Raw genomic sequence first — 57,671 nt, 5'->3', positions numbered from 1 at the left:
TTTCAACTGAAGTTATTTCTCAAAATCAGCCTTCAGAAAAAAAGCCTGAAATAAAAGAATTGAAAGAAGTTTTGGTAAACGGAAATCCTGCTGAAAAACGCAAAAAAGAAGAATCGCTGAATTTAGAAACGGTGAGCAGCAGTTTTATTCAGCGTAATCTTGGCGGAAGCTTGATGCAGTCTTTGCAGAAATTGCCTGGCGTTAAAACTATTTCGATTGGTTCTGGAGGTTCAAAACCGCTTATTCGAGGCTTGAGTTTTAATCAGGTTATTGTGATCGAAAATGGTTTAAAACACGAAGGCCAGCAATGGGGCGCCGATCACGGTTTAGAAATTGACCAATATGCGGTAAATCGAGTAGAAATCATAAAAGGCCCTTCTTCATTTATCTACGGATCTGATGCTGTGGGCGGTGCAGTGAACATTAAACCGCTTCCTCTTCCATTCCAAAATACTTTTGGCGGAAGCGTTGATCTTACGGGAAAAAGCAACAATGCTCAATTTGGGAGTTCGCTTAATTTATTTGGACGAAATGAAAACTGGTTCTTCGACACGCGGGTAACGACTATGGATTATGGTGATTATCGTGTTCCGACTGATAAGGTGCAAGTTTACAGTTACGAAGTTCCATTATACAAAAATCATTTGCGTAATACGGCTGGGCGCGAACTCGATTTTCATTTGAGTACGGGTTATTCTGGAGAAAAACTGAAGTCTGTTTTTTATTTCAGTAATATTTATACCAAAAACGGTTTTTTCGCGAATGCGCACGGGCTCGAACCTCGAAATGTCGATACCGAACTGCACGATAAATCGAGTCGCGATATTTTGATGCCGTATCAACAGGTGAATCATTTGAAGGTGAGTAATACGACTTCATTTAATTGGAAAAATCATGCTTTTGAAACGCAAATTGGTTTTCAGAAAAACTTTCGAAGAGAATGGAGCCATTATGTAAACCACGGATATATGCCCCCAATTTATCCTGAAGATATGTACGCGCCACAAGATCTGGAACGCCAATATGATAAAAACGTTTGGTCGTTTTCTGCGAAGGACGAATTCGCCATTAATCACCATCAGATTACTGTCGGGACTAATGTCGTTATACAAGAAAATGCTATTAACGGATGGAGTTTTTTGATTCCGGCTTTCAACCAAATTAATGCGGGTTTATTTGTTTATGATAAAATAGAGCTGAACGAAAAATGGTTGCTGCACGGCGCTGTACGTTACGATTATGGAAAAATCAAAATGAAATCGTATTACGATTGGTTTCAAAGTCCCGTTTCTGAAAACAATGAAACGCAAATGGAATATTTGCAGCGTTCTCAGGATTTAACAAAGACTTTTGACAGTTTTACGTGGTCAGCGGGAATCAATTATAATCCTGGAAAGCTTTCGCTTAAAGCGAATTTAGGTTCAAGTTTCAGAATGCCGATTGCCAAGGAACTGGCTTCAAACGGAGTGAATTATCATTATTTCAGATTCGAAAAAGGAAATCCGAATCTGGATGCGGAACGTTCGTATCAACTGGATTTGGGAATGGAATGGAATCAGCAAAACTGGTCTTTTCAGCTGACGCCGTTTGTGAATTATTTTCCGAATTTCATTTATCTGAATCCGACCTCAGCTCATGATATTTATTACGGAGCAGGAAATCAAGTTTTTGAATACGAGCAAAGTAAAGTTTTCCGTTATGGCGCTGAATTGCAGACGCGCTATTATTTCATCAAATCTTTAAGCGCCGAAATAGCGGCTGAATATTTGTATTCTGAACAAAAATCAGGAAGCAAGAAAGGATATACACTTCCGTTTTCTCCGCCGCCTTCGGTTTTGTTTGGACTGAATTACGAACCACAAATCAGCTTTTTAAAAGATTCTTATTTCTCTGTTGATTATCGTTTTACAGCAGCACAAAACAACATTGTTCCACCTGAGAGAAAAACAGCCGAAAGCCATGTTTTTAATGTGGTTTTGGGTACAAAAGTAAAAACAGGAAAAGAGGACATCAGCATCAATATTCAGATCCAGAATTTATTCAATACGAGATATTTAAATCACACCAGCTTTTACCGACTTATCGAACTTCCTGAAGCGGGAAGAAATATTATTGTTTCTATGAAAATTCCGTTTTCGATTTCGCGATAAGCGTACCATTCAAAATCAATTATTTACAAATTTTAAATCCTTTATTACAATGAAAAACAAGTTTTACAAACTGCTATTTTTATTTGCTTTGTCGCTTTTTGCGGTTTCGTGCAGCAACGACGATGACAATCACGACGACCATGATCACGATCATGACACTTCGGAAGAACATACATTTGTTAGAGTTTTAATTTCTGACGAAAAAACAACAGAGTTAACGCTTTTTGATCCGCATGAAGAGAAAACGAGTTCTTTTACGGCAAAATTTGCTAAATCTTCTTTGTACACAACAGAATCCGGGCGTTTTGCAGGAATTGTACACAGAGACAACAATTTCGTAGAAACCTTCGACAGCGGACTAGAATTACACGGAGATCATATTGACGTTGATGATGTTCCGAAATTTGGAATTTTAGCGACAAACGCATTAAAACCAACTCATTTTAAAAGTAAAATCGGAGAAATCCTGACTTTTAACGACGGAGACGGAACGCTTTCTGTGGGTAAAGAAGCTGATGTAAACAAAGCTGGAGCGACTTTCAAAAACATTAACGCAGGTTTATTGGCGCATCACGGCGCAATGGCAACTTTTACAAACGGAACGTATGCAATTACGGTAAAAGACAATTCGGTTACAGGAACGCTTCCTGAGAAAGTAAAAATTATAGACAACACCGGAAAAACGCTTTTTGAACCAAAATTGGCTACAAAAGGAATCCACGGAAATGCTTCAGACGGAGTTTATGCCGTTTTTGGTTCATCAAGCGGAATTTTAGTTGTAGAAAGCAACGGAAATCAAAAACTGATAGAGCATCCATCAGATTTTGGAACAGCTTGGTTTGGAAGCATTTTAGAAACGGCTTCGGCTGGGAAATTTATCGGCTACACGGCTGCAAAAGGCGCTTATTTAATTGATGTTGTGGCCAATACAGTAAAACCAATTATTGCCAATACAACGATTATGCAATGCAAAGTAAGTTACGATCATAAAAAACTGGCTGTTTTATTGCATTCAGGAGATTTCAAACTTTACGACATCAGCAGTTTACAAGTTGTAAAAGAAGTTAAAGCAACTTCAGAAACGGCAACAGATGCGACTTTAAAACCACAAATGGCAGTAACTGACCGTTTTGCATACATTACTTCGCCAACAAGCGGAGAATTATTACAGTTAAATCTTTCTACATCTGCAATCAAAAAGACTAAAGTTTCTAGCACGCCTTATATGATTACGGTTTTAGGTTATGAAAACAGCGAAACACACAATCACTAATTTAGTTTAGCTGCATACCATTTTCAAGGACAAGTTTGCAAAGTTTAAAAGCTTTGCGAACTTTTTCTCTTTTAGTTTTGTTCTAGTCCAAAAAAATGCTCGCAAAAACGCAAAGACGCCAAGTTTGTTAAAAAAATTAAGTAGAAAAATCTTTGCGTCTTTGCGACTTTGCTCGATTAAAAACATATAGAAATAAAAAAACTTTGCGGTTAAAATAACCCGCATTATATTGCAAACGAAAAAGGTCTGACGATTGTCAAACCTTTTCCTTTACTAATTCAAAAGCTATCCAAAAAAAGAATTATTCTGTTTGTTGAAAATCAAAGCTTAAATCTCCCGCATTGTAGCTTGAAGACACCATAGTTGGGAATGTTTGTGCTGTTCCCGAAAGCCATCTGTACTCATTAATTGTGATATTTCCTGCCACAATTGGATACGTTACGTTAGAATTATCTGCTTTATTCTTTTTGTACCAATCATTTGAGTTCATGGTAATCATGTATTTTTTGTCTTTTTCTAAAGCCAGTTCGCTAATTTCTTTTGTAACCTGCACATCGGCAGTAACTACGTTTACAGTTTCAGAACGTAAAACGGCTTTAGAAGCAAAATCCCAGATTGTTACCCGAATCGTCGGGTTTGCCGCGGGAAGCTTTAAAGTTAAAGCGTTTATTTTTCCTTTTACGGTTGGCGTAAATACAAGTCCGAATTCGTAATCTCCTGAGTTAATAAAATTGGAAACGGTAGTAAAACCTGTCGAAGTATAATAAGCAGCAAGCGGATTTTCTGTTTCAAATTTTGGCGTATTGTCTTTGTCATCATCACTGCTGCATGCTGCAGAAAGGGTAATAATTAGAACGGTAATAAAAGTTTTAAAAGCTCTCATGGTATATTATTTTTAGATTAGTTTTTATTTAAATTGATTTAGTTAGGGTTGAATATTAAAATGCGCGCAAACTTCTTCGTAGCTCATTTTAGCATAATCCAGTTTTGCTGTTTTTGCTGTAGCAGCTGCCGCGCCTCCAGGAATTAAGATATAACGATAGGTAAGAGTTGATGGCAGTCCAACTGTTGTTCCGTCAGCCGCATGTTTAAATCTGAAAATTTTGATTGTATTAAGGCTTGCAATGGCTGTAATTGTATTTGCATATCCGCCAGCTGTTGAAGTGTAAGGCAGTGTGTAAACATTAACTCCTGATCCAAAAGACATATATACTAAGATGGTTCCTTTAGCCATAATGTCTGCCGTAAGTTGCGGAACAGCAAAAGAAGTAGATAATCCTGACGTTCCGTCTATTGTTTCTGGTGTTCCTGCCGGCGCATTAATCCAACCGCTATAGATTACATTTGCTGTTCCGGCTGGTCCTTGCGCTCCAGGTGCTCCGTCGATTCCATTTACTCCATCGGTACCGTCATCTGAGCTGCAGGAAATTATTGAAACTGAAATTAGAAAAATGAAAAAAATTGACTTAAAAGTTTTCATAACATTTTGGTTTAAAAAATTTAATTAAATAGTTCTTTTTTAACTTAATAGCTTTTATTTTTGCAACTATCACAAAGGCAGTTTTGTTTATTTGTGATAGATTTACAGGACAAAGTTGCCGGATTAAATTCTGTGAAAAAACCGCTAATAGACGAACAGCATTTTAAATAGACAGACGACCTACTTTTGCAATTCAAAGACAGTTTGATGATGAAAAAATACTCTTGTATTATTGTTGACGATGACGAAATAGACAGGCTTACGGCGGTTTCTTATGCCAAGAAGTTTCCTATTCTAGATATTGCAGGCGTTTTTGAATCGGCTGAAGAGGCAGTTCCTTTTTTAGATAAAGAAAAAATTGATATTCTGTTTCTGGATATCGATATGCCAGGATTAAACGGAATTGAATTTCGAAAACAGGCATTAGAAGTTCCTGTCTGCGTTTTTATAACCGCTCATCCCGAACATGCGGTAGAAAGTTTTCAAATCGAAACTTTAGATTTTATCGTAAAACCTTTAAAACTGGATCGTTTTACCCAAACTATAAATCGGATCGAAGAGTTTATGGAAATTAAACTCAAAGCTTCTCTTTTTGAAGCCAGTATTGGCGGCGATACCATTTATATAAAAGAAGGCCACGAACAGACTAAAGTAAAACTCCACGAAATTTTGTATCTCGAAGCGCTTAAAGATTATACTTTGGTGGTGACAAATCAGAAAAGACATTGTGTTTTATCGAGTATCGGAAATTTGCTGAAGGAAAATCATTTTCAGTCCTTCGTTCGTATTCACAGAAGCTACGCCGTACAGAAGCAATATGTGCAGAAAATCAATTCAAACGAAATCATTTTGAATAATAATGCCGTAATTCCGATTGGAAGAAGTTATAAGGAAAACTTAAACTTAATGGCATGAAAAGCGTATGGCTACTGCTTTTATTTTTCATTTCTTGGAATGCTTTTGCACAGCAGGAACCTAATTTAGCGCGTTATAGAACAACAGATGAAAAACTGAAAGTCTGGCTTCGATATACTACTCAACTTTTAGAAAAAGAAGATTATTCAAAACTAATAAGCGCTGCAGACAAAGGTATTTTGATCGCTAAAAACCAGAATGCTTATAAAAGCCGTTTTTATATTCAAAAAGGACTTGCGTATGAGTTTAGCAACAATCAGTATCAGAATGCGCTAGTAAATTATGAAAACGCATGGAAATATGCTCGAAAAGCGCGCCATTTAAAAAATGAAACCACCGTTTTAATGCGTTTGAACTACGCTTATTATTCGGTTCAGGATACTGTAAAAAGTAAATCTTTAGCCCAATACATTAAAAAAGTTGTTGATACTACCAAAAGCAATTATACCAAAGCTGTTTTGTTTGGAAGTTTAGCCGAATATTATCAAGATAACGCCCAATACGAGACTTTTATCAGTTACCAATTAAAAGCTATTTCGTATAAAAAACTGCTTAAAAAAGATAAAGTTAATGTGGAAAATATTGGCATTTCCTACCTTCAAATCGGGAGTGCTTATACGAGAATGAAACAATATCAAAAGGCAATCGAATATTTGAACGAAACCAAAAAATATACGATTCATTCTCCTTATGTCAACGCTTTTTTATGCAATTATTACCTGCATTGTTATGGTTCATTAAAAGAAAAAGACAGCATTCAAAAATATTACAACCAAGTCTATACTTATCCTACACCAAAAGATTCTTTATTTCTCAATCTAAGTTATGCTAACCGAAGTCTATCGGAATATTATGTCAACAACGGCCAGACTCAAACCGCTTATTATTATGCTAAAAAAGCGGTTTCATTAGGAAAAAAATCCAATGATGAGGATATTATTATGGAAGCCAATGCGATAATGGGAAGGGTTTTGTATGAAAAAGGAGAATACAAAAAAGCCATTGAAACCTTAAAAAAAGCTTCTGTAAATGCCTTAAAATATGACAAAGAATCGTTTGTAAACATCAACAAAAGACTCTCTCAAAGTTTCGCCGCACTCGGACAATGGAAAGAAGCTTATTATTATAACGAAATCTACAGCAAAAACAACGACGAAATGATGGCCGAATCTGCCAAGCAAAATATTGCCAATGCAGAAGCTAAATTTCAGAACAAAACCAAAGCACAGGAAATCAAGAATCTTTCGACCGAAAATGCCATTAAAAACATTCAGATTGAAGATGCCAGACAACAGCGTATTTTCCTGACCGCAGGAATTATTCTGGTTTTCATTATCGGATTGTTATTATGGAGACAAAGCCAGATCAGGAAAAAAACCAATCTGAAGCTTCAGGCGTTGAATCAGGAATTGGATGAAGCCAATAAAATCAAGGCGCGTTTCTTTAGCATACTAAATCATGATTTGAGAAGTCCGATTTCAAATCTGATTCATTTTCTGCATCTTCAAAAAGAAAATCCCGAATTATTAGACGAAGAAACCGCACTAAGAATGCAAACCAAAATTACGACTGGAGCCGAAAATCTATTGGATTCTATGGAAGATATGCTGCTTTGGAGCAAAGGCCAAATGGAGAATTTTAAACCTCAACCGAGAAAAACTACCGTTTCCTCTATTTTTTATGAAATCCAAAAGCATTTTTCGAGCGCAGAGAATGTCGAAATTATATTCGAAAACCCTGAAAACATCATTCTAGAAACCGACGAAAATTATCTAAAAACCATAATGCGAAATCTAACCGGAAACGCCATAAAAGCTTTAGACAAAACACCAAACGCACAAATTATTTGGAAAGCCTGGCAGGAAAACGGAAAAAACTTTCTCTCGATTACCGACAACGGCCCAGGCGGCACACAGGAAAAATTCAAAGCCCTTTACGACGAATCTGAAGTAATCGGAATCAAATCGGGATTGGGTTTACATTTAATTCGAGATTTGGCCAACGCCATAAACTGCAAAATCGAAGTCTACTCGAAACCGAATGCCGGCACTACTTTTACATTGATATTCTAGGTTTTTCGCCACGAATTGAAAGGTTTTTCGCCACGAATTCACGAATTATTGTTATGCTTTAAGAAAAACTCAATTTGCGAAATTCAATTACACAAAAATATTAGTGCCAATTCGTGAATTCGTGGCGAAAAAATCCTTTTTAATCTGTGCAATCTGTGGCAAAAAAAATGACATTTAATTCGTGAATTCGTGGCTAACAAACAAATAAAAAAGGCTTGACTTTCGTCAAACCTCTTTTATATCAATTGCAATCTTTGGAGATTACAACAAAGCGTCTAAACTATCTGCGTAGGCTTGTTTCGGAGCTACTCCTACTTGTTTACCTACAACTTCACCGTTTTGAAAAACCAAAACTGTTGGTATGTTACGCACACCGTATTTTGCAGCAAATTCTTGGTTAGCGTCTACATCTACTTTACCAACAACTACTTTACCAGCGTACTCTTCGCTTAATTGGTCAATGATTGGACCAACCATTCTACAAGGACCACACCATGCTGCCCAAAAATCTACCATTACTGGTTTATCTGATTTTAAAACTACTTCATCAAAAGTAGCATCTGTTATTGCTAATGCCATAATATATTAAGATTAAATTATGTCTGAATTATTAACTTTCAAACTACAGTACAAATTTAAAAATTTAAAACAAATCAAACACCATTACTAAATTAGTTTTCATTATAAATGTATTGTCATTAATTATATACTGTAAATACATTTTTGTTCTATTTATAAAGTTCGTATTAATTTGAATATCAAAAATTTAAATTAAAGTTAAATTTTTATAGTATCTTTAATGTCAACAAATTTGATTTTAATGCCGGAAACTTTACTTCAAATAAAGACCTTTTTCCAATCTGAACGTTTTAAAAAATATGCCAAACGCTTCGGATTTTTTATTTTGGGATTATTTGCTATACTCCTACTTGCCTGCGGAGCCCTGTCGATTTACTTCAACCAAAATAAAGCTGAAATTATAGCCAAAGTCAACACCAAAATCAATGAAAATATTAATGGTAAATTTCACGTAACCGATTTTCATTATAAATTCTTAACGGGTTTTCCCAATTTTACGCTTGCGCTTAATGAGGTCGAAATTAAAGACAATAAATGGCCGAGCCACAAACATACTTTACTGAAAGCAAAAGAAATAGAAGCGCGTTTAAACATCTGGAGTTTACTGCAGTACGAAATTAATATTCATAAAATCTTAATTAACGACGCCGATATTTATATTTATAAAGCCGAAGACGGTTATTCTAATGTCAATATTTTCAAGCCCAAAAAGAAAAAACCGAAAACCAATACAGATAAGCAAGAAACCACGATAGACGAAATCAACCTCAACCGAGTTCATGTTATTATCGACAACCATTTGGGGCATAAATTGTTTGATTTTGATGTGGCAAATTTAGAATCTAAAGTAAATTATGACGATGACAACTGGCAGACGAATCTGTTTTTGAAAACCAAAATCAATAGTCTAGCTTTTAATACCGTTCACGGAAGTTTTGCCAAAGAAAAAGTGCTCGAAGGCAAATTTGACATTTCGTACTCTGAAAGCAATCAGAAAATAGACATTCATACCAAAAACCTTAAAATTGGTTCTGACACTTTTGATATTGTGGCTTTCTTTAATATCGGAAAAGGAAATTCGTTTTTCGGAATCAATATCGGAACGGATATTTTATGGCGAAATGCTTCCAATTTATTATCGGCAAACATTAGTACGAAGCTTAATCAATTCGATTTAAAGAAACCGATTAAAGTGAACTGCGACATCAAAGGCGATCTGAATGTAGAAGGCGACCCAAAAATTGTGGTACAGGCCGACATCAGAAACAACGAATTGAGTATTCCAGATGGTTTGTTTACTAATTGCTCTTTCAAAGGCATTTTTACCAATAATTTCAAACCCGAAAAAGGTTTCAGCGACCCAAATTCTGCTATTATTTTAACGCATTTTAAAGCAGAATACGAGACTATTCCGCTGACAATTGCCCAAGCCGTTATCAATGATCTCGAAAAACCAATTGCAACAGGAGTTGTAAATGCTGATTTTGACGTTTCGAAACTTAACGGAATGGCCAACAATAAAATTCTTCATTTTGAAAGCGGTCATGCCAAAGCCAATTTAAAATTTCAGTTTGATATTGTCAATTTGTATATCAACAGACCACGTTTTACAGGCGATGTTGACATTGACGACACAACTTTTGATTATTTTCCGAAAAACATCAGAGCCGAAAAAACAGATGTGCAATTATCTTTTACCGAACAGGCGCTTTACATTAAAAAGATTGCGTACAAACACAAGAACAATATCATCCGCATTGATGGAAAAATCGATAATTTCTTGAATCTTTATTATGATGCACCAGAAAAAATGGTGGTAAACTGGAATATTTATTGCCCGCATATCGATGTAAAACAATTCTTGGGCGTACTCAAACAAAGTCCTGCCCAAAAGAAAACAGCACAAAAAAAGCCCGTTAAAGGAAATGTCAATTTTATGACGCAACTAAAACCGGTAATTGATAAATGTACGGCAATAATTAACCTCAAAGCAGACAAAATCACTTACGGATCATTAACCGCAACAAATACCCGAGCCACTTTGCAAATGCTGAATTCTAAAGTGCTGCTCCAAAACGGAACCCTACAAACCTCTGGCGGAAGCATCAATTTTAGCGGTTCTGTACAGCCAAGCGGCAATCATTATGTTTTTAGTTCAAATGCTCAAGTAAACCGCGTAGATATTGCCAGTTTTTTACGATCGTTCAACAACTTCGGAATCAAATCTTTTAGTCCGAAAAATATTCGCGGCCGATTAACAAGCAATGCCAATGTAGTGGGTTTAATGAGCAGTAAAGGCGATTTAATTGTCAATTCCATGAAAGGAAAATTGGACTTTAATGTCAATCAAGGCGCATTGCTCAACTTTGAACCGATTATGAAAGTCGGCAAATTTGCTTTTCCGCTTCGCGATGTAGAGAATATTACTTTCAGCGATTTATCGGGTTCGCTCAATCTCCGCGGAGAACAAATCGATGTCCACAAACTCACCATAAGTTCCAGCGTTCTCAACCTTGACGCTGAAGGCATTTATTCTTTCGGCCGAGGCACCAATCTCGCCCTCACCGTTCCGCTACGAAATTCTAAAAACGATGCCAAACTCGGCACCAAAGCCGAACGAAAAGCCGTTCGCGAACGCGGTATTGTCCTGCATTTAATTGCTTATGATAATGAAGGGAAGATGAAGATTAAGTGGGGTAAGAGGGATAAGGAGTAGTGTTTCTTTTTGTCATTTCGAGGAACGAGAAATCTTCGTAAGAAGCTCCGCAAAGTTTGATTCAGATTATAGAGTTACTCGCGAAGATTTCTCGTTCCTCGAAATGACAAATCAGACTTAAAATATTTATATTTACTAAAAACTAATATTTTTTTCTAATGCCTAAAAATCTTTGGACTCGAGAAGAGCTAATAATTGCTTTCAATTTATATTTAAATATAGAATTTGGAAAAACTCATTCGAGCAATCCGGAAGTGAAAAAATTAGCAAATCTTATTGGAAGAACTCCTGCTTCTATAGTCATGAGATTGGGCAATTTTGCAAGTATTGATCCATTTCATCAACAAAGAGGTGTAAGTGGTTTAAAAAATGGAATGAATCAAGTAAAACCAATTTGGGATGAGTTTCACAATGATCAAGAAGAATTAATTTTTCTCAGCGAAAAAATTTTAGCAGAAAAAGAAAATACCTCCGTTGAAGAAAAATATGATGAAATTCTTGCCGATTTAAAAGACCTAAAAGGCGAAACTGTTCTTCGCGAAGTAAAAACAAGAGTAAATCAATGTGTTTTCAGAAAAATTGTTTTAACCAATTATTCCAATAAATGCGCAATTACTGGCATTGATATTCCAGAACTATTATTTGCTAGTCATATAATACCTTGGTCTAAAAATGAAGAACATCGTTTAAATCCTGAGAATGGAATTTGCTTTTCATTACTTTACGACAAGGCTTTCGATAAAGGGCTAATTGGAATAAATACAGATCACAAAATCATTTTTTCTGATTCATTAAAAAAGAAAAAAAATAGTGAATACTTTCAGAAATATTTTGCTTCAATTGAAAATCAAGAAATACATAAAGCTCAAAAATATTTACCAAAAAAAGAATTTTTAGAGCACCATTTAGATGCAATCTTCAATAAGCAAACTGCATTATAATAAAAAGCCACTTCCCAGTGGCTTTTCTCATTTCGATAAATTCTACTCAACCTCCAAATAAGGATCCAGAATCTCGGCCAATTTATTCAGCCAGTAAAAGCTTTCATCTAGATTGATATTTTCTTGTTGCAGAAATTCATTTTCGTGCATTACGTTTAAGGCAAGAATATAATTTACTTGTCTTAGGGTTTTCGCCATACTTTTCGAATCAATTGAAGTGTTGAAGAATTCAGCTAATCTTAATTCGGTTTCTTTAGAAAGGGTGTTTGTACTCATAATCTGAAAGCTTTAGGAATTATAAAACCCACATGGGTTAGCTGTCCTACGCCTTTCAGAGCGTTGCAGTTGTTTCCAATACCGCCAGCGTACCACGTGGGCAAAAATTTTGTTTTGTTTCATAGTCTGAAAGTTTTAGGAATTGCAAACATACGAAAAACAAAATATTTTGTAAGTATTTTCTTTTATTTTATCGAATTTTATTCAAAATAAAACCTTTAAAAACTAAATTACAAAATTGAGCTTTAATTAATTAAAATTTTCATAATCTTTCCTTAACTCGCTTGTCTTTTACTCTTAAAATCGATAAGTTTGAGAATGAATCATTAAAAAATTATCCGTTATGAAAGTACAAATCAATACAGACAAAAACATTGAAGGAAGTGCAAGATTAGAGAGTTATTTTTCTTCAGAAGTTGAAAAAAGTTTAGATCGTTTTCAAGATAAAATTACCCGTGTCGAGATTCATTTTGGTGATGAAAACGGCGAAAAATTCAGCTTGCATGACAAAAAATGTGTGATTGAAGTCCGCCCTGTAAAATTACAGCCTATAACGGTTACAGAACACGCCGAATCGCTTGAAAAAGCTTTCAGTGGTGCATTGGCTAAAGTAAAAAAATCGTTGACTAGCACTTTCGAAAAAATAAAAGAACATTAATTTTTAAACCATATAAGCGATATAAGTTCATTTTTAGTTTTTTACTGAAATGAATTAATCTCGCAAAGACGCGAAGCCGCAAAGTTTTATATATACTTTGCGGCTTCATGCTTTTATTAAATAAATGATAAAAACTTAAATTTTCTAAAAATTCAAAGCCTCAAAGTTCATACTTTGAGGCTTTGTTTGTTTACAGTAAGAATAAAAAAACTTTAAATTTTCTTATATCACTTATATGTTTTATAAACTATTTAGGAAGCGGAGCGCCAACGGCAATATCGCAGCGGTGACCTGGTTTTCCGTGCGGCGGATTCATTCCGTCTGCTACAGTCGCTTCTGTTCCTTCGGTACTCAATAATGCCGGAACTGGATTTGATGCTGGCGGAGGTGTTACCGAAAAGTTTTGTGTAACCGTTCCGCTTTGTGCTGTATTTGTGGTTGTTGTTGTATTTTTTGCTGGAGGCGAATTTAAAGGCGCTCCAACCGGAATATCACATCTGTGTCCTGGCTGTCCATGTGGCGGGTTCATTCCTTTTGGCGTTTTAGCAGGAACTGTTGTAGTAGTCACCACTTGAGGCTGGCCAACTTTTACCGTTTGCCCTGTTTGTGTCGCAGCCTGACCTTGCTGTGGCGGTGCCGAATTTAAAGGTGCTCCAACCGCAATATCGCAACGATGGCCCGGCTGTCCGTGCGCTGGATTAATTCCTTTGGTGTCACTTAAAACGGTATTTGGATTTGCTGCAGGATTTTGCACCACTGGCGCAGCAGCTTTAGTTGTATCTTTTGCAAGTCCTAACCTTACTAATTCAGATGTTGCTGTACTTTCCTGCGGTTCCAATTCTTTTTTGCAGGAAATAAAAAGTAAAGAAGTAACTGCTAGCGAGCTTAGAAGTATTTTTGCATTCATTGGGGTATTATTTAAGATCAATCAAATATACTTGTTTTTTGAATTTAAATCCTATAAGTAATGTAAGTTCATTTAAAGTTATTTGTTAATGAATTTTAAATGTTGCAAAATGTGATTTCTTTCTCCCGCAGATCGAGCAGATTTTTTATGTTTCACGCAGATTTTAAAATGATTAATGCAGATACCGCAGATTATTATTTTATTAAATAATCTTTTACTATATCTGCTAAAATCTTTCGAATCTGCGTGAAACAAAAACTTAGCGACTCGGCGACTTTGCGAGAAACAACTATCGGCTTTAATTGACTTCCATTGGTTTAAAAAATATTGCGTGCAAAAAAAATTAGCGTCTTGGCGACTTCGTGGCAATAACCAATCCTTTAATTGACTTACATTACTTATATGGTTTAAAAAAAATAATATCTTTAAACTTTAAATTTATATCTCATGAAAAAAATTGCTTTACTCCTTCTATTTATTACCGCTTTCGCGAATGCACAAACCGACAAAAACAAAATCAATCAGACCTTAGATGCTTGGCATAAAGCTGCCGCTGAGGTTAAATTTGATGCTTACTTCAGCGTATTAAATTCAGATGCTATTTATATTGGCACAGATGCTACCGAAAATTGGACTAAAAAAGAATTCGCTGTTTGGGCAAAACCTTTTTTTGACAAAGGAACGACATGGAATTTTAAAGCCTTAGAACGCCATATCTTTTTTGACAAAAGCGGAAAAATTGCTTGGTTTGACGAATTGCTAGACACGCAAATGAAAATCTGCCGTGGTTCTGGAGTTTTGTTTAAAGTGGGTAACGAATGGAAAATTCAGCATTATGTTTTATCAATGACGGTTCCGAATGACGAAGTTGACGCTGTAACTAAGATAAAAGCGCCAATTGAAGATGCTTTGATTGCAAAACTTCAGAAAAAATAAAACATTTTCGACTTTTCTTATTATAAACATAACTTTTTGAGCGCTTTAAAAGCATTGTTGATAGACTAATTTTAATTAATTCGTCAAAAACAATGCTTTTTTGTAACTTTAGAATAAGATACTGTCAAAAAAAGAAGCTGTATTTTACAAAATCGATCAAAATAAAAGCCGAACCTCTATTTTAATAGCCTTTAAAACGAGAATATTTATTTTTTTCTAACTTTGACCCCAAAAAAAATAGGGTTAAACAAAGTATTTTAAAAATGAAAATAGAAAAACGCTGGATTATTTCCTTTATTATGATAAGCGTCGTATGTACGATAGGTGCATTTTGGCCGACAGTTACAGAAAATAATTATGTTTTATCAGAATTTGGAACTTTAGATCATATCGTTCCTGCCGATGTTGCCTGGATGCTTACTTCAAGCTGTCTGGTTTTGATCATGACACCAGGATTGTCTTTCTTTTACGGCGGAATGGTAGGAAAGAAAAATGTCATTTCGACCATGCTTCAAAGTTTTATCTGTTTGGGTGTTGTAACGCTTTTATGGGTTGTGGTGGCATTTAGCTTAGCCTTTGGAGAACCAGTCGGATTTGGTTCTGGAGATCATTTTTACAGCTTTTTCGGAAACCCAACTACTTTTGCTTTTATGGATTATGTGGGCGTCTTGCCTCATAAACAATTGGCAAATACGATTCCGTTTATGCTTTTTGCTTTGTTTCAAATGAAATTTGCGATTATCTGCCCTGCGATTATTACAGGTTCGTTTGCAGAACGCGTTCGTTTTATTTCTTATTTAGTATTCATCAGTTTATTTACCATATTTATTTATGCTCCTTTATGTCACGCGGTTTGGTATCCTACGGGCGTTTTAGGAAGTTATTTTGGTGTTAAAGATTTCGCCGGAGGAACTGTAGTGCACATGAGTTCTGGTTTTGCAGCTCTAGCTGGAGTTATTGTTTTAGGAAAAAGAAAAAACAGCCAGCATATTCCGACCAATATTCCGTTTGTATTATTAGGAACTGGAATGCTTTGGTTTGGATGGTTCGGATTCAACGCTGGATCTGCTCTTGCTGCCAACGGAACTGCTGCTATGGCTTTTGCTACAACTACGACTTCATCTGCTGCAGCGATGCTAACTTGGATTTTCTTTGACCGAATGAACGGAAGAAAAGTTTCGGCTCTTGGGGCTTGTATCGGGGCGGTTGTTGGTTTAGTAGCTATTACGCCTGCCGCAGGATTTGTTTCCGTTCCAGAAAGTATGTTTTTCGGTTTCATCACAGCTTTGGTTTCTAATACGGCTGTAAACTGCAAATATTCTAAAAGATTCGACGATACGCTTGACGTTTTTGCTTGCCACGGTGTTGGTGGAATCATGGGAATGATCTTAACAGCTGTTTTTGCTCACGGAGAAAACGCAAGTTTGCTTCACGGTGGATGGAATGTTTTCGGACACCACATGATGGCATTGGTTTTGGTTTCGATCTTTACTTTCTTCGGAGCTTATTTCTTGTTTAAAGTAACCAACTTCATTATTCCACTAAGAGTTTCAGAAGAATCAGAACACATCGGACTAGATTTATCGCAACACGATGAATCTCTTGATCCAAAAGCACAACCAATAACAGAACCACATTACGGTTAATTTTTAGTTTGCCACGAATTGCACGAATTTCCACAAATTTTTTTAATCAGCTTGCTGATTATATGTTTGAGCTAAACAAAAACAGAATAAAAAATTCGTGAAAATTCGTGCAATTCGTGGCAAAAAAATTACGTCCAGTTAAAAATCCATTTTAATCTGTGTAATCTGTGGCAAAAAATAAACTAAGAATAATTCGTGAATTAGTGGCGAAAGAACTTTTAAACCTAATTCCGCTATTTTCATTCGTTTATATTCCTTAATTTTGCGGAAAATTTTTGTAAAAGTGGGAAGTAAAAATAAACTAAAAAGATTCAGAGAAAACGAAACATTTGAAAACGTTTTTCAGCCAACCAGAGAAGAAGTTGTAGGTAATTTAATGCCTTTAAGAGGGAAATGGAATTCTGATTTCTTTAAAAATGATAATCCATTAGTTTTAGAATTAGGGTGCGGAAAAGGAGAATATTCTGTTGGATTAGCAGAGAAATACCCAGACAAAAATTTTATCGGAATCGATATTAAAGGAGCACGTTTCTGGAGAGGTGCCAAAACCGCTGTAGAAAATGGTCTTCATAATGTGGCTTTCGTACGTACTCAAATCGAGCTGATTAATCATATTTTTGCTGAAGGCGAAGTAGACGAAATCTGGATTACTTTTCCAGATCCACAAATCAAATACAAGAGAACGAAACACAGAATGACCAATTCTGAGTTCCTGCAATTGTACAAAAAAATCCTGAAAAAAGACGGAGTGGTAAATCTTAAAACCGATAGTGAATTCATGCACGGTTATACGCTTGGATTACTTCACGGAGAAGGCCACGAGGTTCTTTATGCTAACCATAATGTTTACAAAAACGAGGGAAGCCCTGAAGTGGTAACTTCGATCCAAACTTTTTATGAAAAACAATATTTAGAAATTAACAAGGCAATTACGTATATTCGTTTCAAAATTAAAGACTAGCTTTAATTTTGAAACCTTTATCTAACCGATTTAATTACTAAATGACCTACCTTACTCCATTACTTTCAGGTTTTATTGCCGCTGCCATTGGAACAATTCCACCGGGATTGCTTAATATGACAGCTGCCAAAATAAAAATGAAAGAAGGGAGAAAGAATGCTATTTGGTTTGTAATCGGTGCTGTTTTAGTTCTTTTTTTTCAGGCGTATGTGGCAGTGTTATTTGCACGCGTTATAGATAATCGCCCAGACGTTGTCATACTTTTGCGTGAAGCTGGTTTTGTCATTTTTGCAATCTTAACTATTTACTTTTTCTTTTTTGCAAAAGAACCAATAGCCAAGAAAAAAACAAAGATCAAAAAGAGCAGTAAAAAAAGTCGTTTCTTTCTCGGAATGCTACTTTCTGGACTGAATTTCTTTCCTATTCCGTACTATGTTGTTGTCAGCGTGACGTTGGCCTCGTATCATCTTTTTGTATTCGAAAACGCGATTATTTTGACTTTTGTATCGGGTTCTGTTCTTGGAGCTTTTATCATTTTATACAGCTATATTGCTTTCTTTGGTAGAATAGAAAAGAAAACCGATTACTTTATGCGTAACATGAATGCTATTATCGGAACCATTACCGGATTAGTTGCCATTGCAACGCTTTTTAATATCTTGAATTATTACTTCGAATAAAATTTAAGCCACAGATTAAAAGGATTAAAATGATTCCTTCTTTTTTTGGCGATTAAATTTTCACGCAGATTTCCCAGATTTAGCAGATAAATAGTAATTTTAAAATCCTTTTAATCCAAATAATCTGTGGCAAAATAATTATGGCTGAAGAGAATTTTTTCGAAAGAGTTTATGTAATCGCCAGACAAATTCCGTTTGGAAAAGTAACTTCTTATGGTGCTATCGCAAAAGCCTTAGGCACAGCTCGCTCTGCAAGAATGGTAGGCTGGGCAATGAACGCTTGCCATAATATGGATGATGTTCCCGCACATAGAGTAGTCAACCAAAAAGGACTTTTGACAGGAAAACACCATTTTGACGGAACGAATTTAATGCAGCAACTTTTAGAAAATGAAGGCATTAAAGTGGTCAATAATCAGATTGTCGATTTTGAAAAACACTTTTGGAAACCAGAAATTCAGGGGTGATTTTTTTTGAACCATATAAGTGATATAAGTTTATTTTAACATTGTGTTTATATCTCTCGCAAAGGCGCTAAGAAAATTTAAAATAAACTTTGCGACTTAGCGTCTTTGCGAGATTAAATGACAAAGCAAAACTTTAAATGAACTCATATCACTTATATGGTTCATTTTTTAAATCAAGCATATCACAAAACTAGTTTGATCTTCGTCGGTTTGATAGCTTAAATAGCCTCCGTGCGCTTCGATGATATTTTTAGAAAGCGTTAATCCAATTCCGGCGCCGTCTTTTCTTGTGGTGAAAAATGGAAGGAAAACTTTGTCTCTAATTTCTGCATCTACACCTTTTCCATTGTCTGAAATCACGATAAAAAAGCGGTTGTTTTCGGTATAGCTGGAAATAATCAGTTTCTTTTCTTCTTTTTCTTTTAAAGCGTGAATACTATTGGTAATCAAATTGATAATTACCTGCTCCATCTGATTTTTATCAATCAGAATCGAGCGCGAACTATGAACTTCATTTATTAATTCAATTCCTTCCTCCTTCAAAATCGGACTCATTATGCGCAAGCAATCTTCAAACAAAGCATTTATAGGCGTCATTTGCTTATTGGGAGTCGGAAGCATGGCCAATTTGCGGTAATTTTCGACAAAAAACTGCAAATGATCACTTCTGTTTATGATCGTCGAAATACTGCTTTTAATGTCTTCAAAATCATCTTCTTCCAATTCATCTTGATCTACAATATGAAGTAAATTCTGCGAAAGCGCACGAATCGGCGTTAGAGAATTCATTAATTCATGCGAAATAATCTTCATTAAATTAATCCAAGCTTCTTTTTCTTTTTTCTCAATAACACGCTGAATACTATCCAATAAAATAATAAAATATTCTTTGTTATAGGTTTGCGTGCGAGAAGTCTGTAACATAAAAGTCTGCAAATCCTGATCTTCTATTTTAATCGAAATTGCCGTTTTAAGTTCGCTAAAATCTACGTTTTCGATTTCATTGCAAAGTCCCGGAAGATAATTTTGTAGATATTTCCAATGGCTTACTTTCGGTACTTTAAACAGATTCGAAAAACAATCGTTCATAATGAAAATCGACCAGCTGTCTTCTTCTTTTTCTAAAATGAGAGCGGCAGTATCGATACTGTTCAAAATCGAACGATAGATTAATTCTTTGGAAATCTGCTCTTGTTTCTGAACCTTTAAAGTATCGTATAAAAGATACAAACTATTAAAATTGTCTTTTTTATGCTCTTCTGGAAAATGGGCAGAAAAGTCGTCGTGCAAAATGGAATTAATCGTTTTATCATAAAACATCAATTGATTTTTGACAAAAAAATACATTTCGAACAGAAATATCAAAACAAAAGTTCCGACTAGAATCCCGTTGAATTGAAACCCTTTATAAAACAACAAAGCACTGCAGAGAAATAGTGCCATTACAAACACAACTCTTATAAACAATGCATTATAAAATTTCCAATTCTTCATGTTATTTTTTTAACTTAAAATTTAACCGCAAAGACCGCAAGGATTTACGCTAAGGTCGCCAGATAGCTTTGCGAACTTAATAAAGGAATTATAAACCTTGCTAGAAAAATACTTTGCGTGCTTTGCGGTAAAATCATACTATGTTTAAGTATTCTTCAAATCGTATTTTTCAATTCTTCTATATAAGGCCGCGCGCGACAAACCTAATTCTTCGGCAGTTTTACTGATATTTCCGTTATGTTTGAACAATGCTTTTTCGATTGCACCTTTTTCCATTTCAGACAACGGATTTTCATCATTTTCTTGAATTTCTTCAAAATCTAAAATATCTAAATCTAATACTGAAATGGTATTATTTTCAGCGAGAATCAGAGCGCGTTCGATTTTGTTTTCCATTTCGCGGACATTTCCTTTCCACGGATATTTTTCTAAATAAGAAGCCGCATTATCTTCAAATTTTAAATCTTGCTGATTGTATTTTTCAGCAATCTGTTCTAAAATAAAGTTCGCCATCGGTACAATATCGTCTTTTCTTTCGCGTAAAGATGGAAGATTAATTTCCATTGTATTGATTCTATAAAGTAAATCTTCACGAAACGTTTTATTTTTTACTTCTGTTTTAATATCGCTGTTTGTCGCCGCAACAACGCGAACATTCAGCGGTCTTGGTTTACTTTCTCCCAAACGCGTTACTGTTTTAGTCTGCAAGACATGGAGTAATTTGGCTTGAAGATGAAGCGGAATATTCCCTATTTCGTCTAAGAAAATAGTGCCGTTTTGTGCTGTTTCAAATCTTCCGGCAGTATCTATTTTAGCATCAGTAAAAGCGCCTTTAGCATAACCAAAAAGTTCGCTTTCGAACAAATTATCGCTCAACGAACCTAAATCTACATGTACAAAAGGCTGATTTTTTCTTTCAGAATGCTGATGAATATATTCGGCAAAGACATACTTTCCAGTTCCGTTTTCGCCCAAAATCAAAACATTGGCATCGGTTCGGGCTACTTTTTCTGCAATAGCATAAGCTTGTTTTATTTTGGCCGAAGTTCCGACGAAATATTTCTTTTCTGTTTTTTCTAATTTATCAACTGTTTTTTTATTGTTTTTTCTGCTTTCGGTAACCGCTTTATCAATGATTTCAAGCAGTTTTTCGTTATTCCAAGGTTTTAAAACATAATCAAAAGCGCCTATTTTAATGCCTTCTACAGCAGTTTCGATTTTACCAAAAGCCGTCATTAAGATTACAATTGTGTTTGGCGAAAGCGTTTTTATTTCTTTTAGCCAATGAATTCCTTCGCGCCCGTCTTCAAAACCAATTCGGTAATTCATATCCAGCAAAACTACGTTGATGTCATTTTCGCTTAAGATTGAAATGATTTTTTTTGGACTATTAGTGGTAAAAATCGTTTCAAAATGTTTCTTAAGAATCATTTTAGCAGAAAAAAGAATTTCTTCCTGATCGTCAACAACTAATATTTGGGCTAGTTTTTTTCTCATGTGGTGTTTTTTCTGTCCGCTTCCGAACGGTCAACTGTTCATTATCGGACACTACTTTTCTGAGACGGTTTTTAAAGTCTCTTTAAAATCAATGCCTTACAAATAATAAATTTTATGGCACAGTATTTACCTATTGACTATCAGTAAAATAATTAAAAAAATGGACACGATAATTCCTCGTAAAAATAAAAAATTTAGATATCTCGCAATAGCAATTGCTGTTTTTTTAGTTTTGCTTACCATCACGATTTTTGCTTTTAACACCAAAAGAACCTTAAACGTAAAAACAGATGAATTGGTAATTCAAAAAGCAGAAAAAGCGTTTTTCGAAGATTTTGTCGTTTTTCAGGCAAAAGTAGAACCTTTGAATATGATGTTGGTAAATGTAACTGAAGGCGGTTCTGTAAAAGAGATTTTTGTAGAAAACGGTGCTATGGTTACCAAAGGACAGTCGCTGGCACGTTTGTACAATCCGAATACAGAACTGAATTATCTGACTCAGGAAACGGCTATTATCGAGCAAATCAACAATTTAAATACAGGAAAACTAAACATCAGAAATCAAGAATTGAACTTAAACAAAGATCTAGTTCTGATTGAACACGATTATAACGACGCCAAAAGGCTGTACGACATGAATGCGAAGCTTTACGAAAAAGATGTAATTTCTAAAAATGACTGGAATACTTTTAAAGAAAGTCTTCGTTTTCAGGAAGAGCGCAAAAGAACAATTCAGCAGAGCATTCAAAAAGAAAAACAAAGCAATCAGGTTCAGATTTCGCAGATAAACCGTTCAATCCAGACGATGGAAAAGAGTTTGGATATTCTTAGAAATAATAAAAAAAACTTTTTAATTACAGCTCCAGAAACAGGGCGATTAACTTCTTTTGAAGCTGTTTTGGGACAGACTTTTCAGGCAGGTCACAGCATCGGAAAAATCGACTCTAAGAAAGGCTACAAATTGGCTGCCGAAGTTGATGAATTTTATCTAGAAAAAATTAGAGAAGGTTTAAAAGGACAAGTAGAATTTAAAGGCGCAACTCTTGAAGTTATGGTGACTAAAGTAATTCCTGAAGTTAAAGGCGGACGTTTTACTGTAGAATTGGCTTTTTCATCTAAGGAAAATATTGTTCTTCAAGACGGACTTAGCTTTGGCGTAAAATTGATTTTATCTGAAAAAAATAAAACACTGGTAATTCCGAGAGGCGCTTTTAACCAAGAAGCTGCAGGAAAATGGATTTTTGTAGTGAATGGAAACAAAGCAGTAAGAAGAAATATCAAGTTAGGACGCGAAAATCCTTCTTATTATGAAGTTCTAGAAGGTTTAAAAGAAGGCGAATCTGTGGTTACTTCTTCTTATACCGATTATAAAGATATTGAAGAGCTTTCTTTAGAATAAATATCAAAACAATAAACCAAAAACAATAAACAACAATCATCATTTCAATCATCAATCAAAAAACGTATTTAATAACATTTCAAAACCTTAAAAAATTATGATCACAATTCAGAATTTAACCAAAGTTTTTAGAACAGAAGAAATAGAAACTGCTGCTTTGAGTGGAATCAATTTAGAAATAAAAAAAGGAGATTTTTTAACTATTATGGGGCCTTCTGGCTGTGGAAAATCAACTTTACTGAATATTATCGGTCTTTTGGACAGTGCAGATGGCGGAAGCTATAAGTTGCTAGATCAGGAAATGATTGGCTTAAAAGAAAAAGGAAGAGCGAAAGTTAGAAAAGAAAATATTGGTTTCATTTTTCAGAATTTCAATCTAATCGATGAGCTTTCTGTTTATGACAATATCGAATTGCCTTTGCTTTACAACAATGTAAAAGCTTCTGAAAGAAAGCAAAAGATTGAAGCGATTGCTGAGAAACTAAATATTTCGCATCGATTGAGACATTTTCCGCAACAGCTTTCTGGAGGTCAGCAGCAGAGAGTTGCCGTTGCAAGAGCTTTGGTAAATGACCCGAAGATTATTTTGGCCGATGAGCCAACAGGAAACTTAGATAGTAAAAACGGTAATGAAGTAATGGAACTTTTAACCGATTTACATGCTAAAGGCGCTACTATTTTGATGGTTACCCACTCTGATTATGATGCTTCTTTTTCGCAAAGAACCATTCACATGAAAGATGGAGTTATATTTTCTGAGAAATTAAATCAACGAAATGTTGATGTTTTTATGGACGCTAAATAACAAACTGATGATTAAAATTATTGTCACAGCATTCGTAGTTCTGGTAGAATTAGTCTGCAAGATTTTTACAATGATCTAAAGCCTGAAAAGGTTTCAAAAACTGCCATATCAACTATAAAAAATATACATCAAAATGATTTTTAACTGGTTTAAAATATTTATATATCATTTAAAGCAAAGCAAACTGTTTTCGTTTTTAAATGTTCTAGGATTAAGCATCGGAATTTCTGCGGTCATTTTTGCCATTCTGTACTGGAATAACGAACATGCTTACGATCAATGGAATCCTGGAAAAGACAATACTTACATGGTTTTGAACAGGCTTAGCAATGGGGACACTTGGGGATCGAATTCGATTCCGTTTGGAGAAACTTGCAAAGCTACAATTCCAGAAATCGAAAAAATATGCTTCTTTAACACTTGGTACGACGAAGATCTTATCAAATACGAGAATCAAAAAGTAGTGGTTAAAAACATAACCACCACTGACGAAAATTTCTTCGATTTTTTTCCTTTTGATATTATAAAAGGAGCAAAAACTAATATTCTGAAAGAAAAAAATAGTGTCGCTATTTCTGAAGAACAGGCGCAATTATTTTTTAAAAATGAGGATCCAATTGGTAAATCTATTGTTTTTGGAGGAAAAAATTATACTATAAAATCGGTTTATAGAATTATTAAGCCTTCATCTATTCAGCCTTCTTTTGTTTTTAACGGAGTAAAAAGGGAAGGCGACGAAAACAGCTGGGGAAATTTTAATTACGGCTTATTGATTAGAACAAAAAAAGATGCCAATATTGATGCTGTTTTAAAGAAAATGCAAAATGTCTATTTTGTAAACAGAACTGTAAAAGATGCCAAAGAAAGTGGAATGACTGTGGCTCAATATGTCAAAGAGAATGGAGAAATAAAAGTCATATTAGACCAATTAAAAACTTCTCGTCTGCATGGAACCAAAAGTTCTGCGGGACAAAATTACCCAGAAGGTGTTGGTAATTTAAAACTGCTTTACATCATGGCTGGTTTATCCATTTTGATTCTGGTTTTATCGCTGGTTAACTATATCAATCTGGCAACAGCATCTGCAATAAAGCGTGCAAAAGAAGTTGGAGTACGTAAAATTGTAGGCGCTTCAAAAAAACAGATTATAACTCAATTTATTTTTGAAACAGCTATAATTGTAACGCTGGCTATTTTATTTGCTCTTGCCATTGTCGAACTTTCATTGCCTTATTATAATTCTTTTTTAAGAAAAACTTTGACTTTGAATGGTAGCGAATTTTACCTGCAACTCATTTTCATTTTTGGATTAGTAATTGTTCTTGCAGGTATATTCCCGGCCATTTATATTTCAAACTTTGAGACTTTAAAAGTATTAAAAGGTAATTTTTCGAGAAGCAAAAGCGGAATCTGGATTCGAAATTCGATGCTTATTTTTCAGTTCGGAATTGCTGCATTTTTTATCATCGGCGCCTTAATTGTGAACTCGCAGGTTGATTATATGATGAATAAAGATCTGGGCTTTAGCGGAGATCAGGTTCTTTCGATTCGTTATAATACTCCAGACAGAATTAGAAGAACAGATCAATATCTGGTACAAAAACAAGAAATGAAAAAGATTCCAGGTGTCGTTGATGTTACTGTTTTTGCAGGAGCGTTTGGAAGTTCAAGCGGTTCTAGTTCAGGATTTAAACATAATGGGATTTTTGTACAGCCAAAAAACATCGAAATGGATTTTGGTTTCTTAGACATGATGAACATAAAAATGGCTCAAGGACGCGATTTATCTCCTGAATTTGCATCAGATACTATTAGCAGTATGTTAATGAATGAGACACTGGTTAAAGAATTAAATCTAAAAAATCCAGTTAATACTATTATAACTTCTGGTTGGAGCAACGGAGGAGATAATTTAAAATTTAAAATTGTCGGGGTTGTAAAAGATTTTAACCTAACGGGATTACAGAATAAAGTGCCTCCAATGGTTTTTATAAATCTTAAAACTTTAAAGTGGAATAACTTTGGAACTGTCCTTGTAAAGGTCTCTCCAAATAATTTAACAGAAACGTTAGAAAAATTGAAATTATACTGGGAGAAAAATGTAAACCCTGACTATCCTTTTGACTACGAATTTGTTAACAAAGGATTTGCGCGAACTTATGAAGAACAAGTAAAGCAAAAAAACCTATTTTTCATCTTAAATCTAGTCGTAATTGTAATTGCTGTGTTTGGATTGTTTGCTTTGGCATCATTTTCGATGGAGAGAAGATTGAAAGAAATCGCCATTCGAAAAACTTTAGGAGCTGAAACAGATATACTCTTAAAAGAATTGTCGAAACAGTATATTGTTTTCTGTTTAATAGGATTTGGAATCGGAATTGTTCCTGCTTATATATTATTACAGAAATGGCTCGAAGATTTCGCTTTTAGAATCGGAATATCATCCGTTCCTTTTGTAATTGCCCTGATTTCTCTTTTGATTTTAACTTTAATTATTGTTTTAACAAAAGCGTTTCAGGTTACCAAAATAGATGTATTAAAATATCTAAAATACGAATAAGCTTGTAGACCATTTTTTTTAAAGAAGCCCGACAGATTTCAGTAAAATCCGTCGGGCTTTTGTTTTTAATCTTTCATCGTTACAGCATCCGAATAAAGCAATTTATCTAAACTCTCATCGCGGCTATACACATCTGGAAAGAAATTTATCTCTCCATTGTCCTGAACCCAAGCCGTAAAATACCCTATGTAAACCGGAATTTTACGTTTAAGCATGCAAGTAGTTTCTTTTTCGCCGCTCATGGCTTTTTCAATTTTATCAACTGGCCAATCTGGATCATCTTTTAAAATATGCAAAGCCAATTGTTTTGCTTCTTTTACATTGATGCAGCCATGACTGAATGTACGATTTTCAAACTGGAACAAACTTTTAGCAGGTGTGTCATGCATGTAAATGTCATTTGGATTTGGAAACATAAATTTCACTAATCCTAGCGAATTTTTAGGTCCTGGTTTTTGTCTTACTTTCCCTCCATTCCATTCCATATTATGTTCGGCAAGATAATTTTTATTACTGGCAATTTGGAGTTTGAGCTCATTCTGAATAATACTGTTCGGAACATACCAATAAGGGCTAAAAACAATACGGTCCATATTACCGCTGAATATGACGGTTTCGCTAAGCCTATTGCCTACAAAAATATCCGACACCAAATCATACTTGCCGTCTTTAACATAGAACATTCTGAAAGACGGAATATTAACCATTACATATTCTTCTGCTCGTGCCAATTTGGTCGGAATCCATCTGCATCGTTCCATATTTAGCATAATGGTTTTGATTCTTTTACTAATCGGTTCATTAAACTGCTTAATATGATCTCTATTAATAATATAATTGAGCGTCAAACCGTGTCTTTTTTTGTAATTCATAACACCATCCATCAACTCTCTATCATAAAAATCACTTTTAGAATCTTGCTTGAGATCGCCAAGCACATAGAGCCTTTGTCTTATTTGTTTTATCGCTGGTGCAGTAGTATCTGGTCTCATATCCTTGTAAGTAGCGCTATCAATCGTGATTTTCTGCCAAAGACCATCTTTTTCTATCTTTCTGTATTTCTTTAAAGCATCCTGAAGTTTATAATATTGTGAGAATAACAAATAATCATCTTCATTTAATCGATCAGAATCAACAATAAGAGAGTCTAAAATTCGAGCGTAAGAAATATTTTTTGCTGGAAGAAACCAGCCTATTTTTTTTAACGTTGCTGGATCTACTCCAGAGTAAACGTTACTGGCATAAAACACATACATGTTTGTAAGCAATAATTCTGTATCAATTTGCGGAGGCTCGATATTATCGCTTTCGTTAAAAGCTTGGTCAATTACATCCTTATAAGGCATTGTAGCCTCGATTCCCTGATCTTTTAGCACATTTACTTTTTGATATAAAAGCGCTCCAAATTCGGTTATGCTTTTGTCATCATACCAAATAGATTTGTATTGTTTGGCTTTGTAGATATCCTCAACATCTTTCTGATACTTTTTAAGTTTGGGATATTTTTTAAAGAATGCATTAATCGAAGTAGCATCAATAGTGATAATTGAAACCGCTTTCCGATTTGTAAAATCAGCTCTGTTTTTGGTAGTAGAATTAAATGAAAAAGCAAAAAAACTGACTGCGGCAATAATCAATGAAAAAGTAAAATTTCGCATATTTTTAAAGTTTAAATTGAATAAATAACTTTAAAAAAAATACCGAAAACCCAATAAATACTTCAAAAAAACTTAGTTTTCACATATTTTTTTCATGTCTTGAGAATCATCGATTTGGGCTATCAAATATAACGAAGTTTTGTGAGAATTTTTATTTAATTAAAAGAAAACTTACATAAAAAACATTTGTTTGAATCGAAAAAACTTTTCTCTCGCAATCCAAAAGTCCGATCGTTCTTAATTCTTATTTTCATCAAAATTTAATGTTGCATAATTTTGAATAATCTCAATATCAATAATTACAATTCAAAAACGCTTAATTTCCGAACTTAATCTGTTATCTTTGCACCCTGAAACAGTTTAAATAAATATAATCTTATAAGACTGTTTTCTTAGAATAAAAAAATAGCCCATTACAATGAAACTAGATAGAAAAGAAATTCTAAAAGCTTTAGAGACAATCACTATTGCTGGAGAAGGAAAAAATATGGTGGAAAGCGGCGCTGTAACCAATGTTATTACATTTGGAGATGAAGCTGTTGTAGACCTTGTATTGCATACGCCTGCTATGCATATCAAAAAAAGAGCGGAAGACGATATTAAAAAAACTATTCATGATTTAATATCTCCTGATGCGAAAGTAAAAGTAAATATTAAAGTAGAAACTCCAGAGAAACCTGAAATTAAAGGGCGTGCAATTCCTGGAATCAAAAATATTATTGCAGTTGCTTCTGGTAAAGGAGGAGTAGGAAAATCTACTGTAACGGCAAATTTGGCTGTAACGCTTGCAAAAATGGGCTTTAAAGTTGGTGTTTTGGATGCTGATATCTACGGACCATCTATGCCAATTATGTTTGATGTTGAGAACGAAAAACCTGTTTCTATTACAGTTGACGGAAAATCAAAAATGAAACCTATTGAAAGCTATGAAATCAAAATGCTTTCAATCGGATTTTTTACAGCTCCAAGCCAAGCTGTAATCTGGAGAGGACCAATGGCTGCTAAAGCATTAAACCAAATGATTTTTGACGCAGATTGGGGAGAATTAGATTTCATGCTTCTTGACTTGCCTCCTGGAACTGGAGATATCCACCTTTCTATCATGCAGTCGCTTCCAATTACGGGTGCTGTTGTAGTAAGTACTCCACAAGCAGTTGCACTTGCAGATGCTAAAAAAGGAGTGGCAATGTTTATGCAAGACAATATCAATGTTCCTGTTTTAGGAATTATTGAAAACATGGCTTATTTTACACCAGAAGAATTGCCAGAAAATAAATATTATATCTTTGGACAAGAAGGTGCTAAAAACCTTGCCGAAGATTTAGATGTTCCATTTTTAGGAGAAGTTCCAATTGTACAGTCTATTCGTGAAGCAGGAGATTACGGTCGCCCAGCAGCTTTACAAACAGCATCGCCAATAGAAAAAGTTTTTGAAGAAATTACTAGAAATGTAGTACAGGAGACAGTAAACAGAAACGAAAGCTTACCGGCAACAGAAGCAATCAAGATTACAACAATGGCAGGCTGTTCTGCAGTTAAGAAAAATTAAATAATGAGATAATTTGCCAATTAGATAATGATTAAAATTTTCTAATTGGCACATTTTCATAATTGACACATTTAAATATTATGACAACAGAAGAATTAACAAGCAATGTTTTATTGGCCTTAGACGAGATAAGACCATTCTTAAAATCTGACGGTGGAGATATTTCATTGATCTCTATTGAAGATGACAAACATGTAAAAGTTCGTTTGGAAGGAGCTTGCATTAGCTGTAGTGTTAATCAGATGACGCTAAAAGCAGGTGTAGAAACAACTATAAAAAAATATGCACCACAAATTGAAACTGTGGTAAATATAATGTAACAAATTGCCTCTTTTCGAAGAGATTGTAAGTTTGAATATTAACAAGAATAATAATCCTTAAAGGATTTTGATTAGGAATTATTCAATAACAGTCTTAAAAGAAATGCAGTTTTTACGACATTATCAAAAAAGAACTCAAAGTTTTAAGAGTTTTAATTAAGGAATTGTTACATTTTTAACTTAAATTTGTGACATAACCCTCAATCTTAAACTTATGAAAAAACATTACGCTCTTTTTTTATTATTGTTTTTTGCCGCAAAAAATTACGGCCAACAAAACCAAACACTCTTCGCAGATAAAGCGTGGGTAAATGAATCTGAAGAATGGTCAGACTTTCAGTATGCTGGTCAAATAATTTTCTCTACCACAGCAAGCAGTGAAGAAGGAAGTCTTAGAATTGGCAACTATGATCTTCTATATGATTTTTGCGAAGGAAAAGCAAAATTTTCCAACAAGGCCACTTACAGTTCTGCGGAATTTTCTCATCCAAGAAAAATTAGTTCTCAAACCGACAAACAGGGAATTTTAAATTCGAATTATGAGGGAACCCTAATTTTTCAGTCTGATAAAGATTATTATTCTGTAATAGCTTTGGTTACAATACTAGAAAAAGGGGGCAATATTATTGGTGTAAAAATGCGCCAAAAAGAAGGCAACCGAAAAGAGTATGCCTTTAGCTTAAAAGAAAAAAGTTAATTTTAAATAAGGATTTTTTCACGTTATAAAATCCTGCCACAAAATTCCAATAATTAAAAATGGATGTATTAATAAAAATTAAAGATCGAGAAGGAGTTATACACGAATTACAGGCTCCAACTGATATGGCAATGAATATAATGGAGTTATGCAAAGCATACGAACTTCCTGTTGAAGGAACCTGCGGAGGAATGGCCATGTGCGCTTCTTGTCAGTGTTATGTTCTAAATGATGTTGCATTACCAGAAATGGGTGACGATGAGGAAGCCATGCTTTCGGAAGCATTTTATGTTAAATCTAATAGCCGTTTAGGCTGTCAGATTCCAATTACTGAAGATTTGGAAGGTTTGGAGTTAGAATTAGCGCCAGAATACTAAAAAATACAAAAGTGAGAATTTATGATTCTCGCTTTTTTGTTTTTAATACTTCTTGATTAGATCATCTAAAGAAAACTCTCTTAATAACTTATCTAAATATTTCCCCCTACTGCTCAATTCTCGCTGATAGGGAGCAAAAAGACTTGTCGATTTATTCAGTTCCTCATTCAGTTCTTTCAGATAATTTTCTTCTTCTTTTGTCTGCGAAGATGATTTATTGGCTATAAAATCTAAAATGCGTTTAATAGCGATTTCTTTTTCAATAATAGCATTTTCATCATTATTCAAAGTACAAATTCCGTAAACGCCTTTACAGAAATAATCCCACTCTTCTTCTAATGCTTTATCAGCCTTTTCACTAATTATCTGGTCTTTTTCATCAAAAACATTTCCATAAGCAAATGCTTTATTCTCATGATTATTTAAACTAGATAATAAATTCTGTTTAAATTCATGCTTTAATTTTTCATAACTCTCTGCACTATTTTTCTTAATCAGATCTACAATATTTTTGGCAAAATATCTTCTGGACATTGTTAATGTATGCTGATCATTTAAAGGAGAACTAATCGTTATTTCCGAATCAATTACATAAGAAGGTGATGGAATTAACTTTTCTTCAATAAGCTTATTTAACTCATCATCAGATAATCTTGTAAGCCTTTTGACTTCTTCAAATTCCAGATAATTATCTACGATATAAGCAAGATTTTCATCTCTCATCTTAATTACTTTTTAAAAATTCTGATGGATCAAAAGGCTCAAATTCTCTTTCAGAAAATGCTTCTGTCAATATTCCTGCTGAACATAACCATGAAATAGTTTCTTCAAGCGAATTACCTGTGTTGTAAATCATTTCACTATATCGTGGTAAAATATAATATCGATTATTTAAAAGAATAATTTCATCTCCATCAAAAGTATCTCCAATTCTGATTGAATTTAAAACTTGATCTTTCGTTAAAACCTCTTTTCCTTCATCCCAAAACCAATATTCGGTTATACGCTTTTTCCATTCTTCCAGAGTTAAAACAATCGTCTCAGGAAGATAAATTCGCACATAAGTTCCTCCAAGAATACCGCTTCCATATTGTTGAACGTATTCTTTATAATCTTCATCAAACACTATGTTAAATGTCTTTTCGCAAGCCAGAATTTCTTCTTCGTCGGCTGTAAATAGGTCAGTTTTATTCGTATTATAATTTGGAATTATCTTATAGTTGTCAAAATTCATATTATAAGTTTTAACTGCTAATTTAATTATTTAAGAACCAAGCCAAAAGTTTTTGAAACGAAAAAACCGTAATCACATTGCTGCGATTACGGTTTTTCCTTTATAACAATTTTATTTAATCTCTGAGATTATACCAAACCTGCTTTAATTAAGTATTCAGCAATTTGGATGGTGTTTGTTGCAGCACCTTTTCTTAAGTTATCAGCAACAATCCACATGTTTAAAGTGTTTTCCTGGCTTTCGTCACGACGGATTCTTCCAACAAAAACATCATTTTTACCTTCAGCATACAATGGCATTGGGTAAGTAAAGGTATCTAAATTATCTTGAACCACTACTCCATCAGTGTTGTGTAAGATTTCGCGAACTTCATTTACATCAAAATCATTTGTAAACTCAACGTTTACTGCTTCACTATGTCCGCCTACAACTGGCACACGAACTGCAGTAGCCGTAACTCTAATAGTGTTGTCACCTAAGATTTTTTGAGTTTCGCGAACTAATTTCATTTCTTCTTTAGTGTATCCGTTTTCTTCAAAACTGTCACAGTGAGGAATCGCATTTCTGTGGATAGGATATTTGTAAGCCATATCTCCTTGAACTCCTGCGTACTCATTTTCTAACTGTTTTACTGCTTTTACACCAGTTCCTGTAATAGATTGGTAAGTAGAAACAATGATTCTTTTGATGTTGTATTTTTTATGTAATGGAGACAAAGCCAAAACCATTTGAATTGTAGAACAGTTTGGGTTTGCGATAATTTTATCTTCTTTAGTCAAAACATCAGCATTGATTTCTGGAACCACCAATTTTTTAGTCGGATCCATTCTCCATGCAGAAGAGTTGTCGATTACAGTTGTTCCAGCAGCAGCAAATTTTGGAGCCCACTCCAAAGATGTATCTCCTCCAGCAGAGAACACAGCGATATCTGCTTTCATATCAACAGCTGTCTGCAAACCTACTACTTTATATTTAGTTCCTTTATACTCGATCTCTTTTCCTACTGATCTTTCTGATGCAACAGGAATTAATTCTGTAACAGGAAAATTTCTTTCCGCTAAAACTTTAAGCATTACTTCGCCAACCATACCGGTAGCACCTACAACTGCAATTCTCATTTTTATATTTTTAAATAATCAATTAATCTAATTTGTATGGCAAAAATAAGTATAATAAAAGTCTTGACAAGGTGATTCACAAAAAATAACAAATTGTTACAAAATAAACATTTTGTAAAAAACTCTTATTTTCTTAATCCCATCCAGGTCCTGTTTTTTCATTACATGGCTTTATTATACTCCAATCAGAAAATTCCAAAGGCGGTTCTCCTTTTTCAGACAGCAAATACATATTAAAGAAAATTTCAAAAAAATCAACATTTAAACACGAATATTCTTCTCCAAAATCTAATAATTTACTTCTGCCAATTACAATTGCATCTCCAAACAATTTTTGGTTCTCTATTGTAAGACTTCTTAAGTCTAAATGCTTATTTAGAAATTCATCTGTACTTGTTTTATAGAACCCCCAACCACACTCTCCGCTTTCATCATCTAAATCTGGAATTTGAGTTTCCAACCAAGCGGCCAATTCCCTTCCATTTTCGATTATAATAGTTCTTTGATAACAATTTTCAAAATTTCATCATAGCCAGTCCATCTTCTACCGAAACATCGCCCATCTTTTAATATTATAAATCCGCTTGCCATAAAATTATTGATGTTTGTTTATATTTGATTTTTAAATTATTCCTATTTATTAAAAAAAACCGCCTCTTTAGAAGGCGGTTAAGTTAGACTTAGTGTAGCGGTATTATACGTTTTTATTTTTTAACAAATCTCTAATTTGTGTAAGCAATTCTTCTTGAGTTGGTGCTGCAGGCTGATTCGGTGCTGGTTCTTCTTTCTTTTTAAGGCTATTCATTCCTTTGATAACAAGAAATAAAACAAATGCTACGATGATAAAATTAATTACTGCCGAAAGAAACAGACCGTATTTTACACCTCCAAAGGCGGTTAGTTCTTCTATCTTTGACAAATGAGCTGCATCTAAAGCCGGTTTTAATACTAACGGTGTAATTACATCTTCAATAAATGAACTTACTATTTTACCAAAAGCAGCTCCTATAATTACAGCAACAGCAAGGTCAACTACATTGCCTTTCATTGCAAATGCCTTAAATTCTGAAAAAAATCCCATATCTGACTTGTTTATATTTATAATTAACGAGTATCGAAAATACGCATTTTTCTTTAAAAAGCCATTATCTATTTTCTTTTAACCATATAAGCCAAATTAGAAATATAAGCTTGGCGCAATCTGGAATGCATAATTTAAGCAACAAAAGAAATAATACTCATCTAAAATGAGCTTAGATAACTTATATGGTTTAAAAATAACGCTACCTAAAAAATACGCGCTTCACTCGTTGCGAAATGCTCGTCATAATCTCATACGGAATGGTTTTTAACGCCACAGCCATTTCTATAACGGTTGGGCTTTCGCCGAAAATAATCACCGAATCGCCTTCTTTGCAATCGATATGGCTTACGTTAACCATTAGCATATCCATGCAGACACTTCCTACGATTTTAGCTTTCTGGTTTTTAATCGTTACATAACCAATTTCATTACCCCATAATCTCGAAATTCCGTCTGCGTAACCAATTGGTATGGTTGCAATTTTTGTTTCTCTATCGGCCATAAAACGTCTTCCGTAACCAACGCTGTCGCCAGCAGGAATAGTTCTAACTTGAGAAATTATCGATTTTAAAGTTCCGACATTTTCCAGATATTTTTGTTCTGCCGAATCGTTTGAAACTCCATACAAACCAATTCCTAAACGCACCATATTGTATTGCGCATTTGGAAAATTGCTAATTCCAGAAGTATTCAAAATATGTCGGATTGGATTTATATTTAATTCGCTAATTAATCTTGAAGATAATTTCTCAAACAATGCAATCTGCTGATTAACAAAATCAAAATGTTTTGGATCATCACTTGTCGCCAAATGCGACAAAATACTCTGTACGCGAACGGTTGAATTTCCTTTTAAAGTTGCAATCAATTCATCGATCGTATTGTTTTCAAAACCTAAACGATGCATTCCCGTATCCATTTTGATATGAATTGGATAATCTTTTAAGTTCTTTTCACGGGCAATTTTCAAAAAGGCATTTAGACCTTTTAAACTATAAATTTCAGGCTCTAATTGATATTGGATAATAGAAGGAAAACTGGTCGATTCTGGATTTAAAACCATAATTGGAAGCTTTATTCCTCCGTTTTTCAATGCGATTCCTTCATCGGCGAAAGCCACACCCAAATAATCTACTTTATGATGCTCTAATAATTTAGCAATTTCTAAACCGCCGTTTCCGTAGCCAAATGCTTTTACCATTACCATCATTTTGACATTTGGCGCCAGTTTTGATTTGTAGTAATTGAAGTTATGACTGATCGCATCAAGGTTAATCTCTAGAATCGTTTCATGCGTCTTTTCTTCCAGATAAGAAACAATTTCTTCAAACTTAAAAGATCGCGCTCCTTTTATCAGGATCGTTTCATTATTGAAATCTAAATTGTCAATTTCGGCTATAAAATCGGCTGTGTTTAGAAACATTTTACTGTTCGGAAACTTAGCTTCAAAAGAAGAAATCGTTGGCCCAATACCAATTACTCGGTTTATTTTATTGTCTAAAATTAACTGGGCAACTTTAGAATACAATTCTTCGTTGGAAAATCCGCTTTGAAAAATATCTGATAGAATAACAGTTTTTGAAGCACCTTTTTTCTTTTGACTTTCTAAAAAGTCTAACGCAATTTTAAGCGATTGAAAATCGGAACTGTAACTGTCATCAATTATACTGCAATTGTTGATTCCGTTTTTTACTTCGAGACGCATTCGAACAGGATAAAGCATCTGAATTCGATTCTGAATCGTTTCCTGATCGTAATCAAAATGCAGTAAAACCAGCAAACACGAAATCGCATTTTCTACAGAAGCCGAATCACTAAAAGGAATTATGAGAACGTGAATTTCGTTTTTGTATTGATATTGAAGTGCTGTCGTTTCATTTTTGCTTTCTTTTTTCGAAATAAAAACATCAGCATTCTTATCTGTAAAACTCCACGAAAACAATTTTCGCGGATGCATCATATATTCTGCAGCAAACTGCAATAAACAAGAATCGACAATTTCGTTTTTTTGATAAATAATTATCGGACAATCTTTGAACAAGAGCAATTTCTCATCTATTTTTTCCACTAGATTTTTAAACCCTTCGTCGTGCGCAGAACCTATACTGGTAAGCACACCAATTGTTGGTTTTATAATTTCCTCTAGTTTAACCATTTCGTTAACTGTCGAAATTCCAGCTTCGAAAATTCCTAAATTATGTTTTTCATTAATAGCAATTACCGAAAGCGGCACTCCAACCTGAGAATTGTAACTCTTTGGACTTCTAATTATATTATAATCTGGGCTCAGTAAAAAGTTAAGCCATTCTTTTACAATCGTTTTGCCGTTGCTTCCCGTTAATCCGATAACTGGAAAATGAAACATATTTCGGTAATACGCCGCAAATCCCTGAAGCGCAAAAAGCGTATTTTCGACCACCAAAAAATTAGCTTTATCTGCATAAGCTTCTGGAATATATTGCACCACAAAATTCTGAACTCCGTTTTCTATTAAATCAGGAATAAATAAATGAGCATCGTTGTTAACGCCGGCCAAAGCAAAAAACAAGGTTTGCGATCCGTTTTGAAGTGAACGGCTGTCAATTGAAATATGATCGATTAAAACATCAGCCTCTGAACCAATCCATTTGGCATGAAGAACTGAAACCAGGCTTTTTAAATTTATGCTCATTTGGTAATTTCTTTTTTTCAAAATTAAAACATTAAAGATAGAAACGAGAATGTTTGCCACGAATTGTTTTCTGCCACGAATTGCACGAATTCCGCTAATTTTTTTCTTGTCGCAGATTAAAAGTTTTTCTTTCTCAAACGATCAAATCCAAAATGAAATTTGTGAAAATTTGTGTAATTCGTGGCAAAAAATAATATTTCAGTATATTTGTTTTTACACCACAAATATTGCGTTTTGAAAAAAGTACTTCCACTCTTCTCTTATATATTACATCCGATTTTTGTATCGCTGTACGCTACTTTGTTTTATCTGTTTTGCAAAGAAGACGTTTTTAGCAGACAGGAAAAGTATTTTGTATTAATACAGATTTTAGTAATCAATATCATCGTTCCCGTTTTGTTTTATCTGCTTTTAAAATCGACTGGACATGTAAAATCGATCATGTTGAGCCAAACTTCAGAACGAACTATTCCGTTGATTCTGCAATGTTTTTTATATATTTTATTAGTCAAAAGAAGCATTGTCATTACCCGTTATCCTGAACTTCACTTCTTTTTTCTTGCGGGTTTGTTCAGTACTATTTTAGCATTGGTCTGCGTACTTTTTAAGACAAAAGCAAGTCTGCACATGGTTGCTATTTCGGGTTTAACGGTTTTTGTTATCGGGTTAAACATTCATCTTCAAATGCATAATCCGTATTGGCCGGCATTACTTATTTTATTGTCGGGAATTGTGGCTTCATCTCGTTTAGAAATGAATGCGCATACTTCTAGAGAAATATTAGTAGGATTGTTTATTGGAATAATGCCACAGCTTTTATTTTTATATCTCTGGTTATAAAATATAAAAAATCAATCCCGCATTTAAGGTTTTCATTTTGATTGGTTCGCCAGACAAAGTAGTAGTCGAATTAAACAGCGGATTTAAGCCATAATACAAATAAAGATTCCATGTATTGTAACCCGCAGCAATGTATGGTCCGTATTGAAATGTATTGACATTCTTGTTGTTATTGATTCTATAGGTATTTTCGCCATCGTTTAAAAGAGACATGCTCGAAAAAACATAACTCAATTTTACTCCGCCATAAATACGCCAAAATTTAGTGCTTTCATAAGTCGAATTACGCCATCTGAATTCTATCGGGAGATCTACAGAATATTGACGGTAACGATTCGATACAAATTCGCCATAATTATTCACACCATATATTGGATTGCCTGACGCATCCTCAGAAATTGTTAAGTTTTGAAAGTAATTCTGATAACTCAAACCTAAACCTGCTGCAATAGCAACTGTTCTAGATTTATTAATGGGCATATCGCGCAAAAAACCTCCTGAAAGTCCGAGAGAAAATTTATTTTGTTTGAAATTGATCGGAATATCCGTAAACATATTATACGTAACCGAAAAATAAAACTGATCTTCTCTATACAGAGAATCTATTTTTACAACTGGTTTTATCTCAGGTTTAACCTCTTCTTGTGCAAAAGAGTTAAAAAAAGTGAGTAAAAATAAGCAGCTAAAAATAATTCGCATGTCGTGGTTTTGGGTTTTAAAGAGATGATTACAAATAAACGTTTTTGTACGCTTATTTATTTCACATACAAATATAATATAATGCTTTTTGTAGTAAAGATACAAAGTAAAAATATTCTCATTTTGACTGCGATTAAAATTAATTGCTGCATTATTTTCAATAAATCAATTTGCTGAAAGAAAAAATTAATCAATTTTGTTTTTATCTTTTATACCTTTGCAGAGTATGAAGAGAAAGCAGCTCATATTAAGTGTATCGTTTGCTGTAACAATATTGTTTTCGATATTGTTTCAGTCCATACACAGTTATGAGCATATTGTAAAACAGCTTTCAGAAAAACAGTGCCACCATAATTACAATGATCCTAATGGCGAGATAACGCATCAGCATCATGATTATGATGTTTGTTTTGTTTGTCATTTTGCTTTTGAATCTTTTATTCTTCCTCAAAATTTCTCTTTCGATTTTCATTCATTTGACAGAGAAACACCTTATTTCTTTCCATTTTCAGAGAAGATTTTTTCAATTTCAACCACTTCGTATTTCTTACGGGGGCCTCCTGCTGTTATAGTTTCTTAACTTTCGATTATTCGAAAAGCATCACTTTTCTTTTAATTAAATTCAAAATAACATTGAGTTTCCTCATCCTATTACTATCAATTAGGATCAGAATGCTTTATTGTTGGCTTTTGTTTTTCATTCGAAGAAAAAATCAATTTAACTATAGCATCATTTTCAAATGAAAAAATTTATAATTGCCCTTATTTTAGGGTTTTCGGGCATGCTGAATGCTCAAAATTCGGTTTCAGGAATTGTAACCGACACTCAAAACAATCCATTGCCTGGCGTTTCTGTTTATGCTCCAGAATTGCATAAAGGAACGACAACAGACGCAAACGGAAAATACGAACTGAATAATCTTCCAAGCGGAAGCCTTCGTATCTCTTTTACTTATGTGGGATACGCGAATCAAAATAAAACGATTGCTAAATTATTAAAGCAAAACACTTTAGATATCATTTTGGAAGAATCTATTTTAGAAATGGATGAAGTAGTCGTGTCAACGCCTTTCAATAAATTGCAATCGCAAAACGTAATGAAAATCGAGCACGAAAGCATTAAAACTTTACAGCAAAAAGGAACTTCAACCTTAATTGAAGGTTTAGCGACCATTCCTGGAGTTTCGCAGATTTCTACGGGAACTTCTATCGGAAAACCCGTAATTCGCGGACTTAGCGGTAATCGTGTTTTGGTTTATTCTCAAGGCGTTCGTATCGAAAACCAGCAGTTTGGAGACGAACATGGTTTAGGTTTAAATGATGCCGGAATCGAAAGTGTTGAAGTGATAAAAGGCCCTGCTTCTTTATTATATGGTTCGGATGCCTTAGGAGGAGTTTTATATTTTAATCCTGAAAAATTTGCTGATGCGGGTGATTTTAAAGCCAATTTCAGCCAAAAATATTTCACAAATACACAAGGAAGCAATTCTTCTATTGGCTTAAAAACTTCTACAGAAAATTGGAAATTCTTAGCACGAGGAAGTTACAATACACATTCAGACTACAAAATTGCTGATGGCGACCGCGTAACCAATTCACGTTACAACGAAACTGATTTTAAAACAGGAATCGGTTATAGTAATTCTACTTTCTCAAGCGTTCTTCGTTACAACTTTAACAAACTGGATATTGGAATTCCAGAAGATGGAATTGCAGAACAATCTTCAAGCAAAGACACGCAATTTCCTAGACAGGGAATTAATAATCATTTATTGAGTTTGAACAATGTGATTTTCTTTGAAAACTCAAAACTGGATGTTGATTTAGGATACATTGCTAATGACAGAAGCGAATTTGAAGACAGTAATGAAGCTTCTTTGCACATGAAATTGAATACTTTCAATTATAATGCGAAATATCATTTTCCTAAATTCGGAAAAATCGAAACTATTTTAGGCGTTCAAGGAATGCACCAGACGAATAAAAATTCTGGTGAAGAGTACCTGATTCCAGATGCGACAACTAACGATTTTGGTGTTTTTGGAACGGCAAATTACGAATGGAATAATAGCGTTCTACAAGCAGGATTGCGTTTTGACAATAGAAACATTACGTCTGTAGCTCACGGAACTGAAGGCGAAGAAGGTTATTTTCTGCCTCTTGACCGATCTTTTGATAGTTTTAATGCTTCGTTAGGCTACAAAACTAAGCTTGCAGAACCTTTAACGCTTCGTTTAAATGTAGCAACAGGATTTAGAGCGCCAAACTTAGCAGAACTGACTTCAAACGGTGTTCATGAAGGAACAAATCGTTACGAAATTGGAAATGCGAATTTGAAAACCGAACAAAACGTTCAGACCGATCTTAATTTAGAATATAAAAATTCTCATTTTGAGTTTTTCGTAAACGGATTCTACAATCATGTAAACAACTACATCTACACTTCGCCAACAGGAGACGTTTTGGATGACAATGATGTTTTTGCCTACGTTCAGGACAATGCACAATTATTTGGTGGAGAAGCTGGTCTTCACTTTCACCCGCACCCATTAGATTGGTTACATTTTGAAACCAGTTTTGAAACGGTTACAGGTAAAAAAGACAATGATGATTATCTGCCTTTAATTCCTGCAAACAACTGGAATAATACGCTTAGAACCGAATTCAATATCAAAAACTGGTTAAGCGAAGGTTTTGCTTCTTTGAATGTTTCATCAACTTTCAGTCAGAATAATGTGAGCGGTTTTGAAACGGCTTCTAAAGGATATACTTTGGTAAATTTAGGTTTTGGAGGAACAGTTAAACTAGGAAAAACGGCTTTCGACATTAACTTAAACGGAAACAATTTATTCGATAAAAAATATATCGCACACCTTTCAAGATTAAAAACAGACGGCATTCCGAATATTGGAAGAAACATCGTTTTGGGCGTTAATTTTAATTTATAATTTTAACCATATAAGTTATATAAGATCATTTAGCAGAACGGCCATCCTGCAAGGTTTCCAAAACCTTGTAGGTTTTGTTTATTTTAGATTTGATCGCAAATTATACCTACAAGGTTTTGGAAACCTTGCAGGAAAATAAAATGAACTTATATGACTTATATGGTTTAACTTTTCTTCCTGATTTTTTACAACAAAAAGTGCTATTTTTGTTACAACAGATAAAAACTAACTATGAAAAAAACATTTTTATTAATGGCAATTACAACCGCAGGAATTTCGTTCGGACAAGGTAAAATGCAATATCCGCAAACTAAAAAAGGAGAAACTGTTGATGTATATTTTGATACTAAAGTAAGCGATCCGTACCGTTGGTTAGAAGATGACAAATCTGCTGAAACGGGAGCTTGGGTAAAAGCTGAAAACGAGGTTACTTATGGTTACTTAAATAAAATTCCGTTTCGTGATCAACTTAAAAAACGAATGGAACAACTTTGGAATTACGAAAAAATTGGAGCTCCATTTAAAGAAGGAAAATTTACGTATTATTCTAAAAACAATGGACTTCAAAATCAATCTGTAGTTTACCGAAAAGATGAAAAAGGAAAAGAAGAGATTTTCTTAGATCCGAATACTTTTTCTAAAGACGGAACAACTTCGCTTGGCGGTTTAAACTTTTCTAAAAACGGAAACATCGCGGCTTATTCTATTTCTGAAGGCGGAAGCGACTGGAGAAAAGTGATTATTATTGATGCGCTTTCTAAGAAAGTTTTAGAAGATACTTTGGTTGACATCAAATTCAGCGGCGTGTCTTGGCACGGAAATGAAGGGTTTTACTACTCTAGTTACGATAAACCTAAAGGAAGCGAATTGTCTGCTAAAACAGATCAGCATAAATTGTATTTCCACAAATTGGGAACTTCTCAAAAAGACGATAAAGTAATTTTTGGAGCCGACCAGAAAAGAAGATATGTTGGTGGATATGTTACTGAAGACAATCATTATTTGGTAATTACAGCGGCTAATTCTACTTACGGAAATGAATTATATATTAAAGATTTGACTAAGCCAAACAGCCCGATTGTTACCATTGTAGACAACTTTAACACTGACAGCGCTGTTATCGAAAATGAAGGCAACAAACTGTTTATAGAAACCGATCTTAATGCTCCAAATAAAAGAGTTGTGACGGTTGATGCTTCAAATCCGAAACCTGAAAATTGGAAAGATTTCATCAAAGAAACCAAAGATATTTTATCTCCTTCAACTGGCGCTGGCTATTTCTTTGCTAATTATACTAAAGATGCGGTTTCTTTTGTACAGCAATATGATTACAGCGGAAAATTAGTTCGTGAAATTAAACTTCCTGCTGTTGGAACTGCGGGCGGCTTTAGCGGTAAAAAAGAAGATAAAATTTTATATTACAGCTTTGCGAATTACACTACTCCAGGAAGCATCTATTCTTTGGAACCAAAAACGGGTAAATCTGAAATTTATCAAAAACCAAAAGTAGATTTCAAAAGTGAAGATTATGAGTCTAAACAGGTTTTCTACACTTCAAAAGACGGTACAAAAGTTCCGATGATTATTACGTATAAAAAAGGAACAAAATTAGACGGTAAAAACCCGACAATCCTTTACGGTTACGGCGGATTCAATGTTAGCCTAACGCCAAGTTTCAGCATTGCCAATGCAGTTTGGATGGAAAACGGTGGTGTTTATGCTGTTGCCAACTTAAGAGGAGGGGGTGAGTACGGAAAAAAATGGCACGATGCAGGAACAAAATTGCAAAAACAAAATGTATTTGATGATTTTATCGCTGCTGCGGAATATTTAATCGCACAAAAATATACTTCAGCTGATTATTTAGCTATTCGCGGAGGATCTAACGGAGGTTTATTGGTTGGTGCTACAATGACACAACGTCCTGATTTAATGAAAGTAGCGCTTCCTGCAGTTGGAGTAATGGATATGCTTCGTTACAATGCTTTCACAGCAGGTGCTGGTTGGGCTTTTGACTACGGAACTGCTCAAGACAGCAAAGAAATGTTTGAATATTTAAAAGGTTATTCTCCTGTTCACAACGTAAAACAAGGAACTCATTATCCTGCAACTATGGTAACTACGGGAGATCATGACGATCGTGTAGTTCCGGCTCACAGTTTTAAATTTGCTTCTGAATTGCAGGAAAAACAAACAGGAGAAAATCCAGTTTTAATTAGAATAGACGTAAAAGCAGGGCACGGCGCAGGAAAATCTGTTGCGGCTACTATTCAAGAAAATGTAGATATTCAAGCGTTTACGCTTTACAATATGGGTTTTAAAGCTTTGCCTTCGAAGTAAGATTTTAGAACTAGATTTTTTTATAGCCACGAATTCACGAATTATTTTTTGTGAGTTCGTGGTTATTTTTTTTGCCACGAATTCCACGAATTCCACTAATTTGTTTCACGCAGATTTAAAAGATTTAGGCAGATAAAAACAGATTTTAAATCTGCTCCATCTGCAAAATCTGCGTGAAACAAAATACACCCAAAGTTTAATCCTTTTAATCTTTTTAATCTGTGGCAAAAAAATTAGTGGAATTCGTGTAATTCGTGGCAGACCTTTTTATACGCAATTTGTATCAAAAAATAATTCGTGAATTCGTGGCTAACTTTTTTTAAATAAACTTTAAATTTGAGAAACTTAAAACTAAAACCATGAAAATTATAAAATGGGGAATTATTGGCTGCGGAAATGTAACCGAAGTTAAAAGCGGACCTGCATTTCAAAAGGCGCCAAACTCTGCTTTGGTGGCTGTGATGCGCAGAGATGCTGCCCTTGCAGAAGATTATGCCAAACGCCACAATGTTCCGAAATGGTATTCAAAAGCTGAAGATTTAATAAATGATCCAGAAGTTGATGCTGTGTATATTGCTACTCCTCCATCTTCTCATAAAGAATACACTATTTTATGTGCCAAAGCGGGAAAGCCAGTGTATGTTGAAAAACCAATGGCGTTGACTTTTGAAGAGTGCAACGAAATGATCAGCGCTTGCAAAGAGCATAATGTTCCGTTGTTTGTGGCTTATTACAGAAGAGCACTTCCGCGTTTTTTAAAAATTAAGGAAATCATCGACCAAGGAAAATTAGGGAATATCAGACATGTCAATTGTGTTTTATATCATCCTTTTGAAGAGCGCTATGATGACGAAATCAATCTTCCTTGGACAGTTTTGCCACATATCTCTGGAGGAGGAATCTTCGTTGATTTGGCTTGCCATACTTTAGATTTCTTAGACTTTGTTTTAGGTCCGATAAAATCGGTTCGCGGTCATGCTACTTCTCAATTAATGGCTTATCCTGCTGAAGATTCGGTTTCGATGTCTTTCTTATTCGAAAATGGGATTCACGGTTCTGGAATATGGAATTTTGCAAGTTTTGAGCGCTATGACAACACTGAAATTGTGGGCGATAAAGGAAAGATTTCATTCTCCACTTTCGGAAATGATCCGCTTCATATTCAGTATGCAAATGGCGAAAAAGAAACTATTACCATCGAAAATCCGCTTCATATTCAACAGCCTTTTATTGAAACGGTTATTGCAGAACTTTTAGGTAACGAAGGCGCTTCTCCATCAAAAGGAATTTCTGGTGCTAGAACAACTTGGGTTGTTGATCAGGTTTTGAAGGAGTTTAGAGAGGCTTCGAAATAAATTTGAAGCAATGTTTGTCATCCCGAGGAACGAGGGATCTTCGCAAGTAGCTCCGTAAAGTATAGTTTTCAATCTTTGTCGAGTTTCTTGCGAAGATCCCTCGTTCCTCGGGATGACAAACAATTTGCAAAATATCATTAAGCCAAACAAAAAGAGGATATCCTTTCGAATATCCTCTTTTTTTAAACTAAAAACTTCTATAAAATTATAGGCTGTATTTAATACCTAAAGTTAATCCTAAACCAGAAATTCCAACATATGAACTTAACTCATCCATTGCTTCGTTAGGTCTTGTTGTATCTCTTTTGTCCGGAGTAGCTGTATTTGGATTAAAGGCTGCATTATTAGAATTAACATCTAATCTATCTCTATAGTTAGTATGAATTTGTGACGTAGTTCTTGTCGCTAATGCGTCTTGTCCATTTACAGTAAACTCAGTAGTTTCTTTTGTTTTCCCATGAACTGTAAAGTTTCTGTATTCCAATTCAGCAAAAGCAGAAAGGTGACTAGTTAATTTATAAGTTGTACCAACAGCAGCCGTAAACCCTAAAGTTGGGTTTGGTTTTACTTTATCTACACTATGAACGTTTCCAAAAGCAACAGGTGCTCCTGTAGTTGGATTAAATGCAATTGGCGCATACGCGTCAGAAGTGATTTCTAAATCTCCATGAATTGGAACTAAAACCCCAACTTTTGTGTAAGGCTCAAATCCACCAGATTCTCCTAAAAACATTACAATAGCAGGCGCTAAATCAAAAGCTGTAATTTGACCTACAGATTTGAAGCTATATTCTCCCGTTGGAGTAATTGGCGTATCAGTAGTTGTCTGAGCCATTTTTTTATCATTACTGTTATAGTAATTAACCCCTAATTCAACTCCTAAACGTGTCGAAAAACGGTAACCTGCAGTAATACCAGTTCTAAAACCTTGACCGAAAGAACCTGTGATACTTTTTTCAGATACTAATTGTCCTCCAACAAATGTTTTGTCTAAAGGTAAATTTCCTCCAACAACTGGAAATTCTGTTGAAGCTGTTTGGTTAAAGTATGATCCTCCTAGTTTGAAATACCAGCTTTCTGGTTTGTCTGCTTTTTCTGTTGTCTGCGCAACACCGGCCATTGAGCAAACTAATAATCCTAATAAAAATAGGTTCTTTTTCATAATTTTGATTTATTGATTTATACAAACTTAGAATAATTTAACAGATTCTTACAGTTTGAAAAGTTAGACTTGGAACGAAAACGTTGTAATTTGGCGCAATATTACTAAAAAACTATTATGCATGCATATTTTTAACTAAAAAAATTAACATCCGTTTAAATTTTAACTGTTAAATTTTTAGTTCAGTTTAAAATTAATTTGCATTTTCTCTAATTCCTGCAGTAATTCAGTTGAAATTCTAACCTTCAAACGACGGCTAGGCATCGATAATTTGGTTACTACTTTTATCTCTTCAACCTCGTTTACTTCCTGAATTTTTGTATTTTCAGGACCATCTTCAGTTTCGTTTTCCACTTCAAAAACTGCATCTTCTGCTTCAAAATCTGTTGGCGTTTCTACCTCAACTAGCTTTTTTATTTTTTCCAATTCCATGATTTCAAAAGTCACCGAATTATCTCCCTTATTTTCATTAAACAAATGACTCAGCTTATGTATAAATTCTGGATGAAGATCTTTAATATTCAATAATAAGATTAGTTTTTTCGCAAAAGCTTCCAAAATATCCTGCAACTGTCGAATCTCCACAAACTGCATTCTCGGATCGGTTTTCTTACCCGTATCATGATTTACCCAGCCATCTTTTATTAATATTTTCAAAAAGGCAAAGTTGTTCTGAATCAAGAAATGGCGGAATTTCAAATATTCTTCACCAAAAATCTTGAATTCGTAACTCTCATCATACCCTTCTAAGTTGAACGCCGCCCAACCTTTTCCGTTTTTGGCTACACGATGCTGAACGTTATTAATAATTCCGGCAAAATGAAGATTCTTTCCAACATATTCGTTCATACTTTTCAAAGCTTCTAAACGAGCGTTGCAGAAATATTTCATCTCAAACCTAAAATCATCCAGTGGATGCCCAGAAATATAGATTCCGACCACCTCTTTTTCTTTTGCCAGTTTTTCCATTGTACTCCAGTCTTCGCATGGCGGCACAACGGGTTCTGCAATTTGCACTTCACTCGCTTCTCCAAACAAACTTACCTGAGACGAGTTTTCATTTTCCTGAAATTTCGATCCGTAACGCATGGCTTTTTCATAGAATGTAATTCCGTCTCCATCATCGTGAAAATACTGAGCTCTGGTTGTTCCTTCAAAAGAATCAAAACCTCCAGCCAAAGCTAAATTCTCAATCGCTTTTTTATTCGCAGCGCGTAAATCAATTCGCTTCGCCAAATCAAAAATCGATTTATATCTTCCGTCTTTTCTATTTTCTACAATCGTTTCTACAGCACCAGAACCTACTCCTTTAATCGCTCCCATTCCGAAACGAACGGCATAATCATCGTTTACTGTAAATTTATAGTACGATTCGTTTACGTCTGGCCCCAAAACCTGTAAGCCCATACGTTTACATTCTTCCATGAAGAACGAAACCTGTTTGATATCGTTCATGTTATTCGAAAGTACCGCTGCCATATATTCCGCAGGATAATGCGCTTTCAAATAAGCCGTTTGATAGGCAATCCACGCATAACAAGTCGAGTGCGATTTGTTGAAGGCGTAACTCGCAAAGGCTTCCCAGTCTTTCCAGATTTTTTCTAGAACTTTGGCATCATGACCTTTTGCTGCCGCTTGTTCCACAAACTTCGGCTTCATTTTATCTAGTACGTCTTTTTGTTTCTTACCCATCGCTTTACGCAAAACGTCGGCCTCACCCTTTGTAAATCCTGCCAAAGACTGAGACAAAAGCATTACCTGCTCTTGGTAAACCGTAATTCCGTAGGTTTCAGATAAATATTCGGCGCAGGCATCTAAATCGTATTTGATTTCTTCGTCACCATTTTTTCTTCGAACGAAAGATGGAATATACTCCAAAGGTCCTGGACGATAAAGTGCATTCATGGCAATTAAATCTCCAAAAACTGTCGGTTTCAGATCTTTCATGTATTTCTGCATCCCAGGTGACTCGTATTGGAAGATTCCAACCGTTTCACCTCTTTGGAAAAGCGCATAAGTTTCTTCATCATCAATCGGGAAATTATCTGGATTCAGCTCAATTCCCGTTCTGTATTTTACCAGTTTTACAGTATCTTTTATCAGCGTAAGGGTCTTCAGACCCAAGAAGTCCATTTTCAGCAATCCCGCACTTTCAGCAACCGAGTTATCGAACTGTGTTACATATAAGTCCGAATCTTTTGCGGTAGTTACGGGAACATAATTCGTAATATCCGACGGCGTAATAATTACCCCGCAGGCGTGAATTCCCGTATTACGCATCGAACCCTCTAGAATTTTTGCCTGCTGAATGGTTTCTCCAGCCAAATCATCTTCATTGGCAATGGCGATTAATTCTTTTACATTATCAAATTCGTCCGAACGAAGTGCTTTTTTAACCTCATCTTCACTTTCCGAAATGAAACGCGCCAAATTCCATTTTGACGGCATCATCCCCGGAATCAATTTCGCAATTCTATCCGCTTCAAATAAAGGTAAATCCAGTACACGCGCCGTATCACGAATCGCCGATTTGGTAGCCATTTTACCATACGTGATAATCTGCGCCACCTGTTTCTGACCGTATTTGTTGATTACGTATTCCATTACACGTCCACGACCCTCGTCATCAAAGTCGATATCAATATCGGGCATCGATACACGGTCAGGATTTAGGAAACGCTCAAAAAGCAAGTCGTATTTAATCGGGTCGATATTGGTAATTCCGAGACAGTATGCAACGGCAGATCCCGCTGCAGAACCACGTCCAGGCCCTACCGAAACGTCCATTTTTCTTGCCTCGGCAATGAAATCCTGTACAATCAAAAAGTAACCTGGATAACCTGAGTTTGAAATCGTTAATAACTCAAAATCCAAACGTTCCTGAATCGATTCGGTAATTTCGCCATATCTTCTTTTCGCACCTTCCATCGTAAGGTGTCGTAAATAAGCATTTTCACCTCGAACACCATTGTCTTTTTCATCTTCAGGATCAACAAATTCTTCCGGAATATCAAACTTCGGAAGCAATACGTCACGATAAAGTGAATATCCTTCAACTTTATCAATAATTTCCTGAATATTAATAATCGCTTCGGGAAGATCAGCAAAGAGCTTTTTCATCTCGTCTTGCGACTTGTAGTAGTATTCCTGATTCGGAAGTCCATAACGGTAACCACGACCACGGCCAATTGGCGTTGCCTGTTTTTCTCCGTCTTTTACACACAATAAAATGTCGTGCGCATTGGCATCTTCTTTATTTAAATAATAAGTATTATTGGTTGCAATCAGTTTTACATTGTGCTTTTGCGAAAACTCAATCAGGGTTTTGTTGACACGATTTTCATCTTCTTGATTGTGGCGCATTATTTCGAGATAGAAATCTTCGCCAAATTGTTCTTTCCACCAAATCAGAGCTTCTTCGGCTTGGTTCTCACCAATATTCAGGATTTTACTCGGAATCTCTCCGTATAAATTCCCAGACAAAACCATGATATCTCCTTTGTATTGCTCGACAATTTTTCGGTCAATTCTAGGAACATAATAAAATCCGTCAGTATACGCAATCGAAGCCATTTTTGCCAAGTTATGATAACCCGCTTTATTTTTAGCCATTAAAACAACTTGATAACCGTTGTCTTTTTTGGATTTATCTAAATGGTTTTCACAAATATTAAATTCACACCCAACAATTGGTTTTATTTCAGTTTCTGTTGGTTCTTCACCAGCTTCAACTAAAGCTTTGTTTTTTGCAGAAGCTCCTTTGTTGTGATTCATAACAGCGCTCACAAAATGGAAAGCTCCCATCATGTTTCCAGTATCGGTCATTGCCACGGCAGGCATTCCGTTTTTGGCTGTAGCCGCTACGATATTTCCAATTCCGATTGTAGATTGAAGTACCGAAAACTGTGTATGATTGTGCAAATGCGCAAATTTTGCCGCTTTAAAGTCGGCTTTATCTTCTTCTGAAACAACTGTCTGCTGACCTTCTCCAGCCAGAGCTTTAAGTTGTTCTCTAATTTTATCAGAAGCCGCTTTTAAATTGATGTGTTTTAAACCAATAAGCTTAAACGGCTCTGGGTTTCTTTCCTGAAAATCTTTGAAATATTCTTTCGGAACGTCAAGCTCTTCTTTGGTAAAAACCTCTCTTCTCACCAATTCTAAGAAACAGCGCGTCGTTGCCTCAACGTCGGCAGTTGCGTTGTGCGCTTCCGCGAAAGGAACACTGAATAAATATTCGTGAAGTTCGGTCAATGTCGGAAGTTTGAATTTTCCTCCACGACCTCCAGGAAGCTGTAATAATGAAGCTGTAACTTCGGTACAAGTATCCAGAACCGGAATGGATGCCATAGGAGAATCAACTCCCATTCTATGCAATTCGGCGCCCATAATATTAACGTCGAATCCTAAATTCTGACCAACGATAAATTTGGTTTTGCTTAAAGCGATATTGAATTTCTCCAAAACTTCGGCCAGCGTGATTCCGTCGGCTTCTGCCAATTCGGTAGAAATTCCGTGAATACGTTCGGCGTCATACGGAATATTAAATCCCTCTGGTTTTACCAAATAATCCTGATGCTCGATAAGCTGTCCCATTTCGTCGTGTAATTGCCACGCGATCTGGATACAACGAGGCCAGTTATCAGAATCGGTAATTGGCGCGTCCCAGCGTTTTGGTAATCCGGTTGTTTCGGTATCGAATACTAAATACATATATTTTTATAGAAAAGTCAAAAATTAAAGTCCAAATTCCAAATCTTTCCTATTGTAAATATTTGACAATATGAAACATAACTAAATGCGAAATGAAAAGTGGAAGGAAGTCAAATTTACGTTTTTTTTGGAGATATAATGAAGCGAAAGTTGTTAACAAAAGCATTTTTAACATGATTCTTAAAGACTGCGAAAAACCTTAAAATTCCATTATCCTTTTATTAAAATCGTCAATTATCCATTTTGGATACTCATTGCACCAAAATGAACACTTTTAAGCTGTGGTGTATCCTGAACTTTGCTTCATCAAATTATAACAATTAAAAAATAATAATCATGAAAACAATTTTTATCACAGGCGCATCATCAGGTTTAGGAAAAGCAACAGCAAAATTATTTCAGGCAAAAGGCTGGAATGTAATCGCTACAATGAGAAATCCTGAAAAAGAAACAGAACTTTCTAATTTAGCAAACGTAACGCTTTTACCTTTAGACGTTACCAATTTTGATCAGATTCAAAGCACGGTTCAAAAAGCACTTGAATTAAGCGATATTGATATCATTTACAACAATGCCGGTTACGGTTTAATTGGTCCTTTGGAAAGTCTTAGCGATGCACAAATTACCAAACAACTTGACACTAATTTATTGGGCGTAATTCGTATTACAAATGCTTTTATTCCTTATTTCAGAGAAAGAAAAAGCGGGTTGTTTATCTCTACAACTTCTATCGGCGGATTGATCGCTTTTCCTTTAGGATCAGTTTACCACGCCACAAAATGGGGATTGGAAGGTTGGAGCGAAAGTATGGCTTACGAATTGAATCCGTTTGGGGTTCATATTAAAACGGTTTCACCGGGCGGTATTAAAACAGAATTTATACATGGTTCTCTTGACACAGGAACAAAACCGGAATACGAAGCTATGACCAACAATATGTTTGCAAGTGTTGATGCAATGTTTCAAATGGCATCAACTCCAGAACAAATTGCCGAAGTCGTTTACGAAGCCGCAACCGACGGAAAAACACAACTGAGATATGTCGCTGGCGAAGATGCAAAAGCACTTTACAAACAAAGACTGGAGCAAGGCGATGAAGTTTTTCGCGAAGCGTTTGGTAAACAGTTTTTTGGAGAATAATAAAAATAGCTTCGGAGAAGCGAAATATTTATAGAAATCATATTTCCTATTAATAGCAAAGCTCCAGCGGAGCGAAATACATCAGTATTAAAATATTTCGCTTCTCCGAAGCTGTTTTTTTCTAAATAAATAGGCAGCTTAATTGTTTCTGAAAAACCTAATTAATCTTTTAATTTCATACATTTATATCATGGAAAAGAAAAATAATCCTCCTGCAAAAATTTCTTCTATCTCACAGTTTCACAGCTTATTGAATCTGCCAAAACCGCTTAATCCGATGATTAGTTTGGTCGATAACACGCAACTGGTTATAAATGGAGATTTAGACAATAGCTCTTTTCTGCTTGAATTTTATAAAATATCTTATAAATTTTCTACCAACGGAAAAATGGGTTACGGTCAGGGTTATTACGATTTTAATGAAGGCGGGCTAATGTTTGCTTCTCCCAATCAGCTGATTTTTACGGATAATGAAGAAGGCGCAAAATATGGCGGTTTCACTTTGCTTTTTCATCCCGATTTTATCCGCAATTATCCTCTGGGAAAAAGCATTAAAAAATACGGTTTCTTTTCTTATGATACGAATGAAGCGCTGCATCTTTCAGACAGTGAAAAAGCTATAATTATTGGATTATTAAAGAGCATTGACAACGAACTTCATACCGCAATAGATGAAATGAGTCAGGACGTAATTGTTTCTTATATAGATGTTTTGCTCAATTACAGCAATCGTTTTTACAAACGCCAGTTCATTACCAGAAAAACCATCAGTCACGATTTGTTATTGAAAGTTGAGGAAACGCTTGATAGTTATTTTAATAATGCCGAAAGCTTAAAAAGAGGCTTACCAACGGTCGATTTCCTAGCTTCAAAAATTAATGTTTCTACACACTATTTAAGCGATATGCTCCGCAATTTAACGGGACAAAATGCACAACAGCACATTCATTCTAAACTAATCGAAAAATCAAAAGATTTTCTAATTACGACCAATCTTTCGGTAGCAGAAATTGCTTATCAATTGGGTTTTGAATATCCCCAATCTTTTAGTAAATTATTCAAAAAAAAAACCAATTTAACGCCTTTGGAATTTAAAAATTCTTTGAATTAATTTTCAAAAAACATCCAATCATCCAATCCATTTTCTTCCTAAAATTCATAAAAAAATACAAAAATTCACTTCTTGGATGTCGTAGTATTTTAGTCTTTTTTTGAAGACATAGAATCATTCTAAAAAGCTTTTTTCGATTAAAAAAAAGCAAAAAAACGTGTTTTTTACAAATTTTAAAAACTGTCAATTATTACTATTTTTATTCATTTTGTTACATTTTTTCAAAACAAACACTCTATTTTATAGTGATTTTGAGATAAATTTGCAAACTATTAAAACAAAGAACAATCAAGCAGAATTAAATCTGAAAAAGAAAAACAAAATCAGTTTCTAAATCATTTTTCTGTCAAATTTGACGTTGCAAATGCCAATTGGCAATTTGTAATTTAGTTTGGGTATCGTATATAATGAAATATTGAAATTGACGCCTTTTTATCTTTTTTTACTTTTGTTTTGCTATTATAATGAACAGGAAAGGCTGTAGTTATAGAATTACATTTAAAAAAAATAAAAAATGAGTAAGACATTATTTGACAAAGTATGGGATTCACACGTTGTGCGTAAAATTGAAGATGGACCAGATGTGTTTTTTATTGACCGTCATTTCATTCATGAAGTAACGAGCCCTGTTGCTTTTTTAGGATTAAAATCAAGAGGCGTTAACGTTCTATATCCAGAACGTACTTTTGCAACTGCAGACCACAATACACCGACTATAAACCAGCATTTACCTGTTGCAGATCCTTTGTCTGCAAATCAGCTTAAAGCGCTTGAAGACAATGCAACTGAATACGGAATTTCACACTGGGGATTAGGTCACCAAAAAAATGGTATTGTACACGTAGTTGGTCCTGAAAACGGAATTACTTTGCCAGGTGCTACTATTGTATGTGGTGACTCGCATACGTCTACTCACGGTGCTTTTGGAGCTATCGCTTTTGGTATCGGAACTTCTGAGGTTGAAATGGTGCTTTCTACACAATGTATTATGCAGCCTAAACCAAAGAAAATGCGTATCAACGTAAACGGACAACTAAGTAAAGGTGTTGGTCCAAAAGACGTTGCGCTTTATATTATTGCTCAATTGACAACTTCTGGAGGAACTGGATATTTTGTTGAGTACGCTGGTGATGTTTTTGAAAACATGACTATGGAAGGCCGTATGACAGTTTGTAACTTAAGTATCGAAATGGGTGCTCGTGGAGGAATGATTGCTCCTGACCAGACTACTTTCGATTTCCTTGAAGGAAGACTTTACGCTCCAAAAGGAGAAGCTTGGACTAAAGCAGTTGAATACTGGAAAACTTTAAAAACAGATGCAGATGCTGTTTTCGATGCTGAATTAAACATCAAAGCGTCTGACATTGAACCAATGATTACTTATGGTACTAACCCTGGAATGGGAATTGGTATCACTAAACATATTCCGAACGCTAAAGAAGTTGAAGGCGGTGAGGAAACTTATAAAAAATCTTTAGCTTACATGGGCTTCAACGAAGACGACGTAATGATCGGAAAACAAATCGATTACGTTTTCTTAGGAAGTTGTACAAACGGACGTATTGAAGATTTTAGAGCTTTCGCTGAAATTGTGAAAGGAAGAAAAAAAGCAGATAATGTTACGGCTTGGTTAGTTCCGGGTTCTCACGTTGTTGAAGCTCAGATTAAAGAAGAAGGAATTTTAGATATTTTAACTGAAGCTGGTTTTGTATTACGTCAGCCTGGATGTTCTGCTTGTTTAGCAATGAATGACGATAAAGTTCCTGCTGGAAAATATGCAGTAAGTACTTCAAACAGAAACTTTGAAGGTCGTCAAGGTCCTGGTTCAAGAACGCTTTTAGCAAGTCCAATTATGGCTGCTGCAGCTGCGGTTACAGGAAAACTAACGGATCCAAGGGAATTATTTTAAATTGGAGATTTTAGATTTTAGATTGCTCACTTTGCGTAATCTTCATCTAAATTCTTCAAATAAAAATTCATTCACATTATTAATACAAAAAGATTTTAGCGTTTAGATTTCGCCAGAGAAGAAAATCTAAAATCTAAAATTAAAAAATCTAAAATTAAAATGGCATACGATAAATTTAATATACTTACTAGCAGCGGAGTTCCGTTGCCAATTGAGAACGTAGATACAGATCAAATTATTCCAGCTCGTTTCTTAAAAGCTACAAAACGTGAAGGTTTTGGTGATAACCTTTTTAGAGACTGGAGATATAACGGAGACGATACTCCAAAAGCAGATTTCGTTTTAAACAACCCAACATACAGCGGAAAAATCCTCGTAGGAGGAAAAAACTTCGGTTCTGGATCTTCTAGAGAGCACGCGGCATGGGCAGTTTACGATTACGGATTCCGTGCTGTAGTTTCTTCATTCTTTGCAGATATCTTCAAAGGAAACTGTTTAAATATTGGTGTTTTGCCAGTACAAATCAGCCCTGAGTTTTTAGCAAATATTTTCAAAGCTATCGAAGCTGATCCTAAAACAGAATTAGAAATCAATCTTCCAAACCAAACCATTACATTATTGTCAACTGGCGAGCAAGAATCATTTGCTATTAACGGATACAAAAAGAACAACCTAATCAATGGTTTTGACGACATTGATTATTTACAAGATATGAAAGAGGATATTAAAGCTTTCGCTGATAAACTTCCTTACTAATAGCAATATCATTCAGTCTATTAGACCCGAAAGGCTTCAAAACCTCTCGGGTCTTTCTAGAATATAGAACGCGGATGACACAGATTTGCTACCGCAATCCCGATAGCTATCGGGAGCAGATTGACGCGGATTTTTTAATTATTATATATTAAAAATCCGTTTTTTTCAGCGCCTTCGCGAAAGCGAATCCGTAAAATCAGCGTCAAATATGCGCAATGAAATATATTTAGCAATTGCGTCAAAACACTAAGAATTAGAATATCAATATGGAAAAAAGAAAAATTGAAATAATGGATACGACACTTCGTGATGGTGAACAAACCTCTGGAGTATCATTTTCTGCTGCAGAAAAACTGACCATTGCGCAATTATTGTTGGAGGAATTAAATATTGATAGAATTGAAATTGCTTCTGCCCGCGTTAGCGAAGGAGAATTTCAAGCCGTAAAAGGCATTACAACTTGGGCTGAAGAGAAAGGATACATTGATAGAATTGAAGTTCTGACATTTGTAGACGGCGGTGTTTCGATTGACTGGATGAAAAAAGCGGGTGCGAAAGTGCAAAATTTATTGACCAAAGGCTCAATGAATCACTTAACGCATCAGTTAAAGAAAACGCCTGAGCAACATTTTGCCGAAATTGCTCAAATTATTGCTTCCGCGAAAGAAAACAATATTGAAACCAATGTTTACTTGGAAGACTGGAGCAACGGAATGCGAAATTCTCCAGATTATGTTTTTCAATTTCTAGATTTCTTAGCAACTCAGCCAGTTAAAAGAATTTTATTGCCAGACACTTTAGGTGTTTTAATTCCGTCTTTGACATTTGAATTTATTTCAAAAATAAAAGCAAAATATCCTCAGATTCACTTTGATTTCCACGCGCATAACGACTACGATTTAAGCGTTGCCAATGTTATGGAAGCCGTAAAAGCTGGAATCAATGGACTTCACGTTACGGTAAACGGAATGGGAGAACGCGCTGGAAATGCTCCTCTTGAAAGTACTGTCGCAGTTATAAACGATTATATGCCAGAAGTACACATTGGCATAAAAGAAACATCTTTGTATTCTGTAAGTAAGCTAGTGGAGACTTTTACAGGTTACAGAATCCCTGCTAATAAACCAATTGTAGGCGATAACGTTTTTACGCAAACTGCTGGAATTCATGCCGATGGCGACAACAAAAACAATCTTTATTTTAATGATTTGCTTCCAGAACGCTTTGGAAGAAAAAGAAAATATGCACTCGGAAAAACTTCGGGCAAAGCCAATATCGAAAAGAATCTTCAAGAATTAGGTTTAAAACTGAACAACGAAGATTTGAAATTGGTGACCCAAAGAATTATCGAGTTGGGCGACAAAAAAGAAACCGTTACCAAAGAAGATCTTCCCTACATTATTTCTGATGTTTTGGATAGTCACACATACGAAGAAAAAATTACGATCAATTCTTATATGCTGGTTCATTCTAAAGGAATGCGCCCTTCGACAACTTTATCTCTAAATTTAAACGGAGAAATAATCGAAGAAAACGCTCAAGGAGACGGTCAGTTTGATGCTTTTATGAATGCTTTATCAA

Annotated in this window: 46 protein-coding genes (2 of these 46 only partly in view); 29 read left to right on the top strand and 17 right to left on the bottom strand. The window is 34.9% G+C overall.

Annotated elements, in window-relative coordinates; genetic code table 11:
• Together Q9Q97_RS03920 and Q9Q97_RS03915 are read left to right on the top strand one after the other, a co-directional pair.
• Window positions 1–2,150, top strand: the 3' portion of a protein-coding gene (locus Q9Q97_RS03920; RefSeq protein ID WP_306154823.1) for a TonB-dependent receptor. 58 nt of this gene lie to the left of the window's left edge; the window shows 2,150 of its 2,208 coding nt (coding positions 59–2,208); its start codon lies off the left edge, out of view; it ends in the stop codon at window positions 2,148–2,150.
• A 49-nt stretch (window positions 2,151–2,199) separates the two neighbouring features.
• On the top strand, window positions 2,200–3,423 hold the full coding sequence (locus tag Q9Q97_RS03915) for a hypothetical protein (protein ID WP_306154821.1): 1,224 nt from the start codon (window positions 2,200–2,202) through the stop codon (window positions 3,421–3,423).
• 301 nt (window positions 3,424–3,724) lie between these two features.
• Here the strand turns inward: Q9Q97_RS03915 and Q9Q97_RS03910 are convergent, their stop codons facing one another.
• Window positions 3,725–4,306, bottom strand: a complete 582-nt coding sequence (locus Q9Q97_RS03910; protein WP_306154819.1) for a hypothetical protein — start codon at window positions 4,304–4,306, stop codon at window positions 3,725–3,727.
• Between the two features lie 42 nt (window positions 4,307–4,348).
• Window positions 4,349–4,903, bottom strand: a complete 555-nt coding sequence (locus Q9Q97_RS03905) for a hypothetical protein (protein ID WP_306154817.1) — start codon at window positions 4,901–4,903, stop codon at window positions 4,349–4,351.
• A 207-nt stretch (window positions 4,904–5,110) separates the two neighbouring features.
• Here Q9Q97_RS03905 and Q9Q97_RS03900 point away from each other — a divergent pair, with 207 nt between their 5' ends.
• Together Q9Q97_RS03900 and Q9Q97_RS03895 are read left to right on the top strand one after the other, a co-directional pair.
• A complete protein-coding gene (locus Q9Q97_RS03900; RefSeq protein WP_306154814.1) occupies window positions 5,111–5,818 on the top strand; it encodes a LytTR family DNA-binding domain-containing protein in 708 nt (235 codons plus the stop codon).
• Window positions 5,815–7,890, top strand: coding sequence for an ATP-binding protein (locus Q9Q97_RS03895; protein ID WP_306154812.1), 2,076 nt, complete (start codon window positions 5,815–5,817; stop codon window positions 7,888–7,890). The genes Q9Q97_RS03900 and Q9Q97_RS03895 overlap by 4 nt, the downstream gene beginning before the upstream one ends.
• 261 nt (window positions 7,891–8,151) lie before the next feature.
• Here the strand turns inward: Q9Q97_RS03895 and trxA are convergent, their stop codons facing one another.
• Complete coding sequence (gene trxA / locus Q9Q97_RS03890) at window positions 8,152–8,469, bottom strand: thioredoxin (protein WP_008466289.1); 318 nt, start codon at window positions 8,467–8,469, stop codon at window positions 8,152–8,154.
• A gap of 220 nt (window positions 8,470–8,689) precedes the next feature.
• On the opposite strand from trxA, the gene Q9Q97_RS03885 reads away from it, so the two are divergent.
• Both Q9Q97_RS03885 and Q9Q97_RS03880 read left to right on the top strand, forming a co-directional pair.
• Complete coding sequence (locus Q9Q97_RS03885) at window positions 8,690–11,185, top strand: AsmA-like C-terminal region-containing protein (protein WP_306154804.1); 2,496 nt, start codon at window positions 8,690–8,692, stop codon at window positions 11,183–11,185.
• Window positions 11,186–11,343: 158 nt separating this feature from the next.
• Entirely contained in the window at window positions 11,344–12,126 is a 783-nt protein-coding gene (locus Q9Q97_RS03880) for an HNH endonuclease (protein ID WP_306154803.1), read from the top strand.
• A 42-nt stretch (window positions 12,127–12,168) separates the two neighbouring features.
• On the opposite strand, the gene Q9Q97_RS03875 is transcribed toward Q9Q97_RS03880, so the two are convergent.
• On the bottom strand, window positions 12,169–12,402 hold the full coding sequence (locus tag Q9Q97_RS03875) for a hypothetical protein (RefSeq protein ID WP_306154802.1): 234 nt from the start codon (window positions 12,400–12,402) through the stop codon (window positions 12,169–12,171).
• Window positions 12,403–12,745: 343 nt separating this feature from the next.
• Here Q9Q97_RS03875 and Q9Q97_RS03870 point away from each other — a divergent pair, with 343 nt between their 5' ends.
• A complete protein-coding gene (locus Q9Q97_RS03870) occupies window positions 12,746–13,060 on the top strand; it encodes an HPF/RaiA family ribosome-associated protein (protein WP_306154800.1) in 315 nt (104 codons plus the stop codon).
• 247 nt (window positions 13,061–13,307) lie between these two features.
• On the opposite strand, the gene Q9Q97_RS03865 is transcribed toward Q9Q97_RS03870, so the two are convergent.
• On the bottom strand, window positions 13,308–13,967 hold the full coding sequence (locus Q9Q97_RS03865) for a hypothetical protein (RefSeq protein WP_306154799.1): 660 nt from the start codon (window positions 13,965–13,967) through the stop codon (window positions 13,308–13,310).
• Between the two features lie 447 nt (window positions 13,968–14,414).
• Here Q9Q97_RS03865 and Q9Q97_RS03860 point away from each other — a divergent pair, with 447 nt between their 5' ends.
• The 5 genes from Q9Q97_RS03860 to Q9Q97_RS03840 all read left to right on the top strand — a co-directional run bounded on the left by Q9Q97_RS03860 (window position 14,415) and on the right by Q9Q97_RS03840 (window position 18,657).
• Window positions 14,415–14,903 carry a nuclear transport factor 2 family protein gene (locus Q9Q97_RS03860; RefSeq protein WP_306154797.1) on the top strand — a complete coding sequence of 163 codons (489 nt, stop codon included), beginning with the start codon at window positions 14,415–14,417 and terminating at the stop codon, window positions 14,901–14,903.
• Between the two features lie 263 nt (window positions 14,904–15,166).
• Window positions 15,167–16,549 (top strand): ammonium transporter, encoded by a 1,383-nt coding sequence (locus Q9Q97_RS03855; RefSeq protein ID WP_306154795.1) that lies wholly within the window; start codon window positions 15,167–15,169, stop codon window positions 16,547–16,549.
• 283 nt (window positions 16,550–16,832) lie between these two features.
• Entirely contained in the window at window positions 16,833–17,510 is a 678-nt protein-coding gene (gene trmB / locus Q9Q97_RS03850) for a tRNA (guanosine(46)-N7)-methyltransferase TrmB (RefSeq protein WP_306154793.1), read from the top strand.
• A gap of 41 nt (window positions 17,511–17,551) precedes the next feature.
• Complete coding sequence (locus Q9Q97_RS03845; RefSeq protein ID WP_306154791.1) at window positions 17,552–18,190, top strand: LysE family transporter; 639 nt, start codon at window positions 17,552–17,554, stop codon at window positions 18,188–18,190.
• A gap of 140 nt (window positions 18,191–18,330) precedes the next feature.
• Window positions 18,331–18,657, top strand: a complete 327-nt coding sequence (locus tag Q9Q97_RS03840; RefSeq protein ID WP_286968192.1) for an MGMT family protein — start codon at window positions 18,331–18,333, stop codon at window positions 18,655–18,657.
• A gap of 168 nt (window positions 18,658–18,825) precedes the next feature.
• Here the strand turns inward: Q9Q97_RS03840 and Q9Q97_RS03835 are convergent, their stop codons facing one another.
• Both Q9Q97_RS03835 and Q9Q97_RS03830 read right to left on the bottom strand, forming a co-directional pair.
• A complete protein-coding gene (locus Q9Q97_RS03835; protein ID WP_306154789.1) occupies window positions 18,826–20,151 on the bottom strand; it encodes a PAS domain-containing sensor histidine kinase in 1,326 nt (441 codons plus the stop codon).
• Between the two features lie 144 nt (window positions 20,152–20,295).
• Window positions 20,296–21,648, bottom strand: a complete 1,353-nt coding sequence (locus Q9Q97_RS03830; protein ID WP_306154787.1) for a sigma-54 dependent transcriptional regulator — start codon at window positions 21,646–21,648, stop codon at window positions 20,296–20,298.
• A gap of 160 nt (window positions 21,649–21,808) precedes the next feature.
• On the opposite strand from Q9Q97_RS03830, the gene Q9Q97_RS03825 reads away from it, so the two are divergent.
• From Q9Q97_RS03825 to Q9Q97_RS03815, 3 genes are all read left to right on the top strand, one after another.
• Complete coding sequence (locus Q9Q97_RS03825) at window positions 21,809–23,047, top strand: efflux RND transporter periplasmic adaptor subunit (protein WP_306154785.1); 1,239 nt, start codon at window positions 21,809–21,811, stop codon at window positions 23,045–23,047.
• 97 nt (window positions 23,048–23,144) lie between these two features.
• A complete protein-coding gene (locus Q9Q97_RS03820) occupies window positions 23,145–23,852 on the top strand; it encodes an ABC transporter ATP-binding protein (RefSeq protein WP_125719006.1) in 708 nt (235 codons plus the stop codon).
• 133 nt (window positions 23,853–23,985) lie between these two features.
• Window positions 23,986–26,412 (top strand): ABC transporter permease, encoded by a 2,427-nt coding sequence (locus Q9Q97_RS03815; protein WP_306154782.1) that lies wholly within the window; start codon window positions 23,986–23,988, stop codon window positions 26,410–26,412.
• A gap of 65 nt (window positions 26,413–26,477) precedes the next feature.
• Here the strand turns inward: Q9Q97_RS03815 and Q9Q97_RS03810 are convergent, their stop codons facing one another.
• Window positions 26,478–28,070, bottom strand: coding sequence for a murein L,D-transpeptidase (locus Q9Q97_RS03810; protein WP_306154780.1), 1,593 nt, complete (start codon window positions 28,068–28,070; stop codon window positions 26,478–26,480).
• Between the two features lie 418 nt (window positions 28,071–28,488).
• Between Q9Q97_RS03810 and Q9Q97_RS03805 the strand changes: the two genes are divergently transcribed.
• From Q9Q97_RS03805 to Q9Q97_RS03790, 4 genes are all read left to right on the top strand, one after another.
• Window positions 28,489–29,619 (top strand): Mrp/NBP35 family ATP-binding protein, encoded by a 1,131-nt coding sequence (locus Q9Q97_RS03805; RefSeq protein ID WP_125719000.1) that lies wholly within the window; start codon window positions 28,489–28,491, stop codon window positions 29,617–29,619.
• Window positions 29,620–29,699: 80 nt separating this feature from the next.
• The gene (locus Q9Q97_RS03800; protein WP_306154777.1) at window positions 29,700–29,939 is read left to right on the top strand and encodes a NifU family protein; all 240 of its coding nucleotides are present in this window, start codon (window positions 29,700–29,702) and stop codon (window positions 29,937–29,939) included.
• A 214-nt stretch (window positions 29,940–30,153) separates the two neighbouring features.
• Window positions 30,154–30,636 (top strand): hypothetical protein, encoded by a 483-nt coding sequence (locus Q9Q97_RS03795; protein WP_306154776.1) that lies wholly within the window; start codon window positions 30,154–30,156, stop codon window positions 30,634–30,636.
• A gap of 59 nt (window positions 30,637–30,695) precedes the next feature.
• On the top strand, window positions 30,696–31,013 hold the full coding sequence (locus tag Q9Q97_RS03790; protein ID WP_091490641.1) for a 2Fe-2S iron-sulfur cluster-binding protein: 318 nt from the start codon (window positions 30,696–30,698) through the stop codon (window positions 31,011–31,013).
• A 42-nt stretch (window positions 31,014–31,055) separates the two neighbouring features.
• On the opposite strand, the gene Q9Q97_RS03785 is transcribed toward Q9Q97_RS03790, so the two are convergent.
• From Q9Q97_RS03785 to Q9Q97_RS03760, 6 genes are all read right to left on the bottom strand, one after another.
• Window positions 31,056–31,736 carry a DUF6058 family natural product biosynthesis protein gene (locus Q9Q97_RS03785; protein ID WP_306154773.1) on the bottom strand — a complete coding sequence of 227 codons (681 nt, stop codon included), beginning with the start codon at window positions 31,734–31,736 and terminating at the stop codon, window positions 31,056–31,058.
• 1 nt (window position 31,737) lies between these two features.
• Entirely contained in the window at window positions 31,738–32,247 is a 510-nt protein-coding gene (locus Q9Q97_RS03780; protein ID WP_306154771.1) for an SMI1/KNR4 family protein, read from the bottom strand.
• A 128-nt stretch (window positions 32,248–32,375) separates the two neighbouring features.
• The gene (locus Q9Q97_RS03775) at window positions 32,376–33,365 is read right to left on the bottom strand and encodes an aspartate-semialdehyde dehydrogenase (RefSeq protein ID WP_306154769.1); all 990 of its coding nucleotides are present in this window, start codon (window positions 33,363–33,365) and stop codon (window positions 32,376–32,378) included.
• A 133-nt stretch (window positions 33,366–33,498) separates the two neighbouring features.
• Window positions 33,499–33,837: a hypothetical protein gene (locus Q9Q97_RS03770; RefSeq protein WP_306154767.1), complete on the bottom strand. Its 339-nt coding sequence runs from the start codon at window positions 33,835–33,837 to the stop codon at window positions 33,499–33,501.
• A 222-nt stretch (window positions 33,838–34,059) separates the two neighbouring features.
• On the bottom strand, window positions 34,060–34,446 hold the full coding sequence (mscL, locus tag Q9Q97_RS03765; RefSeq protein WP_306154765.1) for a large conductance mechanosensitive channel protein MscL: 387 nt from the start codon (window positions 34,444–34,446) through the stop codon (window positions 34,060–34,062).
• Window positions 34,447–34,648: 202 nt separating this feature from the next.
• Entirely contained in the window at window positions 34,649–37,120 is a 2,472-nt protein-coding gene (locus Q9Q97_RS03760; protein WP_306154764.1) for a bifunctional UDP-N-acetylmuramoyl-tripeptide:D-alanyl-D-alanine ligase/alanine racemase, read from the bottom strand.
• 234 nt (window positions 37,121–37,354) lie between these two features.
• On the opposite strand from Q9Q97_RS03760, the gene Q9Q97_RS03755 reads away from it, so the two are divergent.
• Window positions 37,355–37,960: a hypothetical protein gene (locus tag Q9Q97_RS03755; protein ID WP_306154762.1), complete on the top strand. Its 606-nt coding sequence runs from the start codon at window positions 37,355–37,357 to the stop codon at window positions 37,958–37,960.
• On the opposite strand, the gene Q9Q97_RS03750 is transcribed toward Q9Q97_RS03755, so the two are convergent.
• Window positions 37,955–38,659: a porin family protein gene (locus Q9Q97_RS03750; protein ID WP_306154760.1), complete on the bottom strand. Its 705-nt coding sequence runs from the start codon at window positions 38,657–38,659 to the stop codon at window positions 37,955–37,957. The genes Q9Q97_RS03755 and Q9Q97_RS03750 overlap by 6 nt on opposite strands.
• 226 nt (window positions 38,660–38,885) lie before the next feature.
• Between Q9Q97_RS03750 and Q9Q97_RS03745 the strand changes: the two genes are divergently transcribed.
• The 4 genes from Q9Q97_RS03745 to Q9Q97_RS03730 all read left to right on the top strand — a co-directional run bounded on the left by Q9Q97_RS03745 (window position 38,886) and on the right by Q9Q97_RS03730 (window position 45,302).
• Complete coding sequence (locus Q9Q97_RS03745) at window positions 38,886–39,239, top strand: hypothetical protein (protein ID WP_306154758.1); 354 nt, start codon at window positions 38,886–38,888, stop codon at window positions 39,237–39,239.
• A gap of 160 nt (window positions 39,240–39,399) precedes the next feature.
• Window positions 39,400–41,607 (top strand): TonB-dependent receptor, encoded by a 2,208-nt coding sequence (locus Q9Q97_RS03740; protein WP_306154757.1) that lies wholly within the window; start codon window positions 39,400–39,402, stop codon window positions 41,605–41,607.
• Window positions 41,608–41,838: 231 nt separating this feature from the next.
• Complete coding sequence (locus Q9Q97_RS03735) at window positions 41,839–43,947, top strand: prolyl oligopeptidase family protein (RefSeq protein ID WP_306154756.1); 2,109 nt, start codon at window positions 41,839–41,841, stop codon at window positions 43,945–43,947.
• Between the two features lie 359 nt (window positions 43,948–44,306).
• Entirely contained in the window at window positions 44,307–45,302 is a 996-nt protein-coding gene (locus Q9Q97_RS03730) for a Gfo/Idh/MocA family protein (RefSeq protein WP_306154754.1), read from the top strand.
• A 205-nt stretch (window positions 45,303–45,507) separates the two neighbouring features.
• Here the strand turns inward: Q9Q97_RS03730 and Q9Q97_RS03725 are convergent, their stop codons facing one another.
• Window positions 45,508–46,464, bottom strand: coding sequence for an outer membrane beta-barrel protein (locus Q9Q97_RS03725; protein WP_306154751.1), 957 nt, complete (start codon window positions 46,462–46,464; stop codon window positions 45,508–45,510).
• Between the two features lie 177 nt (window positions 46,465–46,641).
• A complete protein-coding gene (gene dnaE, locus Q9Q97_RS03720; RefSeq protein ID WP_306154749.1) occupies window positions 46,642–51,174 on the bottom strand; it encodes a DNA polymerase III subunit alpha in 4,533 nt (1,510 codons plus the stop codon).
• Between the two features lie 336 nt (window positions 51,175–51,510).
• Here dnaE and Q9Q97_RS03715 point away from each other — a divergent pair, with 336 nt between their 5' ends.
• The 5 genes from Q9Q97_RS03715 to Q9Q97_RS03695 all read left to right on the top strand — a co-directional run.
• On the top strand, window positions 51,511–52,314 hold the full coding sequence (locus tag Q9Q97_RS03715) for an SDR family oxidoreductase (protein WP_306154746.1): 804 nt from the start codon (window positions 51,511–51,513) through the stop codon (window positions 52,312–52,314).
• A 190-nt stretch (window positions 52,315–52,504) separates the two neighbouring features.
• Window positions 52,505–53,425: an AraC family transcriptional regulator gene (locus tag Q9Q97_RS03710; protein ID WP_306154744.1), complete on the top strand. Its 921-nt coding sequence runs from the start codon at window positions 52,505–52,507 to the stop codon at window positions 53,423–53,425.
• A gap of 514 nt (window positions 53,426–53,939) precedes the next feature.
• Window positions 53,940–55,334 carry a 3-isopropylmalate dehydratase large subunit gene (leuC, locus tag Q9Q97_RS03705; protein WP_306154743.1) on the top strand — a complete coding sequence of 465 codons (1,395 nt, stop codon included), beginning with the start codon at window positions 53,940–53,942 and terminating at the stop codon, window positions 55,332–55,334.
• Window positions 55,335–55,493: 159 nt separating this feature from the next.
• Complete coding sequence (leuD, locus tag Q9Q97_RS03700) at window positions 55,494–56,090, top strand: 3-isopropylmalate dehydratase small subunit (protein WP_091490627.1); 597 nt, start codon at window positions 55,494–55,496, stop codon at window positions 56,088–56,090.
• Window positions 56,091–56,356: 266 nt separating this feature from the next.
• On the top strand, window positions 56,357–57,671 hold the 5' portion of the coding sequence (locus tag Q9Q97_RS03695) for an alpha-isopropylmalate synthase regulatory domain-containing protein (protein WP_306154740.1). It continues 206 nt past the right edge of the window; the window shows 1,315 of its 1,521 coding nt (coding positions 1–1,315); it begins with the start codon at window positions 56,357–56,359; its stop codon lies off the right edge, out of view.

This window comes from Flavobacterium sp. DG2-3, from assembly GCF_030730925.1.
GTDB lineage: Bacteria > Bacteroidota > Bacteroidia > Flavobacteriales > Flavobacteriaceae > Flavobacterium.
This window is presented reverse-complemented; position numbering and strand designations above follow the sequence as displayed.

Coding starts and splice junctions, on each gene's coding strand:
- Q9Q97_RS03810 (WP_306154780.1), bottom strand. CDS start 28,070: ATGCGAAATTTTACTTTTTCATTGATTATTGCCGCAGTCAGTTTTTTT.
- leuD (WP_091490627.1), top strand. CDS start 55,494: ATGGCATACGATAAATTTAATATACTTACTAGCAGCGGAGTTCCGTTG.
- Q9Q97_RS03780 (WP_306154771.1), bottom strand. CDS start 32,247: ATGAATTTTGACAACTATAAGATAATTCCAAATTATAATACGAATAAA.
- Q9Q97_RS03750 (WP_306154760.1), bottom strand. CDS start 38,659: ATGCGAATTATTTTTAGCTGCTTATTTTTACTCACTTTTTTTAACTCT.
- Q9Q97_RS03900 (WP_306154814.1), top strand. CDS start 5,111: ATGATGAAAAAATACTCTTGTATTATTGTTGACGATGACGAAATAGAC.
- Q9Q97_RS03715 (WP_306154746.1), top strand. CDS start 51,511: ATGAAAACAATTTTTATCACAGGCGCATCATCAGGTTTAGGAAAAGCA.
- Q9Q97_RS03825 (WP_306154785.1), top strand. CDS start 21,809: ATGGACACGATAATTCCTCGTAAAAATAAAAAATTTAGATATCTCGCA.
- Q9Q97_RS03795 (WP_306154776.1), top strand. CDS start 30,154: ATGAAAAAACATTACGCTCTTTTTTTATTATTGTTTTTTGCCGCAAAA.
- Q9Q97_RS03745 (WP_306154758.1), top strand. CDS start 38,886: ATGAAGAGAAAGCAGCTCATATTAAGTGTATCGTTTGCTGTAACAATA.
- Q9Q97_RS03870 (WP_306154800.1), top strand. CDS start 12,746: ATGAAAGTACAAATCAATACAGACAAAAACATTGAAGGAAGTGCAAGA.
- Q9Q97_RS03815 (WP_306154782.1), top strand. CDS start 23,986: ATGATTTTTAACTGGTTTAAAATATTTATATATCATTTAAAGCAAAGC.
- Q9Q97_RS03830 (WP_306154787.1), bottom strand. CDS start 21,648: ATGAGAAAAAAACTAGCCCAAATATTAGTTGTTGACGATCAGGAAGAA.
- Q9Q97_RS03710 (WP_306154744.1), top strand. CDS start 52,505: ATGGAAAAGAAAAATAATCCTCCTGCAAAAATTTCTTCTATCTCACAG.
- dnaE (WP_306154749.1), bottom strand. CDS start 51,174: ATGTATTTAGTATTCGATACCGAAACAACCGGATTACCAAAACGCTGG.
- Q9Q97_RS03845 (WP_306154791.1), top strand. CDS start 17,552: ATGACCTACCTTACTCCATTACTTTCAGGTTTTATTGCCGCTGCCATT.
- Q9Q97_RS03740 (WP_306154757.1), top strand. CDS start 39,400: ATGAAAAAATTTATAATTGCCCTTATTTTAGGGTTTTCGGGCATGCTG.
- Q9Q97_RS03905 (WP_306154817.1), bottom strand. CDS start 4,903: ATGAAAACTTTTAAGTCAATTTTTTTCATTTTTCTAATTTCAGTTTCA.
- Q9Q97_RS03735 (WP_306154756.1), top strand. CDS start 41,839: ATGAAAAAAACATTTTTATTAATGGCAATTACAACCGCAGGAATTTCG.
- Q9Q97_RS03800 (WP_306154777.1), top strand. CDS start 29,700: ATGACAACAGAAGAATTAACAAGCAATGTTTTATTGGCCTTAGACGAG.
- Q9Q97_RS03790 (WP_091490641.1), top strand. CDS start 30,696: ATGGATGTATTAATAAAAATTAAAGATCGAGAAGGAGTTATACACGAA.
- Q9Q97_RS03855 (WP_306154795.1), top strand. CDS start 15,167: ATGAAAATAGAAAAACGCTGGATTATTTCCTTTATTATGATAAGCGTC.
- Q9Q97_RS03805 (WP_125719000.1), top strand. CDS start 28,489: ATGAAACTAGATAGAAAAGAAATTCTAAAAGCTTTAGAGACAATCACT.
- Q9Q97_RS03835 (WP_306154789.1), bottom strand. CDS start 20,151: ATGAAGAATTGGAAATTTTATAATGCATTGTTTATAAGAGTTGTGTTT.
- Q9Q97_RS03865 (WP_306154799.1), bottom strand. CDS start 13,967: ATGAATGCAAAAATACTTCTAAGCTCGCTAGCAGTTACTTCTTTACTT.
- Q9Q97_RS03840 (WP_286968192.1), top strand. CDS start 18,331: ATGGCTGAAGAGAATTTTTTCGAAAGAGTTTATGTAATCGCCAGACAA.
- Q9Q97_RS03760 (WP_306154764.1), bottom strand. CDS start 37,120: ATGAGCATAAATTTAAAAAGCCTGGTTTCAGTTCTTCATGCCAAATGG.
- Q9Q97_RS03725 (WP_306154751.1), bottom strand. CDS start 46,464: ATGAAAAAGAACCTATTTTTATTAGGATTATTAGTTTGCTCAATGGCC.
- Q9Q97_RS03915 (WP_306154821.1), top strand. CDS start 2,200: ATGAAAAACAAGTTTTACAAACTGCTATTTTTATTTGCTTTGTCGCTT.
- Q9Q97_RS03885 (WP_306154804.1), top strand. CDS start 8,690: ATGTCAACAAATTTGATTTTAATGCCGGAAACTTTACTTCAAATAAAG.
- Q9Q97_RS03820 (WP_125719006.1), top strand. CDS start 23,145: ATGATCACAATTCAGAATTTAACCAAAGTTTTTAGAACAGAAGAAATA.
- Q9Q97_RS03860 (WP_306154797.1), top strand. CDS start 14,415: ATGAAAAAAATTGCTTTACTCCTTCTATTTATTACCGCTTTCGCGAAT.
- Q9Q97_RS03895 (WP_306154812.1), top strand. CDS start 5,815: ATGAAAAGCGTATGGCTACTGCTTTTATTTTTCATTTCTTGGAATGCT.
- Q9Q97_RS03730 (WP_306154754.1), top strand. CDS start 44,307: ATGAAAATTATAAAATGGGGAATTATTGGCTGCGGAAATGTAACCGAA.
- Q9Q97_RS03910 (WP_306154819.1), bottom strand. CDS start 4,306: ATGAGAGCTTTTAAAACTTTTATTACCGTTCTAATTATTACCCTTTCT.
- mscL (WP_306154765.1), bottom strand. CDS start 34,446: ATGGGATTTTTTTCAGAATTTAAGGCATTTGCAATGAAAGGCAATGTA.
- Q9Q97_RS03785 (WP_306154773.1), bottom strand. CDS start 31,736: ATGAGAGATGAAAATCTTGCTTATATCGTAGATAATTATCTGGAATTT.
- Q9Q97_RS03880 (WP_306154803.1), top strand. CDS start 11,344: ATGCCTAAAAATCTTTGGACTCGAGAAGAGCTAATAATTGCTTTCAAT.
- trxA (WP_008466289.1), bottom strand. CDS start 8,469: ATGGCATTAGCAATAACAGATGCTACTTTTGATGAAGTAGTTTTAAAA.
- Q9Q97_RS03775 (WP_306154769.1), bottom strand. CDS start 33,365: ATGAGAATTGCAGTTGTAGGTGCTACCGGTATGGTTGGCGAAGTAATG.
- leuC (WP_306154743.1), top strand. CDS start 53,940: ATGAGTAAGACATTATTTGACAAAGTATGGGATTCACACGTTGTGCGT.
- Q9Q97_RS03875 (WP_306154802.1), bottom strand. CDS start 12,402: ATGAGTACAAACACCCTTTCTAAAGAAACCGAATTAAGATTAGCTGAA.